50 protein-coding genes and 4 pseudogenes (2 of these 54 cut by a window edge) are annotated in these 56,207 nt (G+C 68.4%); 46 read left to right on the top strand and 8 right to left on the bottom strand.

From position 1 onward, the window contains the following. From AAG689_RS17385 to AAG689_RS17350, 8 genes and pseudogenes are all read left to right on the top strand, one after another. A pseudogene (locus AAG689_RS17385) lies at positions 1 to 969 on the top strand (AMIN domain-containing protein); its annotated part reaches 27 nt to the left of the window's first position; the annotation flags it as partial. A 41-nt stretch (positions 970 to 1,010) separates the two neighbouring features. Next, positions 1,011 to 1,826: an IS5 family transposase gene (locus AAG689_RS17380; protein ID WP_406622917.1), complete on the top strand. Its 816-nt coding sequence runs from the start codon at positions 1,011 to 1,013 to the stop codon at positions 1,824 to 1,826. Positions 1,827 to 1,828: 2 nt separating this feature from the next. Then, positions 1,829 to 2,986, top strand: a pseudogene (locus AAG689_RS17375) (type IV pilus secretin PilQ); the annotation flags it as partial. Further along, positions 2,987 to 4,519: an Ig domain-containing protein gene (locus tag AAG689_RS17370; protein ID WP_406623043.1), complete on the top strand. Its 1,533-nt coding sequence runs from the start codon at positions 2,987 to 2,989 to the stop codon at positions 4,517 to 4,519. A 131-nt stretch (positions 4,520 to 4,650) separates the two neighbouring features. Next, positions 4,651 to 5,763 carry a 3-dehydroquinate synthase gene (gene aroB, locus AAG689_RS17365; protein ID WP_406623042.1) on the top strand — a complete coding sequence of 371 codons (1,113 nt, stop codon included), beginning with the start codon at positions 4,651 to 4,653 and terminating at the stop codon, positions 5,761 to 5,763. Positions 5,764 to 5,816: 53 nt separating this feature from the next. Continuing rightward, complete coding sequence (locus tag AAG689_RS17360; protein ID WP_406623041.1) at positions 5,817 to 6,974, top strand: deoxyguanosinetriphosphate triphosphohydrolase; 1,158 nt, start codon at positions 5,817 to 5,819, stop codon at positions 6,972 to 6,974. A gap of 17 nt (positions 6,975 to 6,991) precedes the next feature. Then, positions 6,992 to 7,573: a DUF1415 domain-containing protein gene (locus AAG689_RS17355; RefSeq protein ID WP_406623040.1), complete on the top strand. Its 582-nt coding sequence runs from the start codon at positions 6,992 to 6,994 to the stop codon at positions 7,571 to 7,573. Then, the gene (locus AAG689_RS17350; protein ID WP_406623039.1) at positions 7,570 to 8,442 is read left to right on the top strand and encodes a class I SAM-dependent methyltransferase; all 873 of its coding nucleotides are present in this window, start codon (positions 7,570 to 7,572) and stop codon (positions 8,440 to 8,442) included. The genes AAG689_RS17355 and AAG689_RS17350 overlap by 4 nt, the downstream gene beginning before the upstream one ends. A 93-nt stretch (positions 8,443 to 8,535) precedes the next feature. On the opposite strand, the gene AAG689_RS17345 is transcribed toward AAG689_RS17350, so the two are convergent. Both AAG689_RS17345 and AAG689_RS17340 read right to left on the bottom strand, forming a co-directional pair. Further along, positions 8,536 to 10,041 (bottom strand): CoA-acylating methylmalonate-semialdehyde dehydrogenase, encoded by a 1,506-nt coding sequence (locus tag AAG689_RS17345; protein WP_406623038.1) that lies wholly within the window; start codon positions 10,039 to 10,041, stop codon positions 8,536 to 8,538. A gap of 17 nt (positions 10,042 to 10,058) precedes the next feature. Next, entirely contained in the window at positions 10,059 to 11,273 is a 1,215-nt protein-coding gene (locus tag AAG689_RS17340; protein ID WP_406623037.1) for an ABC transporter substrate-binding protein, read from the bottom strand. A 123-nt stretch (positions 11,274 to 11,396) separates the two neighbouring features. Between AAG689_RS17340 and AAG689_RS17335 the strand changes: the two genes are divergently transcribed. The 4 genes and pseudogenes from AAG689_RS17335 to AAG689_RS17320 all read left to right on the top strand — a co-directional run bounded on the left by AAG689_RS17335 (position 11,397) and on the right by AAG689_RS17320 (position 19,449). Then, positions 11,397 to 12,326: a LysR family transcriptional regulator gene (locus AAG689_RS17335; RefSeq protein ID WP_406623036.1), complete on the top strand. Its 930-nt coding sequence runs from the start codon at positions 11,397 to 11,399 to the stop codon at positions 12,324 to 12,326. 13 nt (positions 12,327 to 12,339) lie between these two features. Further along, positions 12,340 to 13,041, top strand: a complete 702-nt coding sequence (locus tag AAG689_RS17330; protein WP_406623035.1) for a transposase — start codon at positions 12,340 to 12,342, stop codon at positions 13,039 to 13,041. 181 nt (positions 13,042 to 13,222) lie between these two features. Next, positions 13,223 to 17,949: pseudogene (locus AAG689_RS17325) on the top strand (glutamate synthase-related protein). Positions 17,950 to 17,973: 24 nt separating this feature from the next. Continuing rightward, positions 17,974 to 19,449, top strand: coding sequence for a glutamate synthase subunit beta (locus AAG689_RS17320; protein ID WP_406623034.1), 1,476 nt, complete (start codon positions 17,974 to 17,976; stop codon positions 19,447 to 19,449). Positions 19,450 to 19,551: 102 nt separating this feature from the next. Here the strand turns inward: AAG689_RS17320 and AAG689_RS17315 are convergent, their stop codons facing one another. Together AAG689_RS17315 and AAG689_RS17310 are read right to left on the bottom strand one after the other, a co-directional pair. Beyond that, a complete protein-coding gene (locus AAG689_RS17315) occupies positions 19,552 to 21,324 on the bottom strand; it encodes a choice-of-anchor U domain-containing protein (protein ID WP_406623033.1) in 1,773 nt (590 codons plus the stop codon). A 60-nt stretch (positions 21,325 to 21,384) separates the two neighbouring features. Beyond that, positions 21,385 to 25,365: a DUF1566 domain-containing protein gene (locus AAG689_RS17310; RefSeq protein ID WP_406623032.1), complete on the bottom strand. Its 3,981-nt coding sequence runs from the start codon at positions 25,363 to 25,365 to the stop codon at positions 21,385 to 21,387. A gap of 109 nt (positions 25,366 to 25,474) precedes the next feature. Here AAG689_RS17310 and AAG689_RS17305 point away from each other — a divergent pair, with 109 nt between their 5' ends. The 6 genes from AAG689_RS17305 (at position 25,475) to AAG689_RS17280 (ending at position 31,847) form a co-directional block, all read left to right on the top strand. Beyond that, positions 25,475 to 26,155 (top strand): response regulator transcription factor, encoded by a 681-nt coding sequence (locus AAG689_RS17305; protein WP_406623031.1) that lies wholly within the window; start codon positions 25,475 to 25,477, stop codon positions 26,153 to 26,155. After that, positions 26,053 to 27,987 carry a 7TM diverse intracellular signaling domain-containing protein gene (locus AAG689_RS17300; RefSeq protein ID WP_406626363.1) on the top strand — a complete coding sequence of 645 codons (1,935 nt, stop codon included), beginning with the start codon at positions 26,053 to 26,055 and terminating at the stop codon, positions 27,985 to 27,987. The genes AAG689_RS17305 and AAG689_RS17300 overlap by 103 nt, the downstream gene beginning before the upstream one ends. A 122-nt stretch (positions 27,988 to 28,109) precedes the next feature. Beyond that, positions 28,110 to 28,913, top strand: a complete 804-nt coding sequence (locus tag AAG689_RS17295) for an amino acid ABC transporter substrate-binding protein (protein ID WP_406623030.1) — start codon at positions 28,110 to 28,112, stop codon at positions 28,911 to 28,913. Positions 28,914 to 29,094: 181 nt separating this feature from the next. Continuing rightward, the gene (locus tag AAG689_RS17290; RefSeq protein WP_406623029.1) at positions 29,095 to 29,748 is read left to right on the top strand and encodes an amino acid ABC transporter permease; all 654 of its coding nucleotides are present in this window, start codon (positions 29,095 to 29,097) and stop codon (positions 29,746 to 29,748) included. Beyond that, a complete protein-coding gene (locus tag AAG689_RS17285; protein WP_406623028.1) occupies positions 29,729 to 30,508 on the top strand; it encodes an amino acid ABC transporter ATP-binding protein in 780 nt (259 codons plus the stop codon). The genes AAG689_RS17290 and AAG689_RS17285 overlap by 20 nt, the downstream gene beginning before the upstream one ends. A 34-nt stretch (positions 30,509 to 30,542) precedes the next feature. Then, positions 30,543 to 31,847 carry a DUF3422 family protein gene (locus tag AAG689_RS17280; RefSeq protein WP_406623027.1) on the top strand — a complete coding sequence of 435 codons (1,305 nt, stop codon included), beginning with the start codon at positions 30,543 to 30,545 and terminating at the stop codon, positions 31,845 to 31,847. Between the two features lie 97 nt (positions 31,848 to 31,944). Here the strand turns inward: AAG689_RS17280 and speE are convergent, their stop codons facing one another. Further along, positions 31,945 to 32,904 (bottom strand): polyamine aminopropyltransferase, encoded by a 960-nt coding sequence (gene speE, locus AAG689_RS17275; protein WP_406623026.1) that lies wholly within the window; start codon positions 32,902 to 32,904, stop codon positions 31,945 to 31,947. Next, entirely contained in the window at positions 32,904 to 33,314 is a 411-nt protein-coding gene (gene speD / locus AAG689_RS17270; RefSeq protein ID WP_020229029.1) for an adenosylmethionine decarboxylase, read from the bottom strand. The genes speE and speD overlap by 1 nt, the downstream gene beginning before the upstream one ends. A 372-nt stretch (positions 33,315 to 33,686) precedes the next feature. Between speD and AAG689_RS17265 the strand changes: the two genes are divergently transcribed. The 12 genes from AAG689_RS17265 (at position 33,687) to hisD (ending at position 42,875) form a co-directional block, all read left to right on the top strand. After that, entirely contained in the window at positions 33,687 to 34,508 is an 822-nt protein-coding gene (locus tag AAG689_RS17265; protein ID WP_406623025.1) for an ABC transporter ATP-binding protein, read from the top strand. Continuing rightward, entirely contained in the window at positions 34,505 to 35,287 is a 783-nt protein-coding gene (mlaE, locus tag AAG689_RS17260) for a lipid asymmetry maintenance ABC transporter permease subunit MlaE (protein WP_406623024.1), read from the top strand. The genes AAG689_RS17265 and mlaE overlap by 4 nt, the downstream gene beginning before the upstream one ends. 14 nt (positions 35,288 to 35,301) lie before the next feature. Continuing rightward, positions 35,302 to 35,778, top strand: a complete 477-nt coding sequence (mlaD, locus tag AAG689_RS17255) for an outer membrane lipid asymmetry maintenance protein MlaD (protein WP_020229032.1) — start codon at positions 35,302 to 35,304, stop codon at positions 35,776 to 35,778. Then, positions 35,775 to 36,509 (top strand): VacJ family lipoprotein, encoded by a 735-nt coding sequence (locus tag AAG689_RS17250; RefSeq protein ID WP_406623023.1) that lies wholly within the window; start codon positions 35,775 to 35,777, stop codon positions 36,507 to 36,509. The genes mlaD and AAG689_RS17250 overlap by 4 nt, the downstream gene beginning before the upstream one ends. Positions 36,510 to 36,646: 137 nt before the next feature. Next, positions 36,647 to 37,300 carry a phospholipid-binding protein MlaC gene (locus AAG689_RS17245; protein ID WP_406623022.1) on the top strand — a complete coding sequence of 218 codons (654 nt, stop codon included), beginning with the start codon at positions 36,647 to 36,649 and terminating at the stop codon, positions 37,298 to 37,300. Further along, complete coding sequence (locus AAG689_RS17240) at positions 37,301 to 37,570, top strand: lipid asymmetry maintenance protein MlaB (protein WP_020229035.1); 270 nt, start codon at positions 37,301 to 37,303, stop codon at positions 37,568 to 37,570. 30 nt (positions 37,571 to 37,600) lie between these two features. Then, the gene (locus tag AAG689_RS17235) at positions 37,601 to 38,515 is read left to right on the top strand and encodes an ABC transporter ATP-binding protein (protein WP_406623021.1); all 915 of its coding nucleotides are present in this window, start codon (positions 37,601 to 37,603) and stop codon (positions 38,513 to 38,515) included. Beyond that, positions 38,512 to 39,267: an ABC transporter permease gene (locus AAG689_RS17230; protein WP_406623020.1), complete on the top strand. Its 756-nt coding sequence runs from the start codon at positions 38,512 to 38,514 to the stop codon at positions 39,265 to 39,267. Before AAG689_RS17235 ends, AAG689_RS17230 begins: the two co-directional genes overlap by 4 nt. Before the next feature lie 4 nt (positions 39,268 to 39,271). Next, entirely contained in the window at positions 39,272 to 39,517 is a 246-nt protein-coding gene (locus AAG689_RS17225) for a BolA family protein (protein WP_406623019.1), read from the top strand. Between the two features lie 71 nt (positions 39,518 to 39,588). After that, positions 39,589 to 40,899, top strand: a complete 1,311-nt coding sequence (gene murA / locus AAG689_RS17220) for a UDP-N-acetylglucosamine 1-carboxyvinyltransferase (RefSeq protein ID WP_406623018.1) — start codon at positions 39,589 to 39,591, stop codon at positions 40,897 to 40,899. Further along, entirely contained in the window at positions 40,896 to 41,546 is a 651-nt protein-coding gene (gene hisG / locus AAG689_RS17215; RefSeq protein ID WP_020229040.1) for an ATP phosphoribosyltransferase, read from the top strand. The genes murA and hisG overlap by 4 nt, the downstream gene beginning before the upstream one ends. Positions 41,547 to 41,552: 6 nt before the next feature. Then, entirely contained in the window at positions 41,553 to 42,875 is a 1,323-nt protein-coding gene (gene hisD / locus AAG689_RS17210; RefSeq protein ID WP_406623017.1) for a histidinol dehydrogenase, read from the top strand. Here the strand turns inward: hisD and AAG689_RS17205 are convergent. Further along, positions 42,862 to 43,158: a DUF2917 domain-containing protein gene (locus AAG689_RS17205; RefSeq protein ID WP_406623016.1), complete on the bottom strand. Its 297-nt coding sequence runs from the start codon at positions 43,156 to 43,158 to the stop codon at positions 42,862 to 42,864. The genes hisD and AAG689_RS17205 overlap by 14 nt on opposite strands. Positions 43,159 to 43,302: 144 nt before the next feature. On the opposite strand from AAG689_RS17205, the gene AAG689_RS17200 reads away from it, so the two are divergent. The 15 genes from AAG689_RS17200 (at position 43,303) to tatC (ending at position 54,165) form a co-directional block, all read left to right on the top strand. After that, positions 43,303 to 44,787, top strand: coding sequence for a PLP-dependent aminotransferase family protein (locus AAG689_RS17200; RefSeq protein ID WP_406623015.1), 1,485 nt, complete (start codon positions 43,303 to 43,305; stop codon positions 44,785 to 44,787). Continuing rightward, positions 44,784 to 45,887, top strand: a complete 1,104-nt coding sequence (locus AAG689_RS17195) for a pyridoxal phosphate-dependent aminotransferase (RefSeq protein ID WP_406623014.1) — start codon at positions 44,784 to 44,786, stop codon at positions 45,885 to 45,887. Before AAG689_RS17200 ends, AAG689_RS17195 begins: the two co-directional genes overlap by 4 nt. Continuing rightward, entirely contained in the window at positions 45,884 to 46,516 is a 633-nt protein-coding gene (hisB, locus tag AAG689_RS17190; protein WP_406623013.1) for an imidazoleglycerol-phosphate dehydratase HisB, read from the top strand. The genes AAG689_RS17195 and hisB overlap by 4 nt, the downstream gene beginning before the upstream one ends. Positions 46,517 to 46,568: 52 nt before the next feature. Next, positions 46,569 to 47,237: an imidazole glycerol phosphate synthase subunit HisH gene (hisH, locus tag AAG689_RS17185; protein WP_406623012.1), complete on the top strand. Its 669-nt coding sequence runs from the start codon at positions 46,569 to 46,571 to the stop codon at positions 47,235 to 47,237. Positions 47,238 to 47,287: 50 nt separating this feature from the next. Continuing rightward, on the top strand, positions 47,288 to 48,028 hold the full coding sequence (hisA, locus tag AAG689_RS17180; RefSeq protein ID WP_020229047.1) for a 1-(5-phosphoribosyl)-5-[(5-phosphoribosylamino)methylideneamino]imidazole-4-carboxamide isomerase: 741 nt from the start codon (positions 47,288 to 47,290) through the stop codon (positions 48,026 to 48,028). A gap of 1 nt (position 48,029) precedes the next feature. Beyond that, on the top strand, positions 48,030 to 49,031 hold the full coding sequence (galE, locus tag AAG689_RS17175; RefSeq protein WP_406626362.1) for a UDP-glucose 4-epimerase GalE: 1,002 nt from the start codon (positions 48,030 to 48,032) through the stop codon (positions 49,029 to 49,031). A 12-nt stretch (positions 49,032 to 49,043) separates the two neighbouring features. Then, on the top strand, positions 49,044 to 49,823 hold the full coding sequence (gene hisF, locus AAG689_RS17170) for an imidazole glycerol phosphate synthase subunit HisF (RefSeq protein WP_020229049.1): 780 nt from the start codon (positions 49,044 to 49,046) through the stop codon (positions 49,821 to 49,823). Positions 49,824 to 49,917: 94 nt separating this feature from the next. Beyond that, positions 49,918 to 50,307, top strand: a complete 390-nt coding sequence (gene hisI, locus AAG689_RS17165; protein ID WP_034690988.1) for a phosphoribosyl-AMP cyclohydrolase — start codon at positions 49,918 to 49,920, stop codon at positions 50,305 to 50,307. Between the two features lie 7 nt (positions 50,308 to 50,314). Next, a complete protein-coding gene (locus tag AAG689_RS17160) occupies positions 50,315 to 50,692 on the top strand; it encodes a phosphoribosyl-ATP diphosphatase (protein WP_020229051.1) in 378 nt (125 codons plus the stop codon). Then, entirely contained in the window at positions 50,689 to 51,072 is a 384-nt protein-coding gene (locus AAG689_RS17155) for a membrane protein (RefSeq protein WP_020229052.1), read from the top strand. Before AAG689_RS17160 ends, AAG689_RS17155 begins: the two co-directional genes overlap by 4 nt. Further along, positions 51,065 to 52,093 carry a patatin-like phospholipase family protein gene (locus AAG689_RS17150; RefSeq protein ID WP_406623011.1) on the top strand — a complete coding sequence of 343 codons (1,029 nt, stop codon included), beginning with the start codon at positions 51,065 to 51,067 and terminating at the stop codon, positions 52,091 to 52,093. Before AAG689_RS17155 ends, AAG689_RS17150 begins: the two co-directional genes overlap by 8 nt. A 26-nt stretch (positions 52,094 to 52,119) precedes the next feature. Further along, positions 52,120 to 52,479 (top strand): histidine triad nucleotide-binding protein, encoded by a 360-nt coding sequence (locus tag AAG689_RS17145; protein WP_406623010.1) that lies wholly within the window; start codon positions 52,120 to 52,122, stop codon positions 52,477 to 52,479. Between the two features lie 73 nt (positions 52,480 to 52,552). After that, on the top strand, positions 52,553 to 52,795 hold the full coding sequence (tatA, locus tag AAG689_RS17140; protein WP_020229055.1) for a Sec-independent protein translocase subunit TatA: 243 nt from the start codon (positions 52,553 to 52,555) through the stop codon (positions 52,793 to 52,795). Between the two features lie 12 nt (positions 52,796 to 52,807). Next, on the top strand, positions 52,808 to 53,296 hold the full coding sequence (gene tatB, locus AAG689_RS17135; protein WP_020229056.1) for a Sec-independent protein translocase protein TatB: 489 nt from the start codon (positions 52,808 to 52,810) through the stop codon (positions 53,294 to 53,296). 80 nt (positions 53,297 to 53,376) lie between these two features. Further along, positions 53,377 to 54,165: a twin-arginine translocase subunit TatC gene (tatC, locus tag AAG689_RS17130; protein ID WP_406623009.1), complete on the top strand. Its 789-nt coding sequence runs from the start codon at positions 53,377 to 53,379 to the stop codon at positions 54,163 to 54,165. Positions 54,166 to 54,243: 78 nt separating this feature from the next. Here tatC and AAG689_RS17125 read toward each other — a convergent pair whose 3' ends face one another. Then, the gene (locus AAG689_RS17125; protein WP_406623008.1) at positions 54,244 to 55,383 is read right to left on the bottom strand and encodes a S1C family serine protease; all 1,140 of its coding nucleotides are present in this window, start codon (positions 55,381 to 55,383) and stop codon (positions 54,244 to 54,246) included. 296 nt (positions 55,384 to 55,679) lie between these two features. Here AAG689_RS17125 and AAG689_RS17120 point away from each other — a divergent pair. Then, positions 55,680 to 56,207: pseudogene (locus tag AAG689_RS17120) on the top strand (MFS transporter); it runs 810 nt beyond the window's last position.

Here is a 56,207-nt window from a genome sequence, read left to right as displayed (position 1 = left end):
CAGCGTCTGTGGGCTGCAGGCGCTGTACTTCTTGCTTTGCTGAGTACTTCGGCTGCGCATGCCGACGGAGCGATCGAATCTATTTCCGGATTCTTGCAGGGCGGCGCGGAAGTGTTGCGCATTGAACTTTCGGAAGCACCCAAAGACGTTCCAACAGGATTTTCCATTCAGAGCCCTGCTCGCATCGCTCTCGATTTTCCTGGGGTGGTCAACGCCACAGGTCGCTCTTTGATAGATATCAACCAGGGCAACATCAAGTCGGCCAATATCGTTCAGGCGGGAGAGCGCTCGCGGGTGGTGCTCAACCTCAAGCAGCCCGCTCCTTACCGGACCGAAATACAGGGCAAGACCCTGGTGGTTCTATTGGAACCTGTCACAGGGGGCGCTATGGTGCCCAGCGCGGCTCCGACGGTCTTCGCTGAAAGCCAGACATCTGACGTTCTGCCCCTGAGAGACCTGGATTTCCGCCGTGGAGCCGATGGTTCCGGTCGCGTTGTCGTCGGTCTGGGCAGCAACCAGGTAGGCGTGGACTTGCAACAGCAAGGCAAGGGACTGGTGGTGGAATTCCTGCGTTCGTCTTTGCCTGAAGGGTTGCGTCGTCGGCTGGACGTGTCCGACTTCGGCACTCCCATACAAATGATCACCGCAACCCAACATGGTGAGCGTGTGCGCATGTCGATCGAGCCGGTGGGCGAGTGGGAGCACAGTGCTTACCAGAGCGACAATCAATTCGTGGTTGAAGTACGTCCGAAAAAGGTTGATCTTAGCAAACTCACTCAGGGCCCGAATTATTCGGGCGAGAAGCTGTCACTGAACTTCCAGAACATCGAAGTGCGCTCCCTGTTGCAGGTCATCGCTGATTTCACGAATTTCAATATCGTCACGTCGGATACGGTTACCGGCGCCCTGACGCTACGACTCAAGGATGTGCCGTGGGACCAAGCCCTGCAGATCATCATGGATGCTAGAGCGTGTTATGAACTTGATAGCGCGTGCGGTAGATTCGCCACATGGCAAGGCGCAAGCAGTACCCCACGGATGTCACGGATGAGGAGTGGGGCTTCGCGGCGCCGTACCTGGCACTGATCGACGAGAAGGCAGCGCAACGCCAGCACGAACTGCGCGAAGTGTTCAATGCCTTGCGCTGGATGGCCCGTGCGGGTGCGCCCTGGCGCATGCTGCCTGGGGACTTCCCGCCGTGGGAGGCGGTCTATCAGCAAACACGCCGCTGGTTGCAAGCAGGATGCTTTGAGGCAATGGCCAACGACCTTCGCTCGGTCATTCGCGTGGCGCAAGGACGCCAGGGCCAGCCCAGTGCGGCAGTCTTGGATGGACGCACCTTGCAATCGAGCTGTGAGAGTGGTCCGCGTGCTGGCTACGATGGTTACAAGCGGCGCAACGGCTCGAAAGTGCACATGGCCGTCGATACGCTGGGGCATTTGCTGGCCGTCCATATCACACCAGCCAATGAACAGGAGCGAGCGCAAGTGGCGCCGTTGTGCGAGGCGGTGCAGGAAGCGACAGGCGAGACGGTGAGACTGGCCTGGGCCGACCAGGGCTACACGGGCGAAGAGCCCAACCGGCAGGCCAGCGAGCACGGCATTGATCTGCAAATTGTCAAGCTGCCCGAGGCCAAGAAGGGCTTTGTGCTGCTGCCCAGGCGCTGGGTGGTCGAGCGCAGCTTTGGCTGGCTGGCGCGATTCAGAAGGCTCAGCCGCGACTATGAAAGATTGCCCGAAGTGCTCGCCGGATTGCATTTCCTGATCTTCGTGATCCTCATGCTGCCAAAGGCGTTGCCTGCCTTGGGCACGGGGGTGAGTTCATAACACGCTCTAAGGGGCTGGGTATGCGAAAGTCCGGGACAGTCCTGTGGATCGCACCCAAGGATGAAATCGACGAACGCACCAAGAAAGATTACGAGGCGGCGCTGGCGATTCAGAAACTGGAGCCTCTGCGTACACAGGCCTACCAGTTGAACTATGCCAAGGCTGCAGACATGGTGGTGCAACTTTCTACTACTACTGGCGGGGGGTCATCTGGTGGCAGTGGGCATTCCACGCGCTTTCTCTCTGAACGTGGCAGCGCTATCTCCGAACCACGGACCAACCAACTTTTCGTGACAGACACTCCTGCTAAATTGGAAGAAGTGCGCCAACTGCTGCTGACGTTGGATGTACCGGTGCGGCAAGTCATGATCGAGGCGCGTATCGTCGAGGCACGCGACACGTTTGGCCGTGCATTGGGTGTTCGCTTGGGCGGCGGAGACTTGCGTGCTCAGCGTGGTGGCGACGGTGGCTATAGCATCGGTGGTGGAAACCGCATGGCATGGGGCACCAACTATGGCAACGCTACCAATTCGGGCTTGGTCGGTGGTAGTTTGACTGATGGCAGCTTTGTGAACCTGCCCGCGCAACTGTCGAACGTGGCGGGATCTGGCTCATTCGCCCTGTCCATTTTCAACTCGGCTGCGAACCGTTTCCTTTCGCTGGAACTGTCGGCGATGGAGGCTGATGGTCAAGGTAAGATAGTTTCCAGTCCACGCCTCATCACCGCCGACCAGACCAAGGCGTTGATCGAGCAGGGCACTGAATACCCCTATTCGGTCACGGCACCGAATGGCGCCACGACGATCGCTTTCAAGAAAGCAGTGCTCAAGCTCGAAGTCACGCCTCAGATTACGCCAGAAGGCAATATTATCCTTGACCTTGACGTCAACAAGGACAGCCGTGGCGAGATTACCGAACAAGGCGTAGCTATTGATACGAAGCACATCAAGACTCAGGTGCTTGTAGAGAATGGCGGGACTGTGGTAATTGGCGGTATCTTTGAGATAGAGGAAACCAATCAGGAAAACAAGATACCGATGCTGGGTGATGTTCCTGTGCTTGGCAATCTGTTCAAGAGCCGGACCAAGGAATCCATGAAGCGGGAAATGCTGGTGTTTATTACGCCCAAGGTCATTACTGATCGCGGGCCTGTGCGTTGAATGTATGAAGGTGAAGAAATCATGAAGATATCCAAAGCGATGATGGTATCGGCTGCCACGGCTGCCGTTCTTTCCGCATGTGGCGGCGGTGGCGGCAGCGGTGGGGAATCCCATGCTGCGTACAGCATTACGCTGCGCGCAGAGAAGACGCAGTTGCCTCTCAATATCAGCAACTACCCTGTGGGGCAGGGTGTGTATGCGCCTTTTTCCACGACGCTGTATGTTGAGGCGAAGGAGGGTGATAGGCCTATTCCTGGTGGCGAGGAAATTTTCGGCTGTAATGTGGCCGGAGGTCTCGATTCGGGCTCCCTGTATTACCTTGACGGTGATCCGGAACACGAAGAGGAGGTGGATGACGGCAATGGCGGAACGATCAAGGTTCCTCTGGCTTACCGCAGCATCACGCTGGGCTCCAACTCGGGCGGGAATTCTTTCCACTTCCATGCTAAGAATCAGGCGGGCACTGCGCGCATCACCTGCACTGTGACCGATCCGCGGGACAAGAAGGAGGTCAGCAAGAGCGTGGAGATAGTGGTGGGCGGCACCTCCGGCAAGCCCGCGAGCGTTCGCATGATTACTCCGGCGAATTACATGGGGACAAAGGGGAATGTGAACCTCATTCCAAGCACTGTTGCCATGAATGTGCAGGTTCATGACGACGCCATACAGCCCGTGTCCAGCAGTTCTGGCGCAAACGTGCAGGTGCGAATCCTTCCAGGAACCGATGCGGCCGTCGGTGCGCGGCTGGTGGCGGGCAGCCTGAGCGGTGGTGTGCTGCAACTGCCTTCGATCGGTGGCGTGGCACAGTTCTCGCTGCTCAGCGGCAACGACACGGGGCCCATCTACCTGGAGTTCACGGCAGACCGCTATGACAACAACGTCGGCAACGGCATCCAGGATCCGATCTCCATCATTGATGTGATGCCGGTGCTGGAAGCGCTCACTGCCGCGCCGGCAGTCGCAGACGTCAATCTGGGCGACGTGACCAACACTATTCCCTACACCCACTTGCTGACGGCCACGGGCGGCCTGCCGCCGCTCACCTGGTCGGTCACAGGGCTGCCCAAGGGGTTGGCTGTCGACGCGAACACGGGTCTGCTCAGCGGCACGCCCGATGACGCCGAAGGCCCTTACCGTGCGACCGTGACGGTGAGGGACAAGAACAAGCGGCAGGCTTCTGGCACCATCACGCTCAATCTGGTTGGGGCAGTGAAGCCGGAAGACTTTGCGATTGGCAATTGCAACCTGAACGAAGTCTGCCCGTTGGGTGTCGTGGGAAGTGGGGCGAACTTCGCTTACGCCTTCACTGCTTCTGTGTCTGGTGTGACATGGTCCTTCGATGCCCTGCCAGATTGGCTCAAAGGAGGGACTGCGGGCACCACGGGCTTTATCTCGGGCACAACGGCTCAGTGCGATGTGGCTGCCGTGCCGCCAGACACGGGTGACGCAGGGACATACCGATTCTTCGTCACGGCGACGAAGGGGGTGACGAGCGTGACGCGGCAAGTGTCGGTCACTGTGACCTGCCCGTAACTCGCGGCAGCCCCCAGCCCCAGGCCCGGAGTACCATAGCGACTCCGGGCCGCCCAGGGGCCAGTCCCCTGAGCTGACAAGCCCTCCCCAGCATGTCTGGGGATTTTTTTGCCAACCTGGAACACGGTTCGATGAAACAGTCCAACTCCACCCAGCACGTGCGTATCGATCTGGGCGACCGCCGCTACAACATCGACATCGGCTCTCTCTTGCTCGCAGGATTGGCCGAGCACGCGGCGTTGCCCCAGGGCACGGCAGCGCTGATTGTGACCAACAACACGGTGCAGCCGCTTTACGGCAACGCGTTGGCTGTTGCGCTGGCAAAGCGCTACCCCGCCATCCACACCGTGGTGCTGCCCGACGGCGAGGAGTACAAGACCTGGGAAACCCTGCAGTGCATCTTCGATGAATTACTTGGCCAGGCCTGCGACCGCAAGGTGGTGCTGTTCGCCCTGGGCGGCGGCGTGATTGGCGACATGACGGGCTTCGCCGCCGCGTGCTACATGCGCGGCGTGCCGTTCGTGCAGGTGCCAACCACGCTGCTCGCACAGGTGGACTCCAGCGTGGGCGGCAAGACCGCCATCAACCACCCGTTGGGCAAGAACATGATCGGCGCCTTCTACCAGCCGCGGCTGGTGGTGTGCGATCTGGAGACGCTCGATACGCTGCCCGCACGCGAACTGGCGGCGGGGCTGGCGGAGGTCATCAAATATGGGCCGATCGCCGACATGGAACTGTTCGCCTGGCTGGAGCAGAACATGGACGGCCTGCTCGCGCGCGAGCGTGGTGCGCTGGCGCATGCGGTGCGACGCAGTTGCGAAATCAAGGCGGCCGTAGTGGGTGCGGACGAGCGCGAGGCGGGGCTGCGCGCCATCTTGAACTTCGGCCACACGTTCGGGCATGCGATCGAGGCGGGCATGGGCTATGGCGTATGGCTGCATGGTGAGGGCGTGGCGGCAGGCATGGTGATGGCGGCGGAGCTGTCCCTGCGGCTGGGCATGGTGGATGCGGCCTTCGTGGCACGGCTGCGTGCATTGATCGAGCGTGCGGGCCTGCCCGTGCGTGGGCCGGTGATCGACGCGCAGGACAACGCGGGTCGCTACCTGGAGCTGATGCGGGTGGACAAGAAGGCCGAGGCGGGCGAGATCCGCTTCGTGCTGATCGATGGCCCCGGCAAGGCGGTGATGCGGCCCGCGCCCGATGCGCTGGTGCGCGAGGTGATCGACGTCTGCTGCGCGGCATGATATGAATTCGATAGCTGCTCGCGCTTATCCAGAAAGCGCTAGAGGCCAATTGCATGCCTGAATCCCTGTTGGCCCCCTATGCCTGCCATTCGGCGCATTCGCGGGGGCGCAGGCACCCCGAGCCCACAGCGCCCACGCGCACGGAGTTCCAGCGCGACCGCGACCGCATCGTGCATTCCACCGCGTTCCGGCGGCTGGTCTACAAGACGCAGGTGTTCCTCAACCACGAGGGCGACCTGTTCCGCACGCGGCTCACGCATTCGCTGGAGGTGGCGCAGCTCGGCCGCTCCATCGCGCGCTCGCTGCGGTTGAACGAGGACCTGGTGGAGGCCATCAGCCTCGCGCACGACCTGGGCCACACGCCGTTCGGCCATGCGGGGCAGGACGAGCTGAACGCTTGCATGGCCGATTTCGGCGGCTTCGAGCACAATCTGCAGAGCCTGCGCGTGGTCGATACGCTGGAGGAACGCTATCCCGCCTACGACGGCATCAACCTGGCCTTCGAGACGCGCGAGGGCATCCTCAAGCACTGCTCACGGCGCAACGCCGAGCTGATCGAGGCGCGCGAGCCGGGCGGCGTGGGCCGGCGCTTCCTGGCTGGCGAGCGGCCTGGGCTGGAGGCGCAGCTGTGCAATCTGGCCGACGAGATTGCCTACAACGCGCACGACATCGACGACGGTGTGCGCTCCGGCCTCATCACGCTGGAGCAACTGCGCGAGGTGCCGCTGTTCGACCGCTACCGCGCCGCCGCCCAGGCGCAGTACCCCCACCTGGTGGAGCGGCGGCTGCTCAGCGAGGCGATCCGCCGCATGCTGAGCGACCAGGTCTATGACGTGATCGACACCACGCGCGCAGCCATTGACGCGCACGCGCCCGCCGATGTGAGCGCCGTGCGTCGCCTGCCCGCACTCGTGGGTTTCTCGCCGGCCATGCGGGAGCAGTCGCAGGCGCTCAAGCGCTTCCTGTTCCAGCAGCTGTACCGCCACCCGCAGGTCATGCAGACCACCGAAGGGGCGCGGCAGGTAGTGCGCGAGCTGTTCGCCATCTACCAGTCCACGCCTGGGGAAATGCCGCCGGCGCAGGCGGTGCAGGCCCGGGAGGGCGACGCGCAGCACCGCGCACGCACGGTGGCCGACTTCATCGCCGGCATGACCGACCGCTTCGCGCTGCGCGAGCACGAACGGCTCACCGGCAAGCGCCTGCTGGGCTGACGCCTACACTCCCGCCCATGACAACCCACGAATACGACGATGCCACCGTGGTGCGGGACACGGTGCGCTGGCTGGAACGTGCCGTGATCGGCCTGAACCTCTGCCCCTTCGCCAAGGGCGTGCACACCAAGGGCCAGATCCACTACGCCGTGAGCCATGCGACGGATGCGCGCGGCCTGCTCGAAGACCTGCAGCGCGAGCTGGAGGCGCTGGCCGAGGCCTCGCCCGCCAAGCGCGACACCACGCTGCTCATGGCGCCCCAGGCGCTGCCCGATTTCCTGGACTTCAACGACTTCCTGGAACTGGCCGACGAACTGGTCGAGGCGATGGACCTGGCGGGCATCCTGCAGGTCGCGCCGTTCCACCCGCGCTTTCAGTTCGATGGCACGGAAGTGGGCGACGTGGGCAACTGCACCAACCGCGCGCCGTACCCCACGCTGCACCTGCTGCGCGAAGAGAGCATCGACAGCGCGGTGGAAGCCTTCCCCGAGGCCGAGGAGATCTTCGAGCGCAACATCGAGGTGCTCGAGCGCCTGGGCGCACAGGGCTGGGACGATCTGGACGTGGGGCCGCGCTGCCCCGTGGCGCACAAGGCATGAGCCGCGCAGCAAACAAGGCCGATGCAGCGCACGCGGCGGTGCTGGCCGAACTGCGGCCCGGCCAATCCATCGAACTGCTCAAGGAACTGCACATCCTCACGCGCGAGGGCCGGCTCAACCAGGATTCGCGGCGCAAGCTCAAGCAGGTCTACCACCTCTACCAGTTCATCGAGCCGCTGCTGGCCGAGATGGCTCAGGACGGGCACGCGCCGCTGCTCGCCGACCACGGTGCGGGCAAGTCGTATCTGGGCTTCATCCTCTACGACCTGTTCTTCAAGCAGTTCGGGCGCGGCGAGATCTACGGCATCGAGTGGCGGGCCGAACTGGTGCAGCGCTCGCGCGAGCTGGCGGCGCGGCTGGGTTTCGACCGCATGCGCTTCCTCGACATGTCGGTGGCCGATGCTGCCGGAGCAGAGGAGTTGCCCGAGCGCTTCGACCTCGTGACCGCGCTGCACGCCTGCGACACGGCCACCGACGACGCCATCGCCTTCGGCCTGCAGAAGCAGGCGCGCGCCATGGTGCTCGTGCCCTGCTGCCAGGCGGAGGTGGCGGCGTGCCTGCGGCAGAACAAGGCGATGAGCCTTGCGCGCACGCCTCTGGCCGAACTGTGGCGCCATCCCATCCACACGCGCGAGATGGGCAGCCAGATCACCAACGTGCTGCGCTGCCTGTACCTGGAGGCGTCGGGCTACCAGGTCACGGTGACGGAGTTGGTGGGCTGGGAGCACAGCATGAAGAACGAGCTTATCCTGGCGCGCCACACGGGCCAGAAGAAGCGCAGCGCGCGCGAGCGGCTGGCGGCGATCCTGGAGGAATTCGGGCTGGCCGAGGCGCTGGGCGCGCGGTTCGGGTTGCTTCAAAAAGAATAGCTGGTTGCGCTTGTCAGATCTCGGTTTCAATATCGAATCGAACTGAAACCGAGGAAAAACAAGCGCAACCAGCTCCTTAAAGCATAGCGCGGCTTACTTCATCGTGATGGTGGTGTTCACCCCGTCGCTGCTGCTGCCGTGGTCTTCGTACCAGCGTGCCGTTACCGTCTTGGTCTGCGTCCAGAACTGCACCGCCTGCTTGCCGTTGGGCCCCAGGTCGCCGAGCTTGGAGGCGCGCGAGCCGGTGAAGCTGAAGTAGGCCACGGGCACGGGAATCGGCACGTTGATGCCCACCTGGCCCACGTTGATGTCGTGCTGGTACTTGCGCGCGGCCCAGCCGCTGCTGGTGAAGATGGACGTGCCGTTGCCGTTGGGGTTGCGGTTGATGAAGGCGATGGCCTCTTCCAGCGTGTCCACGCAGACCACGTTGAGCACGGGGCCGAAGATTTCCTGGCTGTAGATGTCCATCTGGTCGGTCACGTCGGCGAAGACCGTGGGGCCGACGAAGTTGCCCTTCTCGTAGCCGGCCACGGTGCAGTCGCGGCCGTCGAGCAGCAGCTTCGCGCCTTGCGCCACGCCGGAGTCGATCAGGCCCAGCACGCGCTGCTTGGCGCGCGGGTTGACCAGGGGGCCGAGGTCGGCGCTGCGGTCGGTGCCGGGGCCGACCTTCATGGCCTTGGACTTGGCGACCAGTTCGGGCAGCCAGTCCCGCGCGGCGCCCACGAACACGGCGACCGAATTGGCCATGCAGCGCTGGCCCGCGGCGCCGAAGGCCGAGCCCAGCAGGTTGTTGAGCGCGTGCTCCTTGGGCGCGTCGGGCATGACCACGCAGTGGTTTTTGGCGCCCATCATCGACTGCACGCGCTTGCCCGCTTCGCTTGCGCGGCGGTAGATGTGCGTGCCGACGTGGGTGGAGCCGATGAACGACAGTGCCTTGATGTCGGGGTGGTCGCAGAGCATGTCGGCCACCTCGGGCCCGCCGTGGATCACGTTGAGCACGCCGGGCGGCACGCCTGCCTCATGGGCCAGCTCGACGAGGCGCATGGTGGAACTGGGGTCTTGCTCCGAAGGCTTGAGCACGAAGGTGTTGCCGCAGGCGATCGCCATCGGGAACATGAAGCAGGGCAGCATCACGGGGAAGTTGAACGCCGTGATGCCCGCGCCCACGCCCAGCGGCTGCAGCAGGTTGTACACGTCCACGCCCGTGGCGGCGTTCTCGGCGATTTCGCCGAGCTGCAGCGTGGTGATGGAGCAGGCGTGCTCCACTACTTCCAGGCCGCGGCCCACTTCGCCTTCGGCGTCGGGCAGGGTCTTGCCGTGCTCGCGGGTGATGAGCTGGGCGATCTCGGCGGTGTTCTCGCGGATCAGGTGCTGCAGCTTCAGCATGATGCGCATGCGCACGGCCAGCGACGTGCTGCGCCAGGTCTGGAAAGCCTCCTGCGCGTTGGAGACGGCCAGCTCGACCTCTTCGCGCGTGGCGAAGGGTACGCGCGCCACGACTTCCTGCGTGGCGGGGTTGGTCACGTCGCGCCACTCGGTGGATTTGGACGGGTAGGGCTTGCCACCGATGAAGTGGTGGATGGTGGTGGGTGTGGTCATGGAAATGGCTCCGGGTTTCACTTCTTCACCAGTGGGCAGGCCGACTGGGCGAGGGGTTTGAATGCGACGTCGGCGGGGATGGTGCTCACGGTCTTGTAGTAGTCCCACGCGCCCTTGGATTCATTGGGCGCCTTCACCTGGAACAGGTACATGTCGTGGATCACGCGGCCGTCGGGGCGGATGCTGGCGTTGCGCATCACGGGGTCGTCGATGGGCAGTTCGCGCATCTTCTGCGCCACCACCTTCGAGTCGTCGGACTTGGCCGCGGCGACGGACTTCAGGTAGTGCAGCACGCTGGAATAGACGCCCGCCTGCACCATCGTGGGCTTGTAGCCCTTGTGCAGCTTCTCGAAGCGGGCGGCGAAGGCGCGGGCCTTGTCGTCCATGTCCCAGTAGAAGCCCTCGGAGAACATCAGGCCTTGCGCCTGGCGCAGGCCCAGCGAGTGCACGTCGGTCAGGAACATGAGCAGCGAGGCGACCTTCTGGCCCTTCTCGCCGGTGATGCCGAATTCGCGCGCGGCCTTGATGGCGTTGACCGTGTCCTGCGCGCCGTTGGCCAGGCCGATCACCTGCGCCTTGGAGTTCTGCGCCTGCAGGATGAAGGACGAGAAGTCGCTGGCGTTGAGCGGGTGGCGCACGCTGCCCAGCACCGTGCCGCCGTTGGCCTTCACCATCTCGGAGGCGTCCTTCTCCAGCGAGTGGCCGAAGGCGTAGTCCACGGTGACGAAGTACCAACTCTTGTCGCCGTTCTTCGTGAGCGCGGCAGCCGCGCCGGAGGCCGAGGAATACGTGTCGAACATCCAGTGGAAGCCGTTTTCCGCGCAGTCCTCGTCGGTCAGGCGCGTGGTGGCGGGGCCGCTGTACATGGCGATGCCGCCCTTTTCGCGCACCAGCTTCTGCACGGCCAGCGCGGCGGCGGAATTGGTGATGTCTGCGATCGCGTCCACGCCGTCGCGGTCCAGCCACTCGCGCGCCTTGGTGGCGGCGATGTCGGCCTTGTTCTGGTGGTCGGCGCTCACCACCTCGATCTTCATGCCCTTGCATTCGGCCTTCAGGCAGTCATCGATCGCCATCTTGGCGGCCACGACCGAGCCCGCGCCGCCCATGCCGGAATAGGGGCCGGCCATGTCGGTCAGCACGCCGACCTTGACCGTGTTGCCGGAAATCTGGGCCTGCGCCGCTGCAGCGAGCGTCAGAGCGGCCAGGGCGAGGGAATGTCGCGTGAATCGCATGAATGTCTCCTTGTGTTGTTGCTGGGGCGCGGTCTGGGCGCCGCACCACGAAGCACTCTAATCCAGCACTAATGCAAATGGATCAGGCATTTGGGCACAAACCCATTGCAAAATTGCACCACCATGCCAGCCGAACAGATCAACTGGGACAACCTGCGCCTGTTTCTCTCCGTGGCGCGCGCCCAGTCGGCGCAGGAAGCGGCGCGGCGCCTGGGGCTGGACCACTCCACGGTCACGCGCCGCCTGCACCGGCTGGAGAAGGAACTGGGCGCGCAACTCTTCGAGCGCACACCCGCGGGCCACGTGCTCACCACCGCCGGCCACCGGCTGCTGGAGCACGTCGAGCGCATGGAAAGCAGCATGGTGCTGGTGGGCGAGGACATCGGCGGCGACAGCCACACGCTCACCGGCCACGTGCGCCTGGGCGCGACGGAGGGCTTCGGCAGCTTCTTCCTCGCGCCGCACCTGAGCCACTTCTGCGAGCGGCATCCGGCCATCCAGGTGGAACTGCTCATCGTGCCGCGCTTCATCAACCTCTCGCAGCGCGAGGCCGACCTGGCCGTGAACGTCGAGCGTCCCCAAGGCAACGGCCAGGTGTGCAGCCGGCTCACCGACTACCGGCTGCGGCTCTATGCCAGCCGGCGCTACCTGGACAGCCACCCGCCCATCCGCCAGGCGCGCGACCTGGGCGCGCACCGGTTCTTCGGCTACGTGGAAGAACTCGTGTTCAGCCCCGCATTGCGCTACCTGGCCGCCATCGCACCCGACGCGCCCACGCCGCTGCGCAGCACCAGCGTGGTGGCGCAGTACCACGCCGTGCGCGAGGGGCGCGGGCTGGCCGTGCTGCCGTGCTTCATGGCCGCGCAGAGCGAGGAACTGGTGCCCGTGCTCGCGCACGAGATCGACCTGTTGCGCACCTTCTGGATCGCCGCTCCGGGCGACCGGCGCGAACTCGCGCGCGTGCGCGCCCTGTGGGACTACCTGCGCGAGGTGGTCGCGTGCAACCGGCCGCTACTGCTGGGCGAGCCGGGCACCTGGCGCTCCGTCCAATAGACAATCCCCTGCCATGGCCCGCCTGCCCCGCCTTGCCCTTGCCGGCTACCCGCACCACGTCGTCCAGCGCGGCAACAACCGCCAGCCCATCTTCCTGGATGCGGCCGACCGTGAAACCATGGCGGCGCTGCTGGCAGAGCACGCCCGCCGCCAGAAGGTGGCCGTGCACGCCTACGTGTTCATGGACAGCCAGTTCCACCTGCTCGCCACGCCCCAGGAAGAGGGCGGCCTGTCCCTGCTGATGCAGGCCGTGGGCCGTGCCTACGTGCGCTATTTCAACCAGCGCCACGGCCGCACGGGCACGCTGTGGGACGGGCGCTACCGCAGCGCCGTGCTGCAGGCCGAACGCTGGCTGCTGCCCTGCATGGCGTCTTTCGATCTGGCCCCCGTGCGCGAGGGCTTGTGCAGCGAGCCGGCGGACTTCCGCTGGTCGAGCCACGGCCACTATGCGGGCCTGCGCAGCGACCGGCTCATCACGCCGCACCGGCTCTACTGGGAACTGGGCAACACGCCGTTCGCGCGCGACGCGGCCTATGCCGCGCTGGTGCGCGAAGGGGTTTCCGGGGCCGATGAAGCGGCGCTTGCCGCGTCCAGCCAGGGTGGATGGGTCTTGGGTGATGCGGATTTTGTGCGCGCGTTGCAACAGGCCACGCCACGACGGCTGACCCGGGCGCGGCCCGGGCGCCCCGCTTTGGTGAATTCCCAAGAGATTTAAAACGCCTGTGATTGCTGAATCGTTAAGGGCTTTCTGCTCTTTTCTTTGATGTGTCCCCAAAAAAATAGCACCAAAACTGTGCGGTTTTTTATTGGTATCTGACCCCAATTAAACTGCTTGCATCTCCTTGTTGCGCTGCACTACTCTTGCGCTCCCTGCGAAATATTTGAGGAAGTGCGCCATGACCAAGGCAGCCGAGATCCAGCACCTGCAACAACACGGCCTGTACGCGTCCAGCAATGAACACGACGCCTGCGGCCTGGGCTTCGTGGCCCACATCAAGGGTGTGAAGCGGCACGACATCGTGACCGGCGCGCTCAAGATCCTGGAGAACCTCGACCACCGCGGCGCCGTGGGGGCCGACAAGCTCATGGGCGACGGCGCGGGCATCCTGATCCAGATCCCCGACCAGCTCTACCGCGAAGAGATGGCCAAGCAGGGCGTGGAGCTGCCCCCGGCCGGCGAGTACGGCGTGGGCATGATCTTCCTGCCCAAGGAGCATGCGAGCCGCCTCGCCTGCGAGCAGGAGATGGAGCGCGCCATCAAGGCCGAGGGCCAGGTGCTGCTGGGCTGGCGCGACGTGCCGGTGAACCGCGACATGCCCATGTCGCCCACCGTGCAGGAGAAGGAGCCCGTACTGCGCCAGGTCTTCATCGGCCGCGGCGCCGACGTGATCGTGCAGGACGCGCTGGAGCGCAAGCTCTACGTGATCCGCAAGACGGCCAGCGCCAACATCCAGGCGCTCAAGCTCAAGCACAGCAAGGAATACTACGTGCCGAGCATGAGCAGCCGCACGGTGGTCTACAAGGGCCTGCTGCTGGCCGACCAGGTGGGCGTCTATTACAAGGACCTGTCCGACGAGCGCTGCGTCTCGGCCATCGGCCTCGTGCACCAGCGCTTCTCCACCAACACCTTCCCCGAGTGGCCGCTGGCCCACCCCTACCGCTACGTGGCGCACAACGGCGAGATCAACACCGTGCGCGGCAACTACAACTGGATGTTGGCGCGCGAGGGCGTGATGGCCTCGCCCGTGCTGGGCGAGGACCTGAAGAAGCTCTACCCCATCAGCTTCGCGGGCCAGTCCGACACGGCCACGTTCGACAACTGCCTGGAACTGCTGACCATGGCTGGCTACCCCATCAGCCAGGCCGTGATGATGATGATCCCCGAGCCCTGGGAGCAGCACGAGTCGATGGACGAGCGCCGCCGCGCGTTCTACGAGTACCACGCCGCGATGATCGAGCCGTGGGACGGCCCGGCCTCCATCGTGTTCACCGACGGCCGCCAGATCGGCGCCACGCTGGACCGCAACGGCCTGCGCCCCTCGCGCTACGTGGTGACCGAAGACGATCTGGTCATCCTGGCATCCGAAGCCGGCGTGCTGCCCGTGCCCGACGGCAAGATCCGCCGCAAGTGGCGCCTGCAGCCCGGCAAGATGCTGCTGATCGACCTGGAGCAGGGCCGCCTGATCGAGGACGACGAGCTCAAGGCCAATGTCGTCAACACCAAGCCCTACAAGCAGTGGATCGAGAACCTGCGCATCAAGCTCGATGACGTGAAGTCCGCCGATGCGCTGCTGCCCGCATCCGGCCTGCCGCTGCTGGACCGCCAGCAGGCGTTCGGCTTCACGCAGGAGGACATCAAGTTCCTGCTCGCGCCGATGGCGAAGAACGGCGAGGAGGGCATCGGCTCGATGGGCAACGACAGCCCGCTGGCGGTGCTGTCGAGCAAGAACAAGCCGCTCTACAACTACTTCCGCCAGATGTTCGCCCAGGTGACGAACCCGCCCATCGACCCGATCCGCGAGGCCATCGTCATGTCGCTGGTCAGCTTCGTCGGCCCCAAGCCCAACCTGCTGGACATCAACCAGGTCAACCCACCCATGCGGCTGGAGCTGCACCAGCCGGTGCTCGACTTCCACGGAATGGCCAAGCTGCGCGAGATCGAGAAATACACGCACGGCAAGTTCAAGAGCGCGACCATCGACATCACCTACCCGCTGGACTGGGGCAAGCAGGGCGTGGAAGCCAAGCTGGCGTCGCTCTGCGCGCAGGCCGTCGATGAGATCAAGGGGGGGCCAACATCCTCATCATCAGCGACCGCAACCTGTCGGCCACGCAGGTCGCCATTCCCGCGCTGCTGGCGCTCTCGGCCATCCACCAGCACCTGGTGCGCGAAGGGCTGCGCACCACGGCGGGCCTGGTGGTGGAGACCGGCACGGCGCGCGAGGTGCACCACTTCGCCGTGCTCGCGGGCTACGGAGCCGAGGCGGTGCACCCCTACCTCGCGCTGGAGACGCTGGCCGAGATGCACAAGGATCTGTCGGGCGACCTCAGCGCCGACAAGGCCATCTACAACTACATCAAGGCGGTGGGCAAGGGCCTCTCGAAGATCATGTCCAAGATGGGCGTGTCCACCTACATGAGCTACTGCGGCGCGCAGCTCTTCGAGTGCGTGGGCCTGAACAGCGACACGGTCAACAAGTACTTCACCGGCACCGCCAGCCGCGTGGAGGGCATCGGCGTGTTCGAGATCGCCGAGGAAGCCATCCGCACCCACGTGGCCGCATTCGGCGACGACCCGGTGCTGGCCACCATGCTCGACGCGGGCGGCGAATACGCCTGGCGCGCGCGCGGCGAGGAACACATGTGGTCGCCCGACGCCATCGCCAAGCTGCAGCACAGCACGCGCTCCAACAGCTGGGGCACCTACAAGGAATACGCCCAGATCATCAACGACCAGAGCCGCCGCCACATGACGCTGCGCGGCCTGTTCGAGTTCAAGTTCGACCCGGCCAAGGCCATCCCCGTGGAGGAGGTCGAGCCCGCGAGCGAAATCGTCAAGCGCTTCGCCACCGGCGCCATGTCGCTCGGGTCGATTTCCACCGAGGCGCACGCCACGCTGGCCGTCGCCATGAACCGCATCGGCGGCAAGAGCAACACGGGCGAGGGCGGCGAAGACCCGAAGCGCTACCGCAACGAACTGAAGGGCATCCCGATCCAGCAGGGCGAGACGCTGGCCTCTGTCATCGGCAAGGCGCAGGTCGAATCCGACATCGAACTGCGCGATGGCGACAGCCTGCGCTCCAAGATCAAGCAGGTGGCCTCGGGCCGCTTCGGGGTGACGGCGGAATACCTCGTCTCGTCCGACCAGATCCAGATCAAAATGGCCCAGGGCGCCAAGCCCGGCGAGGGTGGCCAACTGCCGGGTGGCAAGGTGTCGGAATACATCGGCATGCAGCGCTACTCGGTGCCGGGCGTGGGCCTCATCAGCCCGCCGCCGCACCACGACATCTATTCGATCGAGGATCTGGCGCAGCTCATCCACGACCTGAAGAACGTCGCGCCGCATGCCGACATCTCGGTCAAGCTCGTCTCCGAAGTCGGCGTGGGCACCATCGCGGCCGGCGTCGCCAAGTGCAAGAGCGACCACGTGGTGATCGCGGGCCATGACGGCGGCACGGGCGCATCGCCCTGGTCGTCCATCAAGCACGCGGGCAGCCCGTGGGAAATCGGCCTCGCCGAAACCCAGCAGACCCTGGTGCTCAACCGCCTGCGCGGCCGCATCCGCGTGCAGGCCGACGGGCAGATGAAGACCGGCCGCGACGTGGTCATCGGCGCGCTGCTGGGTGCGGACGAATTCGGCTTCGCCACCGCGCCGCTGGTGGTCGAGGGCTGCATCATGATGCGCAAGTGCCACCTCAACACCTGCCCCGTGGGCGTGGCCACGCAAGACCCGGTGCTGCGCGCCAAGTTCACCGGCAAGCCCGAGCACGTCGTCAACTACTTCTTCTTCATCGCCGAGGAAGTGCGCCAGATCATGGCCCAGCTCGGCGTGCGCAGCTTCAACGAGTTGATCGGCCGCACCGACCTGCTCGACACGCGCAAGGGACTCGCGCACTGGAAGGCGCAGGGGCTCGATTTCAGCCGCCTGTTCGCTCAGCCCCAGGTGCCTGCCGACGTGCCGCGCTTCCACGTCGAAACGCAGGACCACAAGCTCGACAAGGCGCTGGACGTGAAGCTCATCGAGCGCTGCCAGCCCGCCATCCAGCACGGCGAGACCGTGCGCCTGATGGAAGTGGCGCGCAACGTGAACCGCTCCGTGGGCGCGATGCTCTCGGGCGCCGTGACCAAGGCGCACCCCGAGGGCCTGCCCGACGACACCATCCGCATCCACTTCGAGGGCACGGGCGGCCAGTCGTTCGGCGCGTTCCTGTGCAAGGGCATTACCCTCACCGTGAGCGGCGAGGCCAACGACTACACCGGCAAGGGCCTCTCGGGCGGCCGTGTGGTGGTGCGGCCCAGCCATGAATTCCGCGGCGAATCGGTGGCCAACACCATCGTGGGCAACACGGTGATGTTCGGCGCCACGCGCGGCGAGGCGTTCTTCGCCGGCGTGGCGGGCGAGCGCTTCGCGGTGCGCCTGTCGGGCGCCACGGCGGTGGTCGAGGGCGTGGGCGACCACGGCTGCGAATACATGACCGGCGGCACCGTGGTCGTGCTCGGCAAGACCGGCCGCAACTTCGCCGCCGGCATGAGCGGCGGCGTGGCCTACGTGTATGACGAAGACGGCCGCTTCGACTCGCGCTGCAACCTCTCGATGGTGACGCTGGAGCGCATCCTGCCCGCCGACGAGCAGATCGCCTCGGTGAGCCGCGGCACCTGGCACTGCGACCAGACCGACGAGGCGCAGCTCAAGAAGCTGCTCGAAGACCACAGCCGCTGGACGGGCAGCCAGCGCGCGCGCGAGATCCTCGACAACTGGGCGGCATCGCGCGCCAAATTCGTCAAGGTCTTCCCGACCGAGTACAAGCGCGCTCTCTCCGAGATGTATGAACGCAAAGTGCTCGAAGAGCCGACCACGCCTGCGGTAGCAGCTACCAAAGAAGCAGCAGTCCCGGCCAAGTAACACAAGAACAAAAGGACCACGATCATGGGCAAGACCACGGGTTTCATGGAATACGAGCGCATCGAGGAGGGCTACAAGCCCGTCGGCGAGCGCCTCAAGCACTACAAGGAGTTCGTCATCGGCCTCGATGACGCGCAGGCCAGGATCCAGGGCGCGCGCTGCATGGACTGCGGCACGCCGTTCTGCAACAACGGCTGCCCGGTGAACAACATCATCCCGGACTTCAACGACCTCGTTTACCACCAGGACTGGAAGAGCGCCATCGCGGTGCTGCACAGCACCAACAACTTCCCCGAGTTCACCGGCCGCATCTGCCCCGCGCCCTGCGAGGCCGCATGCACGCTCAACATCAACGACGATGCCGTGGGCATCAAGAGCATCGAGCACGCCATCATCGACCGCGCGTGGGAAGAGGGCTGGGTCACGCCCCTGCCTGCGAAGCACAAGACCGGCAAGAAGGTTGCCGTGGTCGGCGCCGGGCCCGCTGGCCTGGCGGCGGCGCAGCAACTGGCGCGCGCGGGCCACGACGTGACGCTGTTCGAGAAGAACGACCGCGTGGGCGGCCTGCTGCGCTACGGCATCCCCGACTTCAAGATGGAGAAGTCGCACATCGACCGCCGCGCGGAGCAACTGGTGGCCGAAGGCGTGGTCATCCGCACCGGCGTGCTGGTGGCGGGCAAGGACGGCCTGGGCAAGGGCAGCAAGGTCACCAACTGGGCCAAGGAAACGGTCACACCCGAGCAGTTCCAGAAGGACTTCGATGCCGTGCTGCTCACCGGCGGCGCTGAAGCCTCGCGCGACCTGCCCGTGCCCGGCCGCGACCTCGACGGCATCCACTTCGCCATGGAATTCCTGCCGCAGCAGAACAAGGTCAACGCGGGCGACAAGCTCAAGGGCCAGCTGCGCGCCGACGGCAAGCACGTCATCGTCATCGGCGGCGGCGACACCGGCAGCGACTGCGTGGGCACCAGCAACCGCCACGGCGCCGTGAGCGTCACCCAGTTCGAGCTGATGCCCATGCCGCCCGAGCAGGAGAACAAGCCCCTGGTGTGGCCCTACTGGCCCACCAAGCTGCGCACGAGTTCCAGCCACGAGGAAGGCTGCGAGCGCGAGTTCGCCATCGCCACCAAGGAATTCATCGGCGACGGCAAGAAGGTCACGGGCCTGAAGACCGTGCACGTCGAGTTCAAGGACGGCAAGTTCGTCGAAGTGCCCGGCAGCGAGAAGGAATACCAGGCCGACCTCGTGCTGCTCGCCATGGGCTTCGTCAGCCCCGTGGCCGCCGTGCTCGACGCCTTCGGCATCGACAAGGACGCGCGCGGCAACGCCAAGGCCACGACCGACTTCGACGGCGGCTACGCCACCAGCGTGCCCAAGGTCTTCGCGGCGGGCGACATGCGCCGGGGCCAGTCGCTGGTGGTCTGGGCCATCCGCGAGGGGCGGCAGGCGGCGCGCGCGGTGGACGAGTTCCTCATGGGGTATTCCGACCTGCCGCGCTGATCCATCCGCCCGTCAAAAACCAACGGCGCCGCGTGGCGCCGTTTGCTTTTGTTTTGATAGCTGCTTGCGCTTGCCTGTCAAGCGCTGGAGGCCGAAAACACCTCAAACCCTGCGCCGCAGCCCCAATAGCGTCGCCAGGGCCGACAGCAGCGTCACGCCCCAGGCCGACAGCACGGGAACGGGCCGCACCGCGCCGCCGGGGCCGGGTGCGGGCGGCAGGGCGGCCAGGGGCAGCATGGCGTGGGGGTCTTCGATGGTGCTGGCGTCGTTCGGGGCGCTGTCGCCGATGCCGTCGTTCGACACGGTGTAGTACACCGTGTCGCCGTGGACCGTGCCCCAGCGGAACCACTCTGGCTGGCCGCCCGCCATGCGCGGGCCGTACTTCCATGGGTACAGGCCGGCCAGGCTGCCCGGCGGGTAGTCGATGCGCACGGTGATGTGGCTGCCTGCATTGCAGTCCTCGGCCTTGAAGCGCAGCACGCCCAGCGGCGCGCTGGCGGGCGCGCCGGGCGGCGTGGCGGTGAATTCCAGGCCGCGCACGGTGCTGCAGGTGCTGGCCGGAGATTTGCCGATGCTGACGCGGGCTTGGGCGCCGCCGGTGCCGTCCAGGTCCACGTCGGCCTCGGTCAGCGGCGTGGGCGTCGGGTAGCCGGCCGACCAGGCGGCCGGGCTCACGTCGGCGCCGTTGCGTGCCAGCACGCGAAATCCATAGTGGGAGCCGCCCGCCAGCCCGTCGATGGTGCAGTGCCGCTCGCCCGCCGGTGCATGGCACAGCAGGCCAGGGGTGCTGCCGCCGGTGTAGGCGGCGGCGGTGAAGCCGGTGGCCTTGTCGCCGTCGTGCTCCCACGCGACGATGGCACGGTCGTTGAGGATCGTGGCCTGCACTTGCGTGGGCGCGGCGGGCGGGTCGAAGGTGATCCGGCGCACGCGGTGGCCGGTGTTCTCGGCCACGTAGAGCGTGTGGTCGCCCACGGACAGCAGGCCGTTGGGGTCGGACACGATGGCCGCCGTGGCGGGGCCGCCGTCGCCCACGGGCGTGCCGGATCCGTCGTTCCAGTCACCCGTGCCCGCGATGGTCTCGATCAGCCCCAGGCCGTCGATGCGCCGCACGCGGTGGTTGCCCAGGTCGGCGATGTAGAGGTTGCCCACCCTGTCGGCGACGACGTCGGCGGGCTCGTTCAGCTGGGCCTCGGCGGCCGGGCCTCCGTCGCCGCCGAAGCCCGCGGAGCCGTCGCCCGCGACGAGGCTGGATGCGGTGAGGAGCCCGTGAGGGAGGATGGCTGCTGTCCGGATCTGGTGCGCCCCCCGCTCGGCGATGTACAGGGAGTCGAGCATGCCTCGCGTGTAGGAGATGCCCGAAGGCCCATGCAGGTTGTCGAAGTTGGAGAGTGTTCCGTTGGGTAGCGCGATGCTGCCGATGTGGTCGCCGTTCGCGCTGAAGAGCAGGGTGCCGGTGACGCCGGGCACCAGCGCCAGTCCGTAGGCATCGCCCGGGGTGTTGGCCAGCACCTGCGCCGGGATGGCCGGGCGGGCGAGGTCGAAGCGCAGCACCTTCCTCTCGTGGCCGGTGGCCACGTAGACCTTGCCTTCGCCCACGGCCAGCCCCTCCACTAGGTTGAAGCCGCTGGCCACGGTGGTGAGGTTGCCGCCGTCGAGCCGGCGCACGCGGCCGTTGGTGGAATCGGCGATGTACACACGCCCCTGCTCGTCCGCCGCCAGCCGGGTGATGTAGCCCAGGGCCGACGCGGTGGCCGGGCCGTCGGCTCCGGCGCCTTCCACGCCCGTGCCCGCCACGGTGGCGATGGTGCCTGCCTGCGCCCAGGGCGCCAGCGCGCAGGCCAGCAGGGCTGCGCAGTAAACGTGGGTGTGGTTCATGATTCTCCTGAATTGATAGCTGCTTGCGCTTTCTGGATAAGGGCTGGATGGGAAATTGATCTAAAAACGCTTGCGCAGCCCCACGGCCCCCAGCGCGGCGGCCAGCAGCGAGAGCAAGGCCATCGCTCCGCCGCCCAGCGCGGGGATGGCGTGCGCGCCCGGCGCGGCCAGCAGCAGCATGGCGTGAGGGTCGGAGATGGCGCCGCTGGCGGTGTCGCCGTCGCCCGTGCCGTCGTCGGTCACGGCATAGGTCACCACGTCGCCGCTCACCGTGCCGTGGGGGAACCAGCCGGGCGTGGCGCCCTGGCTGGCGGGGCCCCACTTGTAGGGCGCCAGGCCCGCCAGGCTGCCGCTGGGGTAGGCGATCTGCACCGTCAGCGTGCCGTTCGCGCACTGCGTGGCGGTGAAGGCCAGCGCGCCCAGCGGGGCGGTGGCGCCCATGGGGACGCCGGCCAGGTCGGCGGGCGCGAAGGCGGGCGGCGTGCCCAGCACGCAGCCGTTGATGCTGCTGGTGATGGTGACGCGCGGGCCGCCCGCTGGCGCGTCGAACAGCGCCACGTCCAGCGCCAGCGGCGCGCTGGCGGGCGATGTGCCGCCCGCGTTGGTGGCCGTGGCGGTGAGGGTGTGCGGGCCGGTGTGCAAGGGGGCGGAGGGCGTCAGGCTCCATGCGCCCGTCATCGCGTCCGCCGTGGCGGTGCCCAGCGACGTGGCGCCGCTGAACACCTCCACCGTGCTGCCCGGCTCGGCGCTGCCGCTGATGGCGGGCCGCGCGGCGCCGGTGGTGCCGCCGCTGGCCGGGTCGATCTGCGGCGCGGCGGGTGCGGGGATGGCGCTGAACTGCGCGGACACGCTGCGCGGGCCGGTCACGTTACTCAGCTCGCAGGCGCCGGCGCCGCTGCAATGGCCCGTCCAGTGGTCGAAGCGGTAGCCGGGCTCGGGCGTGGCCGTGCAGGAGGCGCTGCCGCCATGGGCTACGGCGGCGGGGGTGCAGGCGGCCGTGCCGCCTTGCGCCGGGCTGGCGCTGGCCGTCACCGCCCAGGTTTGCAGGTGGGCCGTGCAAACGGCAGAGTCGCTGCCGCCATGGTTTCCTTGGCAAGTCCAGCTCCACGGGCCGGTGCCGGTTTCGTTGATGGCGCTGCCGGGGCTGCACAGGCCGGTGGCGGGCTTGCTGGTGAACGTGCCGCCGTGGCTGCTGCCGCAGGCGCCGTTGACGGGCGCGGCGAGGGTGGTGAACTGCACTCTCTGCACGGGCGCGCTCAACTGGTGCGACGTGTCGTCCTCGGCCACCAGGTAGAGGTCGTAAGCCATGCCGGCGTTCAAACCGGTGAGGGAGCCGCTGGCCTGGGTGCCTGCCGTGGGCATGGCAAAGCCCTGGCCGTTCGCCTTGACCTGCGTGGGGGTCGGCGCGGGGTCGAGGCTGCTGCTGGGCCGCACCAACCACCAGCCGGTGCCCGCGAGGCTGCTGGCGGCCTGCACGGTGGCGCTGTCGTGCGTGATGCCCTGCACGGCCAGGCCGGCCACCACGGGGGCCAAGGACTGGCCGGCGCGCACCAGGCGGACTTGGTAGAAGTTGGCATGAGGGACGTTGAAGACTTCAGGCGTGCCGAAATACATGAGCAGGGAGCTGCTTCCCCCATAAGTGGTACTCGACCAGGCATGCGAAGACGCTGGCGTGTTGGGGAAAAAGCCGGGGTCGATCTTGGGATCGCCCTGCGCTGCATCCACGATGCCCCACAGTTCGCCTTCCGTGGGCATGCGCCAGTCGGTGGCGCCGCACAGGCCCGCCGCGTTCACGTCCTGGGTGTACTTCTCGGTGTCGCAGCGGCCCGGGGTGTGGCAGTAGCCGCCGCTCTGAGAACCGGCCGAACCGTTGTACCAGGTGTAGGAATGGTTCTGGCCGCGCAGGCCGCTGGTGGTCTTGACTTCCCAGATCCGGTGCGTTTGGTTGTCCTGGGTGCAGGCCCAGTCGTCCGGCCCGGCGCCCGGCGGGGTGGCGCTGGCGGGCAGCGCGGCGCCGTTGTTGGCGATTTTGGTGTAGCGCGGGCTGGCGCTGCACATGGCGCTGTCGTTGCCGCCGTGCTGGCCGGTGCAAGACCAGCTCCACGGGCCGGTGCCCGTGACGGCGGTGGCGTCGCCCGCGCTGCACAGGCCGGCCGTGGGGGTGCTGGCGGAAAAGCCGCCGCTGGCCGTGCCGCACTGGCCGTTGACCGGGGCCGGGGTGACGGTGATGTGGGTGGCCACACTGGTGGCTGCCAGATAGCGGGATGCGCCTGCGTCGCCCGTGCCCGCCTGGCTGGCGGTAATGGTGCAGGTGCCCGCCGCCGTGCCGGTGGCCGTGGCGGGGGCAGTGCTGCGGCTCAAGGTGCAAGCGCTGTTGGGCGTGAGCGTGACCGCGAGGCCCGCCGCCGTGCTGCTGGCGGTAATGGCGCTGGTGCCGTTCACGGTGATGGCGGCGGGGTTGGCGCTGATGCTCAGGGTCTGGCTGGCGTAGGGGGCTGTGCAGGCATTGGGGGCGGTGTCGGCGCCGCCATGCAGGCCGTTGCAGCCCCAGCGCCATTGGCCGCCGCTGCCGGTCACGCCCGTGGCGGCGCCGGCGGTGCACAGGCCGGTGGCCGGTTCTGCAGCGCTGGCGGCCACGGTGCCGCACTGGCCGTTGACCGGGGCCGGGGTGACGGTGATGTAGGTGGGCGTAGAGCTTGCAGGCAGATAGCGGCTGACGCCCGTGTCGCCCGTGCCCGGCTGGCTGGCGGTGATGGCGCACAGGCCCGCTGCCGTGCCGGTGGCGGTGCTGCCGTTCAAGGTGCAGGCGCCGCTGGGCGTGAGCGTGACCGCGAGGCCCGCCGCCGTGCTGCTGGCGGTGATGGCGCTGGTGCTACCCACGGTGATGCTCGCGGGGTTGGCGCTGATGCTCAGGGTTTGGCTGGCGTAAGGGGCGAAGCAGGCATTGGCGGTGGTGCTGGCGCCGCCGTGCAGTCCGTCGCAGCCCCAGCGCCATGCGCCGCCGATGCCGGTCACGCCGGTGGCCGCGCCGGTGGCGCACAGATCGGCCGAGGGCGCCGTGGCGCTGGCGGGGCCGCTGGCGTCGCCGCAACTTCCGGCCAGTGCCGCGTGGGCGGTGAACTGGGCGGCGGTGGTTCGCACCGCCGTGGCCTCGCTGCCCGCGCGCGCCGTGGCGGTGCCGGTGGTCAGGCCGCTGCGCAGGGTGAGCGTGGCCGTGCGCGAGGTGCCAGGCGCGCCGGTGTCCAGGCGCACGGTGAGGGTCTGGCCGCTGTGGACGATGGCCTCGGTGCGCCAGGGGCCGGTGCCGTCGATCTGGAATGCGCCGTCGTCGATGCGCGCGCCGCCCCAGGCCGTGCCGGCGGTATTGCTGGCACCGAGCGTGACGGGGGCGAAGGTGAGCGGGCCGTTCGCGGGGCCGTTCAGCGCGGCAGGCTGCACCGGCAAGGGGGCGAAGGGCTGGCCGCCGCGCACGAGCAGGGTGTTCAGCAAAGTGGTGCGCGCGCGGCTGGAGGTGTTGCCGAGGGTGTCGAGCGTCATTGTGTGTGCCTGATCCGGCACCGTGTCATGGGGCGAGCCCGTCCAGACCCGCGTGGTGTTCGGAACGGGGAACACCAGCGGGTTGACGATGCGGTGGAGGTAGTCCACCTCGCAGGCGAGGGAGTAGAACTCCAGGATGTAGGCCATGCGCCAGTCGCCGCTGACCAGCAGGTTCTGCACGAAGTCCACGCTGATGCCGCCCGCCTCCTGGTTGGCGAAGGACTGCGGCAGCCGTTGGTGGGTGACGGCCCAGTCGTTCCAGAAAGCCGTCAGCGCCGTGCCGGTGCATTGGTCGTTGTCGAACGTTTCGCCCGCCAGGCAGCGCTGCCACACCAGCCCGCTTTTCCAGTGCATCGCCATCTCGGGCGTGCCCTGGGCGTCGCCCAGAATGTAGTCGGTCACGGAGTTGTTGAAGCTGGCGCAGTCTTGCGCCAGCAGCGGCGCGGCGCAGCCCAGCGCTGCGGCGGCGCCGGCCAGCCAGCGCGCGAAGGGGAAGGAAGTCACATGGCGCTCCTGTTCTTTTGGTAACAGTTGATTCTTCCCAGGCGCGTTCGGGTGCGCATCACGTAAATGCGGGATGGCGCCGCGCCTGCCGTGCGGGACAATCGCCGCGATGTCCGCCCCGCCGCTGCCCGTCCTGATGGTCGATGACGACCCGCCCATGCTCGCGCGGCTGGCCGAGGTGCTGGGCTCCATCGGCATCGCGCCGGAGCGGCTGCGGCAGGCCGATTCGGTGGCGCAGGGGCGGGAGCTGGCGGCGGGTGAACCAGCGTGGGCCATGGCCCTGGTCGATCTGGGGCTGCCCGATGGCAGCGGCCTCGACCTGATCGCCTGGCTGCGCGAGCGCGCCGAGGCGCTGCCCATCCTGGTGATCTCGGCCTGGAGCACCGAGGAGATGCTGATGGGCGCGCTGCGCGCGGGCGCCAACGGCTACGTGCTCAAGGAGCGCGAGGACGTGGAGATCGCCCTGTCGGTCAAGAACGTGCTCAAGGGCGGCGCGCCCATCGACCCCTTCATCGCCCGGCGCATCCTGGACCTGGCGGGCCGCCCGCACGCACGGGCGCCCGGCCCCGATCCCGCGCTGCCCAACGCGCTGAACGACGCCCTGACCGACCGAGAGCGGCAGATCCTCGACCACGTGGCCGCGGGCATGAGCAACCGCGAGATGGCCGAATGCCTGAACCTTTCCCGATGGACCATCGATTCGCACATCCGGCACATCTACGACAAGCTGGCCGTCAGCTCGCGCACGCAGGCGGTGCGCCGCGCGCGCGAGCATGGCTTGCTGCGCTGATCCTGCTGCTGGCCTGCCTGGCTTCGCGCGCGCAAGCGGACACGCCAACGGCCTGGCCGGGCACGGTGGAGGCCGCGCCCTCGGGTTGGCTGGACGAGCGGCCGCCCGCATCCGGCTGGCTGCCGGTGCAAGTGCCCAGCGACTGGAGCGCGCACTGGCCCGGCCACAACGGCGTGGTGTGGTACCGGCTGCGCTGGGACATCGCCGGCGCGCCGCAGACGCTGGGGCTGTACGTGCACTACGTCATGTCGGCGGGCGCCATCTCGGTCAACGGCGTGGAGCTGGATCGCGACGAAAGCCTGGTGGAGCCGCTCTCGCGCGCCTGGAACCGGCCGCGCTTCCTGCTGCTGCCCGCGCCGCTCTTGCACACCGGGCGCAACGAGCTGCTGATCCGCGTGAGCGGCTACGCGGCCTACCAGCCCGCGCTGGGGCCGGTGGAGATCGGCGAACCCGGGCCGCTGCGTGCCGCCCAGCGTGCGAGCCAGCTGGCACGGGAGGACATGAACTGGCTGCACCTGGGCATCGGCGCCACGCTGGGCTGCTTCTTCCTCGCGCTGTGGCTGATGCGCCGGCAAGAGTCCGCCTATGGCTGGTATGCCGCGCGGCAGGCCGCGTGGGTGGGCTTCACGGTGAACTTCGTCAACACCAGCACCTGGCCCTTCCCGCACACCGATGCCTACGCCGCGGCCACCACGGCGGCCTACGTGCTCTACCACGGTTGCGGCGCCATGTTCGTGCTGCGCTTCATGGGCCGGCGCTGGCCGCGCCGCGAGGCCATGCTGTGGCTGCTGCTCTCCGGCGCCTGCGCGGCGGTGCTGCTCGCACCCCATGAGTACATGAAGGCCGTGCGCCACACGCTCGCCTGGGCCTCGTCGGCGCTGGTCGTCGCCACGGCGGTCGTGTTCCTGTTCCTGGCCTGGCGCGGCAGTCTGGCGCAGCGCCTGCTGTCGGCCGCCATGGCCGCCAATGCGCTGGCGACGGTGCATGACCTGCTGGTGTTCTCGGACCTCATCGACAGCAACTTCTACCTCGCGTCCTATACCGCCTGGCCCACCACCATCGGCATGGCGCTCACGCTGGCCTGGACGTTCGTCGCCAACACCCGGCGCATCGAGCGCTTCAACGACGAGATGCACCACAGCGTCGCCGCTGCGCGGGCCGAGCTGGAGGCCTCGCTGGCCCGCCAGCACGCGCTGGAGCTGCTGCACGCGCGGCTGGGCGAGCGCGTCAACCTCGCGCACGACCTGCACGACGGCCTGGGCGGCATGCTGATCGGCAACATCAACACCCTGGAGCGCACCCGCGCCCCGCTGCCGCCGCAGCAGGTGCTGGACATGCTGCGCACCATGCGCGACGACCTGCGGCTCATCATCGACACCGCTTCGGCGCAGCACCACGGCGAGCTGTCGCTGGCCGACCTGCTCGCGCCGCTGCGCTATCGCATGAGCCAGCTGTTCGAACTGCACGGCATCGAGGCGCACTGGCGGGTCGCCGGCCTGGACGCGGTGCAGCTGGACGCAACCCAGAGCCTGGACGTGCTGCGCATCCTGCAGGAGGCGCTGACCAATGTCTTCAAACACAGCCGTGCCACCCGCGTGGATGTGGTCCTGGTTCGTGAAGAGGGCGGGCACCTGCGGCTGGCAGTCCACGACAACGGCGTGGGCCTGGAGTCCAGCGCAGCGGGCGCGCCGCCTCCGCCCGGCGGCACCGGCCTGCGCAGCATGCAGGCCCGCGCCCAGCGCCTGGGCGCACGGCTGGCCGTGGATTCGCGGGGCAGCTCGACCACCGTGGCGCTGCACATGCCCCTGCGTGGGCTATATGGCGCTTCTTAATTGATAGCTGCTTGCGCTTGCTGGAAAAGCGCTGGAGGCCGATTTGGCTTGAAACCGGGGAATGCGGCCGCATCGGTGGGAAAATCCAGGGTTTTTCCTAACCTTTCGAGAACCGCATCGCCATGAAGAAGATCGCCGCCGTCGCCCTGCTGTCCCTGGGCGCCCTGCTGGCCGCCTGCTCCAAGCAGGAGAGCGCCCCCGCCGCCGCCGAGCCCGCACCCGCACCGGTCGCGGCTGTGACAAGAATAGTGGTCGGCCTGGACGACAACTTCCCGCCCATGGGCTTCCGCGACGAGAAGAACGAACTGGTGGGCTTCGACATCGACATGGCCAAAGAGGCCGCCAAGCGCCTGGGCCTGGAGGTCGAATTCAAGCCCATCGACTGGAGCGCCAAGGAAGCCGAGCTGTCGGGCAAGCGCGTGGACGCGCTGTGGAACGGCCTGACCATCACCGAGGAGCGCAAGCAGAACATCGCCTTCACCGCGCCCTACATGGAGAACCACCAGATCATCGTGGTGCCCGCCAATTCCGCCATCAAGGCCAAGGCCGACCTGGCCGGAAAGGTCGTCGGCGCGCAGGAAGGCTCCAGCGCCGTGGACGCGATCAAGAAGGAAGACGCCGTCTTCAAGTCGTTCAAGGAACTCAAGACCTTCGGCGACAACGTGACCGCGCTGATGGACCTGACCACCGGCCGCCTGGAGGCCGTGGTGGTTGACGAGGTGGTGGGCCGCTACTACGTGGCCAAGAAGCCCGGCGACTATGCCGTGCTCGACGACAACTTCGGCACCGAGGAATACGGCGTGGGCGTGCGCAAGGACGACACCGACCTGCAAGGCAAGCTGGACAAGGCGCTGGCCGACATGAAGGCTGACGGCGCCGCCGCCAAGATCGCCGAGCAGTGGTTTGGCAAGAACATCATCAAATAAATAGCGCACAACCCCCTGTGTCGCTTCGCTCCTTCCCCCTTCTCTCGAATTGCTGCGCAATTCGGGAAGGGGGACGCCGCCAGCGCGGCGGGGCGGCCCTTGCGCGGCGTCCGCTGGCCTGGGGCGCGCCAGTGGCAACGGCCGTGAGCCATGCCAAACACTGAATGGTCGCAGCCACACGATGGACTACGTACTCTCCCTCCTGGGGCCGCTGGCGCAGGGCGCCACGGTCACGCTGAAGCTGTTCTTCATCACGCTGCTGCTGGCCGTGCCCCTGGGCCTGGTGCTGGCGCTGGCGCGGCTGTCGCGCTGGAAGGCGCTGTCGGGCGCGGTGAATGGCTACATCTGGCTCATGCGCGGCACGCCGCTCATGCTGCAGATGCTGTTCATCTATTTCGCGCTGCCCTTCGTGCCGGTGGTGGGCGTGCGCCTGCCGGACTTTCCGGCGGCGGTGGCGGCGTTCGCGCTGAACTACGCGGCCTACTTCGCCGAGATCTTCCGCGCGGGCATCCAGTCCGTCGACCGTGGCCAGTACGAGGCCGCCAAGGTGCTCGGCATGAGCTACGACCAGACCATGCGCCGCATCGTGCTGCCGCAGATGGTGCGAAGCATCCTGCCACCGATGAGCAACGAGACCATCACGCTGGTCAAGGACACGTCCCTCATCTACGTGCTGGCGCTCAACGACCTGCTGCGCGCCGCGCGCGGCATCGTGCAGCGCGACTTCACCACCACGCCCTTCATCGTGGCCGCGGCCTTCTATCTGCTGATGACGCTGCTGCTCACCTGGGGCTTCCAGCGGCTGGAGAAACGCTATGCCAAATACGACGAGTGAAGCGCCCATGATCGACGCGCGCGACGTGCGCAAGCGCTTCGGCCACAACGAGGTGCTGCGCGGCGTGTCGCTGCGGGTAGCGAGAGGCGAGGTGGTCGCGGTCATCGGCCCCTCGGGCTCGGGCAAGAGCACCTTCCTGCGCTGCCTGAACCACCTGGAGACCATCGACAGCGGCCACGTCGCCATCGAGGGCCAGACGCTCGCCACCACCGACGCGCAGGGCCGCTGCGCCTACGTGCCCGATGCCGAGCTGCGCCGCATCTGCGCCAAGACCGGCATGGTGTTCCAGCACTTCAACCTGTTCCCGCACCTCACGGTGCTGCAGAACCTCATCGAGGCGCCCATGGTGGTGCAGGGCGTGCCGCGCGCCGAGGCCGTGGCGCGCGCCGAGACGCTGCTGGACAAGGTGGGCCTGGCCGCCAAACGCAACAACTACCCCTCGCGCCTGTCGGGCGGGCAGAAGCAGCGCGTGGCCATCGCGCGGGCGCTCGCCATGCAGCCCGACATCATGCTGTTCGACGAGCCCACCTCCGCGCTCGACCCCGAGCTGACCGGCGAGGTGCTGCGCACCATGCGCGAGCTGGCCGAGGAGCGCATGACCATGCTGGTCGTTACGCATGAGATGGGCTTCGCGCGCGAAGTGGCGCACACCGTGGCCTTCATGGACCAGGGCGAGCTGATCGCGGCGCGGCCCGCGCGTGAGTTCTTCGCCGATCCGGGACACGAGCGCGCGCGGGCGTTCCTCGAACACATGCTCTGACGCGACAATGGCGCATTCCTCACCGCCTGCGCCCATGACCCTCGCACCGCTCCCCACGCAGCACGCCCAGCGCGTGCTGCTGCACAACGAAGTCCATGCCCGCCCGCCCGAGGCGCTGGCCGCGCCGCTGGCGATCACGCACATCGTGATGCTGGCCGACGCGGCCGGGCGCGACGCCAGCCGCGCCCACCTGGCCACGCTGCTGCGCAACCACCACCTGGCCCCGCCCGATGCGCACACCACGCACCTGCGCGTGGACCTGGGGGCGTTCCGCATCCGCTGGGAGCTGCACACCGAGTTCGTCTCCTGGACCTTCATGGCCGTGCCGGCCGGCGCCGCCGTGCCCGAGAATGGGCGGGCGCCCGCGGCCGCGCTGGAGTCCGTGCCGCGCGACTGGCTGGCGGGGCTGCCGGGCGAGTGCCTGTGCGCGCTGCACCTGTGGGTGGCCGCCGCGCGGGAGGTGGATACGGGGCCCGCGTTGCGGGGCTGGCTGCGCGAGGAATCGCTCGTCGCCTGCGCCGTCGCGGGCGGACAGGGCGAGGTGTACACCGACTTCGCTATCCACGCCGACGGCTTCTCGCGCATGCTGCTGGTGGCCGGCTCGCTCTCGCCCCAGCGCCTGGGGCGGCTGGTGCAGCAGCTGCTGGAGATCGAGACCTACCGCATGGCGGCGCTGCTGGGCCTGCCGGCCGCGCGCGATGCCGGCGCGGCCCTCGCCAGCGCCGAGCGCGAGCTGGCGGAGCTGGCCGAGGCCATCCGCAGCTCCCGCCGCGACGCGGAGCCCGCGCTGCTCGACCGCCTCACGCGGCTGGCGGGTCAGGTGGAGGGGCAGTACGCGGCCACGCACTCGCGCTTCTCGGCCAGCAGCGCGTATTTCGAGCTGGTGGACCGGCGCATCCAGGACATCGGCGAATCGCGGCTCGCGGGCCTGCAGACCATCGGCGAATTCATGGAGCGGCGCCTGAGCCCCGCGCGCAGCACCTGCGCCTGGGCCGCGCGGCGGCAGAACGCGCTGTCCGAGCGCGTCTCTCGCATGAGCAACCTGCTGCGCACGCGCGTGGAGATCGAGCAGCAGCAGAACAACCAGGCCCTGCTGGCCGCGATGAACCAGCGCGGCGACCTGCAGCTCAAGCTGCAGTCCACGGTGGAGGGGCTGTCGGTGGCGGCCATCACCTATTACATCGTCGGCCTGGTGAGCTACCTGGCCAAGGGCGCGCAGAAGCTGGGCTGGCCCTTCTCGCCCGAGAGCACGGCGGCGGTGGCCATCCCGCTGGTGGCCGGGGGCGTGTGGTGGTCGCTGCGGCGGTTGCACCACCGCATGTTCGGCGAGGCGCATTGAAAAAGTGAGCTGCTTGCGCTTGTCTGCTCTGGATTTCCATATAAAAGCATGCAGAAATCCTTGCAGGACAAGCGCAACCAGCTCCTTTTTTTGAAGATCAACCTGTTGAGACCGTCACGGGCGGCAGCTCCGCCGGGTCGCGCACCTCGGCCAGCGTGTCGCCGCTGCGCAGCGGTTCGGCCGGGCGCGCCAGCAGTGCGCGCACGAAGTTGGGCTGGGCCAGCAGCGCGTGGTGCACCGCGCCGTTGTAGAGCTGCAGGTCGCCGATGCCGCGCACGGCCAGGTGCGCATCCACCTCGGCGGCGGTGAGCCGGGCCGGGTCGGTGCTGTCCGACGCCATGGCCATGCACCACAGCGTGCCGTACAGGGGCACGTACTGCAGGTAGGGCCGGAACACCGGGAACACCGCGCGCACCGAGGCGGCGATGCGCGTCAGCGTCTCGTGCAGGTGGATGGGCGAGCCCAGGTGCAGCGACAGCACGCCGCCGGGGTTCAGCGCGCGGCGGCAGGCGGCATAAAACTCCACCGTGTACAGCTCCACGGCGGGGCCGAAGGGGTCGGTCAGGTCCAGCACGATCTGGTCGAAGCGCTCGCGGCCTTCCGCCAGCAGCGCGCGCGCGTCGCCCAGGCGCACCTGCAGGCGCGGGTCGTCGAACGCGCCGCGGTGGATGGCGCCCAGCCACTCGCGGGCCATGGCGATCACCTCGCCGTCCAGCTCGGCCAGCACCACCTGCTCGATGCCGGGCAGCTTGAGCAGCTCCTCGGCCGCGCCGCCGTCGCCGCCGCCCACCACCAGCGCGCGGCGCACGCCGGCATGGGCGATGGCGGGCAGGTGCACCATGGGCTCGTGGTAGAAGAACTCGTCGCGCTCGCTGGTCATGAAGCAGCCGTCGATGCGCATCACGCGCCCGAACTGAGGGTTCTCGAAAACCTCGATGTGCTGCCACGGCGACTGGCGCTGCGCCAGGGTGCGCTGGTCGCTCAGGTAGAAGCCGAAGTCGGCATTCAGGCGCTCGGCCACGAAGCGCGTGGCCTGCGCGGTGCGCGCGCCGGCCATCACGCGCGCTCGACGCGGTGCAGGTGCGGATCGTTCGGGTTGAACGCGGCCTGCAGGTCGCCGAACAGCTGCTGCGCCTTGGGCCGGTTGTCGGTGGTGTAGTTGCACACGTACACGTCCAGCGTCACGTAGCCCGACTCGGGCCAGGTGTGGATGGACAGATGCGATTCGGCCAGCACCACCACGCCGGTGACGCCGCCGCCCTCGCCGAAGCTGTGGAACAGCGAGCCCACGGTGGTCAGCCCGGCCGCGGCCACGCGCTCCTTGCAGAAGGCTTCCAGGTATGCGGCATCCAGCATCAGGCGGCTGTCGCACAGACAGCCATACAGGTCGCCAATCAGGTGCAGGCCGGTGGCCTGGCGCTGGACGGACGGGGCGGCGATGGGGACGACGGACTGGAATTTCTTCATGGAGTTCAGGCCCTTTCTGCAGGCACGGGGGGTGGCATGGAAGATGGCGGGCTCGGCGCGGGGACAGGGAGTCCTCGGCGGGCGCGCCCGGGGCGCTGCAGCGCAGGCACTGAACGGAAGGCAAGGGGGAATGCCGCTGGCAATTGCCGCGCCCTCGTTCCGCTGGACGCACCGGGCGCCCATGCAACGCTGACAGCAATCCGCTCGGCAGGGCGAGCGTGACATTTCTCTCGAAGCTGTCAATTATAGCCAACGGTTATATACATCCGCATACACCCAGGTGATCCCTGTCCAGCATTTCCAGAGGGTTTCCCCTATGATGTAACGTTTTTCCGCTGCCCCGTGGGGGCGCGGCCCTGCATTCTTCACCCCATGCCCTCCAACGCCCCATCGCCTTCCGAGGCTCTCGTGGAACTGCGCAACGTCACCTTCGGGTACGGCGAGCGCGTGATCCTGCGCGACCTGTCGCTGACGGTGCCGCGTGGCAAGGTCACGGCGCTGATGGGCGCGTCGGGTGGCGGCAAGACCACGGTGCTGCGCCTCATCGGCGGCCAGCAGCGCGCCCAGCAGGGCGAGGTGCTGGTGGCCGGCCAGGACGTGGGCCGCATGAGCGTGGAGCAGCTCTACGCCGCGCGCCGGCGCATGGGCATGCTGTTCCAGTTCGGCGCGCTGTTCACCGACATGAGCGTGTTCGAGAACGTGGCCTTCCCGCTGCGCGAGCACACCGACCTGCCCGAGGCGCTGATCCGCGACATCGTGCTCATGAAGCTCCACGCCGTGGGCCTGCGCGGCGCGCGCGACCTGATGCCCAGCCAGATCTCCGGCGGCATGGCGCGTCGCGTGGCGCTGGCGCGGGCCATCGCGCTGGACCCCGACCTCATCATGTACGACGAGCCCTTCGCGGGGCTGGACCCGATCTCGCTGGGCACGGCCGCGCAGCTCATCCGCCAGCTGGGCGACTCCATGGGCCTGACCACCATCGTCGTCTCGCACGACCTGGAGGAAACCTTCCGCTTGGCCGACCACGTCATCATCCTCGGCCCCGGCACGGTGGCCGCACAGGGCACGCCCGAGGAAGTGCGCGCCAGCACCGATCCGCTGGTGCACCAGTTCGTGCATGCGCTGCCCACGGGGCCGGTGCCCTTCCACTACCCCGGCCCTACGGTGCTGCAGGACTTCGGAGGTGCAACATGAGCTGGTGGCGCCCCTCGCACGTGGGCTACGCGGTGCGCACCAAGTTGGCCGACATCGGCGCGGGCGCGCGCCTGTTTGCGCAGTTGGTGGGGCTCCTGGGCCCGGTCATGCAGCGCCCGGCGCTGGTGCGCGACCAGGTGCACTTCCTGGGCAACTATTCGCTGTCCATCATCGCCATGTCGGGCCTGTTCGTGGGCTTCGTGCTGGCGCTGCAGGGCTACAACGTGCTGCAGCTCTACGGCTCGGCCAATTCGCTGGGGCTCGTGGTCACGCTGGGGCTGGTGCGCGAGCTGGGGCCGGTGGTCACGGCGCTGCTGTTCGCCGGGCGCGCGGGCACGTCGCTCACGGCCGAGATCGGCCTTATGCGCGCGGGCGAGCAGCTCTCGGCCATGGAGATGATGGCCGTCGATCCGGTGCGCCGCATCCTCGCGCCGCGCTTCTGGGGCGGCGTGATCGCCATGCCGCTGCTGGCGGCGGTGTTCAGCGCCGTGGGCGTGATCGGCGGCTGGCTGGTCGGCGTGGTGCTGATCGGCGTGGATGGCGGCGCCTTCTGGGGGCAGATGCAGGGCGGCGTGGACGTGTGGAAGGACGTGGGCAACGGCTTCGTCAAAAGCGTCGTGTTCGGCGTGGCCGTCACCTTCATCGCGGTGCTCCAGGGCTTCGTGGCCAAGCCCACGCCCGAAGGCGTGTCGCGCGCCACCACCCGCACGGTGGTGATGGCGTCGCTCTCGGTGCTGGCGCTGGACTTCGTCCTCACGGCCTTCATGTTCAGTCTTTGATGAGTCAAACAACCATGCAGCATTCCAAGAACGATCTCTGGGTGGGCCTCTTCGTGTTGCTGGGCGGCGCGGCGCTGGTCTTCCTGGCCCTGCAGTCGGCCAACCTGCTCAACCTGAACTGGCGCACCGGCTACGCGGTCACCGCGCGCTTCGACAACATCGGCGGTCTCAAGCCCAAGGCGGCGGTGCGCAGCGCCGGCGTGGTGGTGGGCCGCGTGCAATCCATCACGTTCGATGACACCACTTACCAGGCGCGCGTGACGCTGGACCTGGACAAGCGCTACGCTTTCCCCAAGGACAGCTCGCTCAAGATTCTCACCAGCGGGCTGCTGGGCGACCAGTACATCGGTATCGAGGCCGGCGCGGACGAGCACAACCTCGCCGAAGGCGACATGGTGACGGCCACGCAGTCGGCCGTGGTGCTGGAGAATCTGATCGGCCAGTTCCTCTACGGCAAGGCCGAGGAAAGCGGCGCGGGCAACAAGAAATGAAGAAAAACACCACGACGACACACGGCAGGCTGGCGGCGGCGCTCGGCGCAGCGCTGCTCCTGGCCGGCTGCGCCAGCGGCCCCCAGGCCAACCCGGCCGACCCCTTCGAGCCCTACAACCGCGGCATGACCACGTTCAACGAGAACGTGGACAAGGCCGTGCTCAAGCCCGTGGCCACGGCCTACCGCGACGTCACGCCGCAGCCCGTGCGCACCGGCGTGAGCAACTTCTTCGGCAACCTGGGCGACGCCTGGTCGTTCGTCAACAGCGTGCTGCAGCTGCGCGGCCGCGAGGCCTTCGACAGCCTGGTGCGCTTCGGCACCAACACGGTCCTGGGCCTGGGCGGCGTGCTGGACATCGCCAGCGAGGCCGGCATCGCGCGCCACAAGCAGGACTTCGGCCTGACGCTGGGCCGCTGGGGCGTGCCCACGGGGCCGTACCTGGTGCTGCCGCTGTTGGGCCCCTCCACGGTGCGCGACACGGCGGCCCTGCCGGTGGACCTGTATGCCGACCCGCTGCTCGCGGTCGATCCGGTGTCCGCCCGCAATTCGCTGTACGCGCTGCGCTTCGTCAACCGGCGCGCGGAGCTGCTGCGCGCCACCTCGGTGCTCGACGCGGCCGCGCTCGACTCCTACAGCTTCACGCGCGATGTGTACCTGCGCCTGCGCGCCGCTCCCGGCCAAACTGCCGATGACGGGGACGACGACGGCCGGCTGCCCGAGGACTATTGACGCTTCTCCCGCGCAGGTTGCAGTTGCTTGCATCCGCGTACCGTGGCGACGCACGGCGCGTGCGCCGCGCCCGTGACAATTCGCACTCCCGCGGTGCGGCCCCTCCGGTGCCGCACTCACCGAGAAAGGACCAGAACATGATGAACCGCCGCACGCTGAACCGCACCGCCGCCGCCCTTGCGGTCGTGGCCTGGATAGGGCTGCCCGGTGCCGTGCTGGCCGCCGACGAGGCGCCGGACGCACTGATCAAGCGCCTGTCGACCGACGTGCTGGAGACGGTGCGTGCCGACAAGTCCATCAAGTCCGGCGACGTGGACAAGATCATGGCGCTGGTGGACAAGACCATCCTGCCGCACGTGAACTTCCGCCGCATGACCGCCGCCGCCGTCGGCCCGGCCTGGCGCAAGGCCACGCCCGACCAGCAAAAGCGCCTGCAGGACGAGTTCAAGTCTCTGCTGGTGCGCACCTATTCCGGCGCGTTGAGCCAGGTGACGGACCAGACCATCGTCGTCAAGCCGCTGCGCGCCGCGCCGGACGACAAGGACGTGCTGGTGCGCACCGAGATCCGCGGCCGCGGCGACCCGGTGCAGCTCGACTACCGCCTGGAGAAGACCCCCGGCGACGGCGCGGGCTGGAAGGTCTACAACCTGAACGTGCTGGGCGTGTGGCTGGTGGAAACCTACCGCAACCAGTTCGCGCAGGAAATCAACGCCGCCGCTGACGGCCAGGGCATCGACCGCCTGATCGAGTCGCTGGCGGCGCGCAACAAGGCCAATGCCGGCGGCAAGTAAATGCTGGTGCTGCCGCCCGAACTCACCCACCGGCAGGCCGCGGCCTGCCTGCGCCTGCTGCTGCAGGGACTGAAGACCGAGCGTGAATCGCAGGTGGTGGTGGACGCCGGCGCGCTGACGGCCTTCGACTCGTCGGCCCTGGCGGTGCTGCTCGAATGCCGCCGCGCGGCGGTGCTGGAAGGCAAGGGCCTCGTCGTCAAGGCGCTGCCGCCGGCGCTGGCCAGTCTGGCGGGCCTCTACGGGGTACAGGAGCTGCTGCCAGCAGCGTGAAGGGGTACGGCTTAGAATCGCCGGTTCCCTATGTCCGCCGTCTCCTTCCAGTCCGTTTCCAAGACCTTTTCCACGCCCAAGGGACCTTTCCAGGCGCTGCACGACGTCAGCCTGGACATCGAGGAGGGCGAATTTTTCGGCCTGCTGGGACCCAACGGCGCGGGCAAGACCACCCTAATCAGCATCCTCGCGGGCCTTGCGCGCGCCACGCAGGGCCGCGTGCGCGTGCTGGGGCACGACGTGCAGGGCGACTTCGCCGCCGCGCGCCAGCGCCTGGGCGTGGTGCCGCAGGAGCTGGTGTTCGACCCCTTCTTCAACGTGCGCGAGACGCTGCGCATCCAGTCCGGCTACTTCGGCGTGAAGAACAACGACGCCTGGATCGACGAGCTGCTGGAGAGCCTGGGCCTGGCCGACAAGGCCACCGCCAACATGCGCCAGCTCTCGGGCGGCATGAAGCGCCGCGTGCTGGTGGCCCAGGCGCTGGTGCACAAGCCCCCCATCATCGTGCTCGACGAGCCCACGGCCGGCGTGGATGTGGAGCTGCGCCAGACGCTGTGGCAGTTCATCGCCCGGCTCAACAAGCAGGGCCACACCGTGCTGCTCACCACGCACTACCTGGAGGAGGCCGAGGCGCTGTGCACGCGCCTGGCCATGCTCAAGCGCGGCCAAGTGGTGGCGCTGGCGCGCACCTCCGAGCTGCTGCAGGCCGCCTCCGCCAACGTGCTGCGCTTCAAGACCGACGACGCGCTGCCCGCCGAGCTTGCGCCTCTGGCGCGCGTGACGGGCCGCGTGGCCCAGCTGCCCGCGCAGAACGCGCAGGAGATCGAGCGCCACCTGGCCCAGCTGCGCGCGGCCGGCGTGCGCGTGGAGGACGTGGAGATCCGCAAGGCCGACCTGGAGGACGTGTTCCTCAACGTGATGGCTGCCGAAGGAGCGCAGCGATGACCGGCTGGCAGACCCTGTTCTACAAGGAAGTGCTGCGCTTCTGGAAGGTGGGCTTCCAGACCGTGGCCGCGCCCGTGCTCACGGCGGTGCTGTACCTGCTGATCTTCGGCCACGTGCTCGAAGACCACGTGAAGGTCTACGACCGCCTGAGCTACACCGCCTTCCTGGTGCCGGGCCTGGTGATGATGAGCATTCTGCAGAACGCCTTCGCCAACAGCTCGTCCAGCCTGATCCAGAGCAAGATCATGGGCAACCTGGTGTTCGTGCTGCTCACGCCGCTGTCGCACCGCGCCTGGTTCGCGGCCTACGTCGGCTCTTCCGTGCTGCGCGGGCTGGCGGTGGGGCTGGGCGTGTTCCTGGTCACGCTGGCCTTTGCGGCTCCTGAGTTCGCCGCGCCGCTGTGGATCCTGGCGTTCGCGCTGCTGGGCGCGGCGCTGCTGGCCACGCTGGGGCTGATCGCGGGCCTGTGGGCCGACAAGTTCGACCAGATGGCCGCGTTCCAGAACTTCATCATCGTGCCCATGACCTTCCTGTCGGGCGTGTTCTATTCGATCCAGTCGCTGCCTCCGTTCTGGCAGGGCGTGAGCCACCTGAACCCGTTCTTCTACATGATCGACGGCTTCCGCTACGGCTTCTTCGGGGTGAGCGACGCATCGCCCTGGCTGTCCCTGGCCATCGTCGGCGGCGCCTGGCTGGCGGTGAGCGCGCTCGCGCTGCACCTGCTGCGCACGGGCTACAAAATCAGGAACTGACCCCATGACCGCAGACCAACTCAAGCACATCATCAGCGCGGGCCTGGCCTGCGAGCACATCTACCTGGAAGGCGACGGCCGCCACTGGTACGCCATCATCGTCTCGCCCGAGTTCGAGGGCAAGCGCCAGATCCAGCGCCACCAGCGCGTCTACGCCACGCTGGGCGCGCGCATGCAGACCGACGAGGTGCACGCGCTGTCGATGAAAACCTTCACCCCCGCGGAATGGGCGCAGGCCCAGGGCGAGTGAAACTCCTGTTTCCATAGCTGCTTGCGCTTGCTGGATAAGCGCTGCAGGCCGATTTGGCTCATAAAAACCCAATGGACAAACTCCTGATCCGCGGTGGCCGCCCCCTGGTGGGCGAGGTGCCGATCTCCGGCGCCAAGAATGCGGCCCTGCCGGAGCTGTGCGCCGCGCTGCTCACGGCCGAGCCGGTCACGCTCGCCAACGTGCCGCGCCTGCAGGACGTGGCCACCATGCTCACGCTGATCCGCAACATGGGCGTGCAGGTGGAGCGCATCGCCGCGCCCGGCTGCGAGGACACCGGCGCGGCGGGCGTGGTGCGCATCGACGCCAGCGGCCTGACCACGCCCGAGGCGCCCTACGAGCTGGTCAAGACCATGCGCGCCTCCGTGCTCGCGCTGGGCCCGCTGCTGGCACGCTTCGGCGAGGCCACGGTGTCGCTGCCCGGCGGCTGCGCCATCGGCTCGCGGCCCGTGGACCAGCACATCAAGGGCCTGCAGGCCATGGGCGCGGAGATCGTGGTGGAGCACGGCTACATGATCGCCAAGCTGCCCGCGGGGCGCACGCGCCTGCGGGGCGCGCGCATCGCCACCGACATGGTCACCGTGACCGGCACCGAGAACCTGCTCATGGCCGCCACGCTGGCCGAGGGCGAAACGGTGCTGGAGAACGCCGCGCAGGAGCCCGAGGTGGCGGACCTGGCCGAGATGCTCATCCGCATGGGCGCGCGCATCGAGGGCCACGGCACCAGCCGCATCCGCATCCAGGGCGTGGAGCAGCTGCACGGCTGCACCCACGCCGTGGTGGCCGACCGCATCGAGGCCGGCACCTTCCTGTGCGCCGTGGCCGCCACGGGCGGCGACGCGCTCCTGCGCCACGGCCGCGCCGACCACCTGGACGCGGTGATCGACAAGCTGCGCGAGGCCGGCGTGCAGGTGCAGGCCGAGGCCGGCGGCATCCGCGTGCGCAGCGCAGGCGGCCCGCACCTGAGGGCGCAGGGCTTCCGCACCATGGAATACCCAGGCTTTCCCACCGACATGCAGGCCCAGTTCATGGCCCTGAACGTGGTCGCGCAGGGCACGGCCACCGTGGCCGAGACGATCTTCGAGAACCGCTTCATGCACGTCAACGAGCTGCTGCGCCTGGGTGCCAGAATCCAGACCACCGACGGCCGCGTGGCCGTGGTCGAGGGCTTGGGCAGCGCAGCGCGCCTGTCGGGCGCCACCGTCATGGCCACCGACCTGCGCGCCTCGGCCAGCCTGGTCATCGCGGGCCTCGTGGCCAGCGGCGAGACGCTGGTGGACCGCATCTACCACCTGGACCGCGGCTACGACTGCATGGAAGCCAAACTGCGCGGCCTGGGCGCCGACATCGAAAGAATCCAATGACGCAGCAGATCACGCTGGCCCTCTCCAAGGGCCGCATCTTCGACGAGACCCTGCCCCTGCTGGCCGCTGCCGGCATCGAGGTGCTGGAAGACCCCGAGAAGTCGCGCAAGCTCATCCTGCCCACCAGCCGCCCCGAGGTGCGGGTGGTGCTGGTGCGCGCCACCGACGTGCCCACCTACGTGCAGTACGGCGGCGCCGACATCGGCGTGGCGGGCAAGGACTCGCTCATCGAGCATGGTGGCCAGGGCCTGTTCCGCCCGCTCGACCTGGGAATCGCCAAGTGCCGCGTGAGCGTGGCCGTGCGCGCCGACTTCGACTACGCGCAGGCCGTGCGCCAGGGAGCGCGCCTGAAGGTGGCCACCAAGTACACCAGCATCGCGCGCGACTTCTTCGCCACCAAGGGCGTGCACGTGGACATGATCAAGCTCTACGGCAGCATGGAGCTGGCGCCGCTCACGGGCCTGGCCGATGCCATCGTCGACCTGGTCTCCACCGGCAACACGCTCAAGGCCAACCACCTCGTCGAGGTGGAGCAGATCATGGACATCAGCTCCCACCTCGTCGTCAACCAGGCCGCGCTGAAACTCAAGCAGGCGCCGCTCAAGCGCATCATCGATGCGTTCGCCTCCGCCGTTCCGCAGGATTGATCCACTATGAAATTCGTAGCTGCTCCCGCTCGCCTGTCCACCGTTTCCAGCACTTTCGAGGCTGATTTCGCGGCGCGACTGCACTGGTCGGCCGAGCAGGACGCAGCCATCGAGCAGCGCGTGGCCGACATCCTGGCCGACGTGCAGGCGCGCGGCGACGCGGCGGTGCTCGAATACACGCAGCGCTTCGACGGCCTGCACGCGCACGGCGTGGCCGAGCTGGAGCTGGCGGCCGGCGAACTGCAGGCCGCCTTCGACGGCCTGCCCGCCGCGCAGCGCGAGGCCCTCACGGCCGCCGCCGCGCGCGTGCGCCGCTACCACGAGGCGCAGAAGAAGGCCAACGGCGAGAGCTGGAGCTACCGCGACGAGGACGGCACCCTGCTCGGCCAGAAGGTCACGCCGCTCGACCGCGTGGGCATCTACGTGCCCGGCGGCAAGGCCGCGTACCCGAGCAGCGTGCTCATGAACGCCATCCCCGCGCACGTGGCGGGCGTGGGCGAGATCGTCATGGTCGTGCCCACGCCGCAGGGCGCCAAGAACCCGCTGGTGCTCGCCGCCGCGCACGTGGCCGGCGTCACGCGCGCCTTCACCATCGGCGGCGCGCAGGCCGTGGCGGCGCTGGCCTACGGCACCGCCACCGTGCCCAAGGTGGACAAGATCACCGGCCCCGGCAACGCCTACGTGGCCAGCGCCAAGAAGCGCGTGTTCGGCACCGTGGGCATCGACATGATCGCGGGCCCGAGCGAGATCCTCGTGCTGGCCGACGGCACCACGCCGCCCGACTGGGTGGCGATGGACCTGTTCAGCCAGGCCGAGCATGACGAGCTGGCGCAGTCCATCCTGCTGTGCCCCGACGCCGCCTACATCGAAGCGGTGCAGGCCGCCATCGACCGGCTGCTGCCCGGGATGCCGCGCGCCGAGATCATCGCCAAGAGCCTCACCGGCCGCGGCGCGCTGATCTTCACGCGGGACATGGAAGAGGCCTGCGCCATCAGCAACCGCATCGCGCCCGAGCACCTGGAGGTCTCCAGCAGCGACCCGCACCGCTGGGAGCCGCTGCTGCGGCACGCCGGCGCGATCTTCCTGGGCGCCTACACCAGCGAGAGCCTGGGCGACTACTGCGCCGGCCCGAACCATGTTCTGCCCACGAGCGGCACGGCGCGCTTCTCATCGCCGCTGGGCGTCTACGACTTCCAGAAGCGCAGCAGCCTCATCGAGGTGAGCGGGCAGGGCGCACAGACGCTGGGCCGCATCGCCAGCGTGCTGGCCCACGGCGAGGGCCTGCAGGCCCACGCGCGCGCGGCCGAGATGCGCCTCACGCAGGACTGAGCGCCCAGCGCAGGCACGCGGCGGCGCGCCCGTCGGCGCTCACGCGCAGCCGCGCCGGCCCGGCGAATTGCAGGCGCTGGCCGGCCTCCAGGAAATGGTCTTCGAGGCGGCCCTCGCAGGTCAGCCACACGCGCCCGCGCTCGGCTTCGAGCACGGCGGTTTCGCCCTTGCGCACGTGCAGGATCTGTACGGGCTGCAGCGGCGCCAGAGGCTGGCGCTGCCAGGGCAGGGGGACGGGGGCAGGGAAAGCGGGGGAGGAAGCGGCGTAGTCCATGGCAGCCATGGTGCGCAGGCGCCCGTGCCGCCGCCAGCCACAGCCGCAGGCGATCCGGTGCAGTACAGCGCGCCGCCGCGGCGCGTCTGTACTGGTCGGCGTGGCCGGTGTCTGTGCTGCTTGGCAGGCTGCCGGCCAGTACAGAATGCCCGCATGTCCTCCGATGAAGCCCCGCCCCTGTACCAGCAGATCGCCGGCCAGCTCGCCGAGCTGGTGCGCAACGGCACGCTCGTGCGCGGCGAGAAGCTGCCCTCGGTGCGCGCGCTCGCGCGCCAGCACGGCGTGGCGCAGACCACGGTGGTGCAGGCCTTCCACTGGCTGGAGGACGCGCGCCTGGTCGTCGCGCGGCCGCGCTCGGGCTTCTTCGTCGCACCCCGGCCAGCGCCACTGCCCGAGCCCCAGGCCTCGCGCCCGCGCGGCCGTCCGCGCGAGGTGTCGGTGGACTGGCTGGGCCAGCGCATCCTGGGGCGCGAGCAGCCTGCGGGCTTGGTGTCGTTCAGCAGCGGCACGCCCGGGGCCGACATGCTCAACCCCGACCGCGTGCGCCGCGCCGTCACGCGCGCCGTGCAGCGCCACCGCCACCTGCTGTGCGCCTACCCTTCGGCCACGGGGCAGGAGGAGGCGCGCCGTGCGCTCGCGCGCTATGCCGTGGGGCTGGGCTGCACGCTCGACCCTGCCAACGTCATCGTCACCAGCGGCTGCATGGACAGCATCGGCCTGTGCCTGCGCGCGGTCACGCAGCCGGGCGACGTGGTGGCGATCGAGTCGCCCACGCATTTCTCCTTCCTGGAGGTGCTGCAGAGCCTGCACCTGCGCGCGCTGGAGATCCCCACGCACCCGCGCCACGGCCTGTCGCTGGACGCGCTGCAGCTCGCGCTGGACACGCAGCCGGTGAAGGCGCTGCTGCTCGTGCCCACGCTCAGCAATCCGCTGGGTGCCTGCATGCCCCAGCCCGAGCGCAGGCGCCTGGCGCAGATGGCGGCGCGCCACGGCATCGCGGTGATCGAGGATGCGATCTACAACGACCTCGCCGAGCCCGACGAGATGCGCCGCACCGTCAAGTCGTACGACGCCACGGGCCACGTGATGCTGTGCGACTCGTTCTCCAAGACCCTCGCGCCGGGCCTGCGCCTGGGCTGGGTGGAGGCCGGGCGCTGGGGCGAGCGGGTGCGCGCGATCAAGGACCTGCAGTCCGGCGGCCAGTCGGCCGTGCTGGAGCTGGCGCTGGCCGACCTCATCACCCAGGCCGGCCACGCCGCCGCGATGCGCCAGCTGCGCGCGCTGGCGGCGGCGCGGCTGGACGGGGCGCGCCATGCGATCGCCGCCCACTTCCCGCCCGGCACGCGCGTGAGCGACCCGCCCGGCGGCCTGCTGCTGTGGCTGGAGCTGCCGCGCGGGCTGGACGCGGTGCGCCTGCACGAGGCCTGCCTGGCCGAGGGCATCCTCGTCGCGCCCGGCACCGTGTTCAGCGCCAGCGCGCGTTTCCGCAACTGCCTGCGCATCGGCATGGGTGGCGACTGGACGGACCGGCATCTGGACGCGCTGCGCCGCGTGGGCGACATCGCCACGCGCATGGGCGAGCAGGCCCCGGCCACCGCCTACACTCGCCGTTCCCGCGAAACCGATCCCGCCGCATGACGCCCCCCACCGCCCCCGATCCGCTGCAGCGCATCCGCCCCGACGTGCGCGCCATGCACGCCTATCCCATTCCGGATGCCACGGGCTACCTGAAGATGGATGCAATGGAGAACCCCTTCGGCCTGCCTCCCGCGCTGCAGGCCGCGCTGGGCCGGCGCCTGGGCGCGCTGGAGATCAACCGCTATCCTGGTGCGCGCCAGGGCGAACTGCGGGCCGCGCTGGCCGCGCACGCCGGCGCGCCGCAGGGCAGCGCGCTGCTGCTGGGCAACGGCTCCGACGAGCTCATCAGCCTGGTGCAGATGGCCTGCGCGCAGCCCGGGGCAGCGGTGCTCGCGCCGGTGCCGGGCTTCGTCTACTACGCCATGGCCGCGCAGCAGCACGGCCTGCGCTACGTGGGCGTGGAGCTGGACGGTGAATTCCAGCTGCGCGAGCAGGCCATGCTGGATGCCATCGCCGCGCACCGCCCGGCCGTCACCTTCCTGGCCTATCCCAACAACCCCACGGCCACGCTGTGGGACGAGGGCGTGGTGCAGCGCATCGTTGACGCCGTGGCCGCGCAGGGCGGCATCGTGGTGATGGACGAGGCCTACCAGCCCTTCGCCAGCCGCAGCTGGATAGCCCGCATGCGGGCCGAGCCCGCGCGCAACGGCCACGTGCTGCTGCTGCGCACGCTCAGCAAGTTCGGCCTGGCGGGCGTTCGCCTGGGCTACCTGATCGGCCCGGCCGCGCTGGTGCACGAGATCGACAAGCTGCGCCCGCCCTACAACGTGAGCGTGCTCAACTGCGAGGCCGCGCTGTTCGCGCTGGAGCATGCCGAAGTTTTCGCCGCGCAGGCGGCCGAGCTGCGCGCCGCGCGCGCCGAATTGCTGGCCGCGCTGCGCGCCCTGCCCGGCGTGCTGAAGGTGTGGGACAGCGAGGCCAACATGGTGCTGGTCCGCGTGCGGGATTCCGCCAGCGCGCATGCGGGCATGGCCGCGCGCAAGGTTCTCGTCAAGAACGTTTCTACAATGCACTCATTGCTGGCCAACTGCCTGCGTCTGACGGTGGGCAGTGCCGCCGACAACGCCCAGATGCTCGCGGCGCTCCAGGCTTCCCTATGACCTCTTCCGCACTCGTTCCTTCCTCCCCCGAGCCCTGCGCCGACCGCACGGCCGAAGTCAGCCGCAACACGGCCGAAACCCGCATCACCGCGCGCGTGAACCTCGACGGCACGGGCGAGGCCCGCCTGAACACGGGCATCGGCTTCTTCGACCACATGCTCGACCAGATCGCACGCCACGGCCTCATCGACCTGGAGGTGCGCTGCGACGGCGACCTGCACATCGACGGCCACCATACGGTGGAGGACGTGGGCATCACCCTCGGCCAGGCTTTCGCGCGCGCCGTGGGCGACAAGAAAGGCATCCGCCGCTATGGCCACGCCTACGTGCCGCTCGACGAGGCGCTCTCGCGCGTGGTGGTCGATTTCTCGGGCCGCCCGGGCCTGCACCTGCACATCCCGTTCACGGCGGCGAGCATCGGCGGCTTCGACACGCAGCTCACCTACGAGTTCTTCCAGGGCTTCGTGAACCATGCGGGCGTGACCCTGCACATCGACAACCTCAAGGGCATCAACGCCCACCACCAGTGCGAGACGGTCTTCAAGGCCTTCGCGCGCGCGCTGCGCGCCGCGCTGGAGCGCGACCCGCGCGCGGCGGGCGTGATCCCGTCCACCAAGGGCTCCCTGTAGAAATTCCAAGCCAAATTGGCCTCTAACGCTTATCTGGCAAGCGCTGGCAGCTATGAATAGTGAAGCTAAAACCGTCGCGGTCGTGGACTACGGCATGGGCAACCTGCGCTCGGTCTCGCAAGCCGTGCTGGCCGCGGCGCAGGGCAGCGGCTGGCAGGTGACCGTCACCCGCCATCCCGACGAGGTGCGCGCCGCCGCCCGCGTGGTGCTGCCCGGCCAGGGCGCCATGCCCGACTGCATGCGCGAGCTGCGCGACTCGGGGTTGCTCGCCCCCGTGCTGGAGGCCGCTGCGGCCAAGCCCCTGTTCGGCGTGTGCGTGGGCATGCAGATGCTGCTGGACCACAGCGCCGAGGGCGACACGCCTGGCCTGGGCCTGATCCCGGGCGAGGTGCTCAAGTTCGACCTGGCCGGACGCACCCAGCCCGACGGCAGCCGCTACAAGGTGCCGCAGATGGGCTGGAACCGCGTGCGCCAGGCGCGCCGTGGAGGCAGCGCCCACCCGGTGTGGAGCGGCGTGCCCGACGACAGCTATTTCTACTTCGTGCACAGCTTCTACGCCCGCCCGCGCGATGCGGCGCACGTGGCGGGCGAGGCCGACTACGGCCAGCCCTTTGCAGCCGCCATCGCGCGCGATAATATTTTCGCCACGCAGTTCCACCCGGAAAAGAGCGCCGAGCACGGCCTGGCGCTGTTCCGCAACTTCCTGCACTGGAATCCCTGATCCTCAACCCGGCCGGGCTGCCCGTGCGCCCGAATCCTCGCTCCACATCTATGCTGCTCATCCCCGCCATCGACCTCAAGGACGGCCATTGCGTGCGCCTCAAGCAAGGTGACATGGATCAATCGACCACCTTCGGCGAAGACCCTGCCGCCATGGCGCGCAAGTGGGCGAACGCCGGCGCGCGCCGCCTGCATCTCGTCGACCTGAATGGCGCCTTCGCGGGCCAGCCCAAGAACAAGGCGGCCATCAAGTCCATCCTGGCCGAGGTGGGCGCGGACATCCCGGTGCAGCTCGGCGGCGGCATCCGCGACCTGGACACCATCGAGCGCTACATCGACGCGGGCCTGGCCTACGTCATCATCGGCACGGCGGCGGTCAAGAACCCGGGCTTCCTCAAGGACGCGTGCAGCGCCTTCGGCGGCCACATCATCGTGGGCCTGGACGCCAAGGACGGCAAGGTGGCCACCGACGGCTGGAGCAAGCTCACCGGCCACGAGGTGGTCGATCTGGCCAAGAAGTTCGAGGACTGGGGCGTCGAGTCCATCATCTACACCGACATCGGCCGCGACGGCATGCTCTCGGGCATCAACATCGAGGCCACGGTCAAGCTCGCGCAGGCGCTGACCATCCCCGTGATCGCCTCGGGCGGGCTCGCCGGCATCGCCGACATCGAGCAGCTGTGCGCCGTCGAGCGCGAGGGCGTGGAGGGCGTGATCTGCGGCCGCGCCATCTACAGCGGCGACCTGGACTTCGCGGCCGCGCAGGAGCGGGCCGATGAGCTCACGGCCTGAGGTGATCCTCGTCACCGGCGGGGCCGGTTTCATCGGCTCTCACACCTGCGCCGCGCTGGCAGCGCAGGGCGAGCGCTTCGTCATCCTCGACAACTTCTGCAACAGCCAGCGCCCGGTGCTGGAGCGCCTGGCGCGTATCACCGGCGCGCCGGTGGACTGCGTCGAGGGCGACGTGCGCGACGGCGCGCTGCTCGCGCGCGTGCTACGGGAGCGCTCCATTGGCGCCGTCATCCATTTCGCCGGCCTCAAGGCCGTGGGCGAGTCGGTGCGCGACCCGCTGCGCTACTACGACAACAACGTGGGCGGCACGCTCACGCTGCTGGCCGCGATGCGCGATGCGGGCGTGCGCACCGTGGTGTTCTCCTCCTCGGCCACGGTGTACGGCGATCCCATCACCTCGCCCATCCGCGAGGACTTCGCGCTGCAGCCCGCCAACCCCTACGGCTGGAGCAAGCTCATGGCTGAGCAGGCGCTGGCCGACGTGGAGCGCTCCGAGCCCGGCCAATGGCGCATCGCGCGGCTGCGCTACTTCAACCCCGTGGGCGCGCACGAAAGCGGCCTGATCGGCGAAGACCCGCAGGACGTGCCGAACAACCTCATGCCCTACGTGGCCCAGGTGGCCGTGGGGCAGCGGCCGGAGCTGTCCGTTTTCGGCGGCGACTATCCCACCGAGGACGGCACAGGCGTGCGCGACTACATCCATGTGAGCGACCTGGCCGAAGGCCACGTGGCCGCGCTGCGCTACCTGCGCGCGCACCCGGGCCTGCTCACCCTCAACCTGGGCACCGGCCAGCCCGTCTCCGTGCTGCAGATGGTGCATGCCTTCGAGCGCGCCAGCGGCCGCCCCGTGCCCTACCGCATCACCGACCGCCGCCCCGGCGACGTGCCCGCCTACTGGGCCGACCCGTCTCTGGCCGAGCAACGGCTGGGCTGGCGCGCCACGCGCGGCGTGGACCGCATGTGCGAGGACGTCTGGCGCTGGCAGAGCGGCGCCCATTCCTGAAGGGCTTTTCCCATGCTTGCCAAACGCATCATTCCCTGCCTCGACGTGACCGGAGGCCGCGTGGTCAAGGGCGTCAACTTCGTCGAACTGCGCGACGCGGGCGACCCCGTGGAGATCGCCGCGCGCTACAACGCGCAGGGCGCCGATGAACTGACTTTCCTCGACATCACCGCCACCAGCGACGGGCGCGACCTGATTCTGCCGATCATCGAGGCCGTGGCCAGCCAGGTGTTCATCCCCCTCACGGTGGGCGGCGGCGTGCGCACCGTCGAAGACGTGCGGCGCCTCTTGAACGCGGGCGCGGACAAGACCAGCTTCAACTCCGCCGCCATCGCCAACCCCGACGTCATCAACGCCGCCAGCGACAAGTACGGCGCGCAGTGCATCGTGGTGGCCATCGACGCCAAGCGCCGCCAGGGCGAGGACGTGCGCGAGCGCGGCGAGGGCTGGGACGTGTACAGCCACGGCGGGCGCAAGAACACCGGGCTGGACGCGGTGCAGTGGGCCTTCGACATGGCGCGCCGCGGTGCGGGCGAGATCCTGCTGACCAGCATGGACCGCGACGGCACCAAGAGCGGGTTCGACCTGCAGCTCACGCGCGCAGTGAGCGACGCGGTGGGCGTGCCCGTGATCGCCTCGGGCGGCGTGGGCAACCTTGAGCACCTGGCCGACGGCGTGCAGCAGGGCGGCGCCGACGCGGTGCTGGCCGCCAGCATCTTCCACTACGGCGAATTCACCGTGCGCGAGGCCAAGGAGCGCATGCAGGCGCGCGGCATTCCGGTCCGTCTTTGATATTCCAAGCCAAATCGGCCTCCAGCGCTTGTCCACCAAGCGCGGGCAGCTATTTCTTTGATAGTAGGAGCAGGCCATGAGCGACAATGCCCGCATGAACTGGCTCGATCAAGTGAAATGGGACGCGCAGGGCCTGGTGCCCGCCATCGCGCAGGAGGCCGCCACGGGCGACGTGCTGATGTTCGCCTGGATGGACCGCGAGGCGCTGGCCAGGACGGCCGAGCTGGGCCGCGCGGTGTACTTCAGCCGCTCGCGCGGCAAGCTGTGGTTCAAGGGCGAGGAATCGGGCCACGTGCAGACGGTGCACGAGATCCGCCTGGACTGCGACAACGACGTGGTGCTGCTCAAGGTGACGCAGCTCGGCCACGAGCCCGGCATCGCCTGTCACACGGGGCGGCACAGTTGCTTCTTCAGCGTGCTCAAGGACGGTGCATGGCAAGCCGTCGATCCGGTCTTGAAAGACCCCGAGTCCATCTACAAATAATCCACTCATGTCCAGCAACGATTCCCTGGCCCGCCTGGCCGCCATTATCGAAAGCCGCAAGGCGGCGAACGGCGGCGACCCCGAGAAAAGCTACGTGGCCCGCTTGTTGCATAAGGGGCCCGACGCCTTTCTCAAGAAGATCGGCGAGGAAGCCACCGAGTGCGTCATGGCCGCGAAGGACGTGGACCACGGGGCGGACAAGGCCAAGCTGGTCTACGAAGTGGCCGACCTGTGGTTCCACTCGATGATCGCGCTGGCCCACTACGGGGCCACGCCGGCCGACGTGATCGCCGAGCTGGAGCGCCGCGAAGGCACCAGCGGCATCGAGGAGAAAGCCCTGCGCAAGGCCGCAGCCCGTGCAACCGAAGAAGGAGGTCCGAGGTGAACAACGACATCATCGACGTGGAGCCGAATCAGCGTGCCGAATCGCTCAAGACCGTCGGCTGGGTCAGCTACATCCTGCACCTGATCGTCGCCGTGGCGGCCGTCGTGCCGGGCGCGCAGCCCAGCGCGGCGCTGCTGATCGTGGCGCTGGTCATCGACCTCGTGAAGAAAAGCGACGCCCAGGGCACCTGGCAGGCCAGCCATTTCTCGTGGCGCATCCGCACCGTGATCTGGGCCGGGGTGCTCTACGTGGTCACCGCGCCGCTGTGGATCTTCATCTTCCCGGGCTGGATCGCCTGGGGGCTGATCTCCATCTGGTTCCTCTACCGCATCGTGCGCGGCATGGTCGAGATGAACAAGGGCCAGGCCATCCATGCCTGAGGCGGGGGGCACGCAGCGGCTCAACCTCGCCCTGCAGGGCGGCGGCTCGCACGGCGCGCTCACCTGGGGCGTGCTCGACGCCCTGCTGGAAGACGGCGGCTTTTCCTTCGACGGAGTGAGCGGCACCAGCGCCGGCGCCATGAACGCCGTGGCCCTGGCCCACGGCTTCGCCGAGGCCGCGCAGGAGCATTCCGACCCGCACGAGGCGCACCTGGCCGGCTGCGCGCAGGCGCGCGCCACGCTCACGCGGCTGTGGGAGGGCGTGGGCACGCTCGGCAGCCTGATGTGGGGCGTGCCGCTGCCGGGCGCGAAGGCGCTCATGGGCCTGTGGACCCAGTGGCTCTCGCCCTACCAGACCAATCCGCTGGACATCAACCCGCTGCGCCGCCTGCTGGAGCGCGAGGTGGACTTCGAGCGCCTGTGCGCCACGCACGCCCGCATCCCGCAAGTGTTCGTGTGCGCGACCAACGTGCGCACCGGGCGCGGTGAGATCTTCACCGGCAAGCGCCTGAGCGCCGACGCGGTGATGGCGTCCGCCTGCCTGCCCATGCTGTTCAAGGCCGTGGAGATCGGCGGCGAGCACTACTGGGATGGCGGCTATTCCGGCAACCCGGCCCTGCACCCGCTGATCTACAAGACCGAATGCAGCGACGTGCTGCTGGTGCAGATCAACCCCATCGAGCACGCGGGCGTGCCGGGCAGCGCGGCGGAAATCATGGAGCGCATGAACGAGGTGACCTTCAACGCCAGCCTGCTGGCCGAGTTGCGCGCCATCGAGTTCGTGCGTCGCCTGCTGGCCGAGGGCAAGCTGGACCCGCGCCGCTACAAGAGCGTGCGCATGCACCGCATCGACGGCGGCGCGGTGCTCGCGCCCTTCGGCTCGTCGAGCAAGGTGCGCGCGGACCTGTCCTTCGTGCGCCAGCTCTTCGCCCTGGGCCGCGAGGCCGGCGAGCAGTGGCTCGCGGGCCACCGCGGCGACGTGGGCGTGCGCCCGAGCGTGAACATCGCGGACAATGCGTAGAGCGTGCGACACGCGCTCCAACCACCATGCAACACGATCCGAACTGCCTTTTCTGCAAGATCATCGCCGGCCAGATTCCCTCGAAGAAAGTCTACGAGGACGAACAGGTCTTCGCCTTCCACGACATCCAGCCCTGGGCGCCGGTGCACTTCCTCATGGTGCCCAAGACGCACCTGCATTCCATGGCCGCCGTCACGCCAGAGCATGCGGGCCTGCTGGGCCACATGATGGCCCTGGCGCCGCGCCTGGCGCAGGAGCAGGGCTGCAACCCGTACCCGGAAGGGGGCTTTCGCATCGTAGTCAACACCGGCACCGAGGGCGGGCAGGAAGTCCATCACCTGCACATGCACGTGATCGGCGGCCCGCGCCCCTGGCGCAAGGGCTGACGCCGGCAGGGATATGCGGCGGCAGGCGACATGCCCCGCGTCTAGAATGGCCTGTATTCGTTAGGAGATTTCCATGGGTTCGTTTTCCATTTGGCACTGGCTCATCGTGCTGCTCATCGTCGTGATGGTGTTCGGCACGAAGAAGCTCAAGAACATCGGCTCCGACCTCGGCGGCGCGGTCAAGGGCTTCAAGGACGGCATGAAGGACGGCGCCAGCGATGACGCCGCCTCCGCCAGCGCGCCCGCCGGCCAGGTGACCAACACCACCGCGGCCGACAAGACCACCATCGACGTCGAAGCCAAGCACAAGAGCTGATCGCGCGCGTCCATGATCGACATCGGCCTGTCCAAGATGGCGCTCATCGGCGCCGTCGCACTCATCGTCATCGGCCCCGAGAAGCTGCCGCGCGTGGCCCGTACCGTGGGCACGCTGCTGGGCAAGGCGCAGCGCTACGTGGCCGACGTGAAGGCCGAGGTCAACCGCTCCATGGAGCTGGACGAGCTGCGCAAGATGAAGGACACGGTGGAGAACGCCGCGCGCGACGTGGAGCAGAGCATCCAGACCAGCGCCTCTGATTTCCAGAAGGACTGGGACGCGGGCGTGGCCGGCCTCACGTCCGACAGCAGCACGGATGACGGCGCGCTGCAGGCGGCATCTTCCTCCACCATCGTCCCGGCCTACAAGCACCCCGGCAAGAACTGGCGCCTCAAGCGCGGCGCGGTGCCGCAGTGGTACAAGTCGCGTGCCGGCGTGCGCACCAAGGCGCAGTCCGGCGCGGCGCGCGTGGCGCGCTTCCGGCCCCAACGATTCCATTGACCCCGCCGTGACGGCGGCCCCATCGCCCACGCCGCCCGCGCGGCCCGCGTGCATGCAGCCGCCCAGGCCCCACCCCCACCATGTCCGAAACCCCCGATAAAGAAGACGAGCTGGCCGGCACCGAGCAGCCTTTCGTGCAGCACCTCATGGAGCTGCGCGACCGCCTGCTCAAGGCGCTGGTCGCCGTAGGCATCGTCGCTGCGGTGCTGTTCTTCTTCCCCGGCCCCGGCCGGCTCTACGACTTCCTGGCCGCGCCGCTGGTGGCCCACCTGCCGCAGGGTGCGACGATGATCGCCACCTCGGTCATCTCGCCGTTCATGGTGCCGCTCAAGATCCTGCTGATGTCGGCCTTCCTGGTCGCGCTGCCCGTGGTGCTCTACCAGGTGTGGGCCTTCATCGCGCCGGGCCTGTACTCGCACGAGAAGAAGCTGGTGCTGCCCTTGGTGGTCTCCAGCACGGTGCTGTTCTTCATAGGCGTGGCCTTCTGCTACTTCTTCGTGTTCGGCCAGGTGTTCAGCTTCATCCAGGGCTTCGCGCCCAAGAGCATCACCGCTGCGCCGGACATCGAGGCCTACCTGGGCTTCGTGATGACCATGTTCCTGGCCTTCGGCCTGGCGTTCGAGGTGCCCATCGCCGTGGTGGTGCTGGCGCGCCTGGGCGTGGTGAGCGTGGACAAGCTCAAGAGCTTCCGCGGCTACTTCATCGTGGCCGCCTTCGTGGTCGCCGCCATCGTCACGCCGCCGGACGTGGTGTCGCAGCTGGCACTGGCCGTTCCCATGTGCCTGCTCTATGAGCTGGGCATCTGGGCGGCGCAGATCTTCATCCGCACCACCAAGGCGCCGGAGGACAGCGCGGAATCGGCCTCCTGAAAGATCAGGCATAAAAATAGCTGCCAGCGCATGCTAAGCAAGCGCTGGCAGCTATTTTTTTGATAGTGCCGTGGCGGATCAGCGCCGCTGCTGCAGCCGCGGGCGCGTGCCGGGCACTACGGAAACCTCCATGCGCGCATCGCCGCGCTGCAGGTCGAAGGGCGCGGCCGTGCCGGGCTTGAGGGCGGCCACCGCCGTGAGCAGCTGCGACACGTTGTTGGTGGCCTTGCCATCCACGCGCAGGATCACGTCGCCCGGCCGCACGCCAGCCTGGGCCGCGGGGCCGCCCTGCAGCACGCCGGTGATGATGACGCCCTCGGTGGCCTGCACGCCGAAGGTCTGTGCCAGCTCGGGCGACAGCTCGTTGGGCTCCACGCCGATCCAGCCGCGCGTCACCTGGCCGTCGCGCACGATGCCGTCCAGCACCAGCTTGGCGGTGGAAACGGGGATGGCGAAGCCGATGCCCATGCTGCCGCCCGAGCGCGAATAGATGGCGGTGTTGACGCCCATGAGGTTGCCGTTCACGTCCACCAGCGCGCCGCCGGAATTGCCGGGGTTGATGGCCGCGTCGGTCTGGATGAAGTTCTCGAAGGTGTTGATGCCGAGCTGGCTGCGCCCCAGCGCCGAGACGATGCCGCTGGTCACCGTCTGGCCTACGCCGAAGGGGTTGCCGATGGCCAGCACCTGGTCGCCCACGGCGAGCTGGTCCGAGTCGCCCAGCACGATCACGGGCAGCTTGTCGAGCTCGACCTTCAGCACGGCCAGATCGGTCTCGGGGTCGGTGCCGATCACGGTGGCGCGCGCGCGGCGGCTGTCGGTGAGCGTCACCTCGATCTCGTCGGCGCCTTCCACCACGTGGTTGTTGGTGAGGATGTAGCCGTCGGGGCTGATGATCACGCCGCTGCCCAGGCCCGTCTGCGCCTGCGTGCCCTGGTCGCCGAAGAAGAACTGGAACCACGGGTCGTTGCTGCGCGGATGGCGCACGGCTTTGCTGGTGTTGATGCTCACCACCGCCGGTGCCGCCTTGCGCGCCGCGGCGCTGAAGCTGCCCGCGGCGGGCTGCGCGACGGGGGCGGAGGGCGCCTCGATCAGCGAAATGCCCGCGCCGCTCCGGGTCGCGCCGCGCTGCAGCCAGCTGGGCTGCAGGGTGGCGACGACGAAGTAGGCGGCGGCGAGCACCGTCACGGCTTGGGAAAACAGCAACCAGTAGCGCTTCATGATGCGGGGCTTCGGCTCGAGGGAGGAAAACGCCGCCATTGTCGCGCGTTTGCGGGGAGCGGCCGGGCGCAGGCCCCGGCCCTGTGCACGGCAGGGGAAACGGGCAGTGTCCTGAAAGAAACTAGGGTTAACCCTAGAATGAAGTCCGCTGCATCGGCCATCCGTTCCCTGCGGCCCGGCGCACCCGCCCGGCCTGCATGCCCAGACCCTATCCGGATCGTTCCCCGAACTGGCCCGCTGCCCTGCCAAGCGCCCAGGGCCCGCGCAGCGCTCGCAAGTTAGCCGGAACGCATCCCATGACCACACTCATCTCCGCCGCGCCCCTCCCGGGCACGGGCGCACACCATCGTCCCCTGACCCGCGGCGACTACAAGACGCTGGGCCTGTCCGCCCTGGGCGGCACGCTGGAGTTCTACGACTTCGTCGTCTTCGTCTTCTTCGCCAACGTGATCGGCGCGCTGTTCTTCCCTCCCAGCCTGCCCGACTGGATGCGCCAGCTGCAGACGCTGGGCATCTTCGCGGCGGGGTACCTCGCGCGGCCCATCGGCGGCGTGCTGATCGCGCACTTCGGCGACATCCTGGGCCGCAAGCGCATGTTCACGCTCTCCATCTTCCTGATGGCCGTGCCCACGCTGGTCATCGGCCTGCTGCCCACGTACGCCGCCATCGGCGTCGCCGCACCCATCCTGCTGCTGCTGATGCGCGTGCTGCAGGGCGCGGCCATCGGCGGCGAGATGCCGGGCGCCTGGGTGTTCGTGGCCGAGCACGCACCCGCGCGGCACTACGGCTTCGCCATCGGCGCGCTGACCTCGGGCATCACGGGC

The sequence above is a fragment of the Acidovorax sp. SDU_ACID1 genome (assembly GCF_045291395.1).
Taxonomy (GTDB): Bacteria; Pseudomonadota; Gammaproteobacteria; order Burkholderiales; family Burkholderiaceae_C; genus MR-S7.
The sequence above is the reverse complement of the archived record's forward strand: the minus strand, read 5'-3'. Positions and strand labels throughout refer to the sequence as shown.

Excerpts from the sequence above, each read along its gene's own strand:
- AAG689_RS17380 (WP_406622917.1), top strand. The coding sequence starts at position 1,011 with ATGGCAAGGCGCAAGCAGTACCCCACGGATGTCACGGATGAGGAGTGG.
- AAG689_RS17370 (WP_406623043.1), top strand. The coding sequence starts at position 2,987 with ATGTATGAAGGTGAAGAAATCATGAAGATATCCAAAGCGATGATGGTA.
- aroB (WP_406623042.1), top strand. The coding sequence starts at position 4,651 with ATGAAACAGTCCAACTCCACCCAGCACGTGCGTATCGATCTGGGCGAC.
- AAG689_RS17360 (WP_406623041.1), top strand. The coding sequence starts at position 5,817 with ATGCCTGAATCCCTGTTGGCCCCCTATGCCTGCCATTCGGCGCATTCG.
- AAG689_RS17355 (WP_406623040.1), top strand. The coding sequence starts at position 6,992 with ATGACAACCCACGAATACGACGATGCCACCGTGGTGCGGGACACGGTG.
- AAG689_RS17350 (WP_406623039.1), top strand. The coding sequence starts at position 7,570 with ATGAGCCGCGCAGCAAACAAGGCCGATGCAGCGCACGCGGCGGTGCTG.
- AAG689_RS17345 (WP_406623038.1), bottom strand. The coding sequence starts at position 10,041 with ATGACCACACCCACCACCATCCACCACTTCATCGGTGGCAAGCCCTAC.
- AAG689_RS17340 (WP_406623037.1), bottom strand. The coding sequence starts at position 11,273 with ATGCGATTCACGCGACATTCCCTCGCCCTGGCCGCTCTGACGCTCGCT.
- AAG689_RS17335 (WP_406623036.1), top strand. The coding sequence starts at position 11,397 with ATGCCAGCCGAACAGATCAACTGGGACAACCTGCGCCTGTTTCTCTCC.
- AAG689_RS17330 (WP_406623035.1), top strand. The coding sequence starts at position 12,340 with ATGGCCCGCCTGCCCCGCCTTGCCCTTGCCGGCTACCCGCACCACGTC.
- AAG689_RS17320 (WP_406623034.1), top strand. The coding sequence starts at position 17,974 with ATGGGCAAGACCACGGGTTTCATGGAATACGAGCGCATCGAGGAGGGC.
- AAG689_RS17315 (WP_406623033.1), bottom strand. The coding sequence starts at position 21,324 with ATGAACCACACCCACGTTTACTGCGCAGCCCTGCTGGCCTGCGCGCTG.
- AAG689_RS17305 (WP_406623031.1), top strand. The coding sequence starts at position 25,475 with ATGTCCGCCCCGCCGCTGCCCGTCCTGATGGTCGATGACGACCCGCCC.
- AAG689_RS17300 (WP_406626363.1), top strand. The coding sequence starts at position 26,053 with ATGGACCATCGATTCGCACATCCGGCACATCTACGACAAGCTGGCCGT.
- AAG689_RS17295 (WP_406623030.1), top strand. The coding sequence starts at position 28,110 with ATGAAGAAGATCGCCGCCGTCGCCCTGCTGTCCCTGGGCGCCCTGCTG.
- AAG689_RS17290 (WP_406623029.1), top strand. The coding sequence starts at position 29,095 with ATGGACTACGTACTCTCCCTCCTGGGGCCGCTGGCGCAGGGCGCCACG.
- AAG689_RS17285 (WP_406623028.1), top strand. The coding sequence starts at position 29,729 with ATGCCAAATACGACGAGTGAAGCGCCCATGATCGACGCGCGCGACGTG.
- AAG689_RS17280 (WP_406623027.1), top strand. The coding sequence starts at position 30,543 with ATGACCCTCGCACCGCTCCCCACGCAGCACGCCCAGCGCGTGCTGCTG.
- speE (WP_406623026.1), bottom strand. The coding sequence starts at position 32,904 with ATGGCCGGCGCGCGCACCGCGCAGGCCACGCGCTTCGTGGCCGAGCGC.
- speD (WP_020229029.1), bottom strand. The coding sequence starts at position 33,314 with ATGAAGAAATTCCAGTCCGTCGTCCCCATCGCCGCCCCGTCCGTCCAG.
- AAG689_RS17265 (WP_406623025.1), top strand. The coding sequence starts at position 33,687 with ATGCCCTCCAACGCCCCATCGCCTTCCGAGGCTCTCGTGGAACTGCGC.
- mlaE (WP_406623024.1), top strand. The coding sequence starts at position 34,505 with ATGAGCTGGTGGCGCCCCTCGCACGTGGGCTACGCGGTGCGCACCAAG.
- mlaD (WP_020229032.1), top strand. The coding sequence starts at position 35,302 with ATGCAGCATTCCAAGAACGATCTCTGGGTGGGCCTCTTCGTGTTGCTG.
- AAG689_RS17250 (WP_406623023.1), top strand. The coding sequence starts at position 35,775 with ATGAAGAAAAACACCACGACGACACACGGCAGGCTGGCGGCGGCGCTC.
- AAG689_RS17245 (WP_406623022.1), top strand. The coding sequence starts at position 36,647 with ATGATGAACCGCCGCACGCTGAACCGCACCGCCGCCGCCCTTGCGGTC.
- AAG689_RS17240 (WP_020229035.1), top strand. The coding sequence starts at position 37,301 with ATGCTGGTGCTGCCGCCCGAACTCACCCACCGGCAGGCCGCGGCCTGC.
- AAG689_RS17235 (WP_406623021.1), top strand. The coding sequence starts at position 37,601 with ATGTCCGCCGTCTCCTTCCAGTCCGTTTCCAAGACCTTTTCCACGCCC.
- AAG689_RS17230 (WP_406623020.1), top strand. The coding sequence starts at position 38,512 with ATGACCGGCTGGCAGACCCTGTTCTACAAGGAAGTGCTGCGCTTCTGG.
- AAG689_RS17225 (WP_406623019.1), top strand. The coding sequence starts at position 39,272 with ATGACCGCAGACCAACTCAAGCACATCATCAGCGCGGGCCTGGCCTGC.
- murA (WP_406623018.1), top strand. The coding sequence starts at position 39,589 with ATGGACAAACTCCTGATCCGCGGTGGCCGCCCCCTGGTGGGCGAGGTG.
- hisG (WP_020229040.1), top strand. The coding sequence starts at position 40,896 with ATGACGCAGCAGATCACGCTGGCCCTCTCCAAGGGCCGCATCTTCGAC.
- hisD (WP_406623017.1), top strand. The coding sequence starts at position 41,553 with ATGAAATTCGTAGCTGCTCCCGCTCGCCTGTCCACCGTTTCCAGCACT.
- AAG689_RS17205 (WP_406623016.1), bottom strand. The coding sequence starts at position 43,158 with ATGGCTGCCATGGACTACGCCGCTTCCTCCCCCGCTTTCCCTGCCCCC.
- AAG689_RS17200 (WP_406623015.1), top strand. The coding sequence starts at position 43,303 with ATGTCCTCCGATGAAGCCCCGCCCCTGTACCAGCAGATCGCCGGCCAG.
- AAG689_RS17195 (WP_406623014.1), top strand. The coding sequence starts at position 44,784 with ATGACGCCCCCCACCGCCCCCGATCCGCTGCAGCGCATCCGCCCCGAC.
- hisB (WP_406623013.1), top strand. The coding sequence starts at position 45,884 with ATGACCTCTTCCGCACTCGTTCCTTCCTCCCCCGAGCCCTGCGCCGAC.
- hisH (WP_406623012.1), top strand. The coding sequence starts at position 46,569 with ATGAATAGTGAAGCTAAAACCGTCGCGGTCGTGGACTACGGCATGGGC.
- hisA (WP_020229047.1), top strand. The coding sequence starts at position 47,288 with ATGCTGCTCATCCCCGCCATCGACCTCAAGGACGGCCATTGCGTGCGC.
- hisF (WP_020229049.1), top strand. The coding sequence starts at position 49,044 with ATGCTTGCCAAACGCATCATTCCCTGCCTCGACGTGACCGGAGGCCGC.
- hisI (WP_034690988.1), top strand. The coding sequence starts at position 49,918 with ATGAACTGGCTCGATCAAGTGAAATGGGACGCGCAGGGCCTGGTGCCC.
- AAG689_RS17160 (WP_020229051.1), top strand. The coding sequence starts at position 50,315 with ATGTCCAGCAACGATTCCCTGGCCCGCCTGGCCGCCATTATCGAAAGC.
- AAG689_RS17150 (WP_406623011.1), top strand. The coding sequence starts at position 51,065 with ATGCCTGAGGCGGGGGGCACGCAGCGGCTCAACCTCGCCCTGCAGGGC.
- AAG689_RS17145 (WP_406623010.1), top strand. The coding sequence starts at position 52,120 with ATGCAACACGATCCGAACTGCCTTTTCTGCAAGATCATCGCCGGCCAG.
- tatA (WP_020229055.1), top strand. The coding sequence starts at position 52,553 with ATGGGTTCGTTTTCCATTTGGCACTGGCTCATCGTGCTGCTCATCGTC.
- tatB (WP_020229056.1), top strand. The coding sequence starts at position 52,808 with ATGATCGACATCGGCCTGTCCAAGATGGCGCTCATCGGCGCCGTCGCA.
- tatC (WP_406623009.1), top strand. The coding sequence starts at position 53,377 with ATGTCCGAAACCCCCGATAAAGAAGACGAGCTGGCCGGCACCGAGCAG.
- AAG689_RS17125 (WP_406623008.1), bottom strand. The coding sequence starts at position 55,383 with ATGAAGCGCTACTGGTTGCTGTTTTCCCAAGCCGTGACGGTGCTCGCC.